Raw genomic sequence first — 57671 nt, forward strand, 5'->3', positions numbered from 1 at the left:
TCTGAATAATCCAACATTATTGTTAAACTCTGAGCAAAATAATAAATAAGCCATCTGCTCGAACGCCCATTGTTCCTTATTTTCATTTTTGATGGCAAATTTATTCCAGTTCATTGTAGTCCTTGTAGTTTTGCTCTTTGGATGAATTGTTTGTAACTTCAGTTTTTAAAATTAAATATTATTCACAGTCGACTTTCACACATTCAACGACTGTAGTCTTCCCATCGTTGTACATTCTAAGTTTAGGCTCCATCATCTCGGTTCCATAATCGTAGACTATAAATTCGGGCTGAAATCTATCTACAGCTTGACCAATATATACACACGCTGCATTTGAAGCACAAACCAATAGATGTACTTTTTTTATACCATGCATTTGGTTCAAGTTAGTAAAAATTTCCTTAAGCCTATTAGCTAGTTTTTCACCCTCAAGTGGATGCGCTATTGCGCCATTACCGTATCCATAACTCTGAGGAGGATATATATTTATTACTGGAAGCTTGTTTTGGACTTGTTGATTAAGATGGTCGATTGTTGAATCAATCATCGCAGCGGGAAAAGTTAATTTAATGCTAACAATAACTTCTGAGTGCTCTGAGTCAATCTCTGGCTCGTCAATAATAAATGCATCTTCTCTAGGCTGTACTCCAGGCCACATCCAACTACTAGCATCTCTATAACGCAGCATTGGCATTAATTTGGATTTATTACCGAATTTCGCACCAAAACCTATTAGGGCAAAAGTTGGACCTAAAACGAACACAGCTGCGCTACTACCTTTAGTCCATGCTTTTATTTGATTGACACAGTCTCCTATATGCTCATAACTTCTTCTATGAAACTCATAAGGGTTCCGCATTGAATCAGTTACACCATAATCTATAGGAGTTAAGTCATTTTTTGCCCTGCAATTAACTACGCTCAATGATTTCGAAATTGATATCGGATCTGGCATTTCTATACTTTGTCCATTTACGCTCCACGGAATAAAATATACTGGAACAGGTGTATAACTCAATGCATTGAGAAGATTGTTACATAGCTGAATATGTACGTTTCGCATATCTTGTAATTTAGATGCGGGATAATCTAAACTAGCTATTCGATCTATTAACCTATGATGAATATCACACAGTAATAGAACATTACTTGGTTCGTCAGCCAGATTTTTTGATAAGTACATTATTCCTCTAGGTCCACTCTCAGAAGCTGCAATGTTATGAGCCATATAACCGAAGTTGCCTCTATGTCCTGATAATGAATCAAAATCTAACCTTGAACCGCAGCCAGAAAACATACACCTACCATGACTCTCTTCCATAACAATGCGTTTAGTCAATTGACTGAACTTGTTTCCTCTTCCTGTAACCTTCTCTCGACCTAAACTCCACCGTTTGAATAGTTTAGTAGTTTCTTTAGCGTTGAGCTTATTAGAGCTAATTCTAATTTCATCCCATAGCTCCTTAAAATTTTCTAATGTCTGGAAATCTTCTAAACTAAACTCTTTCTTTTCGGAGACTCTTAACCTCGTGTCTATTACATAGCTATCACTTATGTATGAAACCAACTTTTCATTGTCGTCACGCTGAAGAGAAAATCTAAAAACATCAATTAACTCACCGTCATTGAACAGTAGTGTCATTAAGTTATGATAGCTTGCGTCTGAAAGGAAACCAACATGATCCCATTTCATTCCTGTACTTTTAAGATGGTCGAGATATTGTTTGGCCGATTCAAGATCGGTAAATATAGTCTTATTTAGGGCTTGATCATGCGAGGTCTGAGTTCCCGCAGATGAATTATTTGTAGTCATTTTTTAATTGTCCAATTCAGTAGAAAAAAGCAAGTAGCCTAAAAATATTTTAGAGTTTTGAGAGTAGGCAATCCAAAAGCCAATATGACTAGTACCAACGATGACATACAAAATACGTTCTGATAGGTATTTAGAGCTAGTAAATTGACTCGCTAGATCATTCAAGTCAGCATTAGATGGATTAGGCTTTGGCTCAGGGTGTGTATGCCATAACCCTAGAAGACCACCAAAACCTTTGGTGTCCTTCCAATATTTTTTGAGAGCTTTATCGTGAGCTTTGGAACGAAAGAAAGTGGTGCGAGTACGCTTGTCTCTGAACATGGGAGTCGTTAAGTCGTCTACCAGTATCGTATGACTATCTGCATAATATCTGCCTAATAATATACCGCCAGCTTCCTTTGATCTTACGTGCGATTGTCTAAAACCGAACCAAGCGGTTATAACAGACTCTGATATTGCACCATCGTATGCTTTATCATTTTCCTTCCATACGATGCGGTTGTTTAGGTACTGCAACATGAGCATCCTGCCACCTTGATAGAGCTTAATGACTGTGAATAATAACCACCATTTTGTAGAGCTGCCTCATGGTGCTTAGTAGCTTCTAAGCCATAGTCAATCGGTAATTTATTGGTAGCGCACCACGATTGTAATCCAGTTTTAAGTTCAATCACGAACTCAGCTATAATCACTGCTGTTTTCATAGCATGTACTGAACCATATGCCGTGAATGCTCCAGCGCATCCAGTGATATTTTTCGACAAAACTATACCTAAAGGATTACTAAACAAACTAGTCCTTATATAATTTGAAGAATTGCCATCGTCATCATAGTAAAGACACTTCAAGCAACCATCCTCATTACTTCTGAATCCTAGAACATGACCACCCAATCCGTAAGCCTCTAGCCAACCAGATACAACATGGACATTCGCCTCATAAGTATATAAGCGTCGGCACACCTCAAGCTCTGTTGGAGGATGACCAGTAGCTAATACTATGGAATGAATTTCAGATAGCTGTTCATTGTTTTGGCTATTGAGCCAGTTTAGGATATTAGCTTTATAGGCTACTATTTCTAACTCAGGTATATTTTGCTGCAGACGGCTTTTGAGCGCACTAACCTTAGACTGATTTACATCTTGTATTCCAAGGTGATGCCGCATAACGTTGTCAGTTTTCATATCATCATAATCAACTAGTATTAGCTTATCGATATCTGACTCAGCCAGTATCTCTGCGACTCTTGAACCAACTGAACCACAGCCAGCTATCACGACGGTCTTTTTACTTGAAAACTGAGAATCAATACCAGTACGATTTAGTAAGTACTCGCGCCAACCGCGCTGTAAGGTTTGAACCTTAAAATTACGATATTTATTCGAAGCCATATCCTGATAATAGGAGATGACCAAGTAAGTATGCATTTTAGGCGTGGGTATCTCTAAGAGAACGATTTTAAACTTACTTTTCTTATTTAAGCTGTCTAACTGTTGGGTACTGAAGTTTAAAGCTTGTTGTTGCCACCAGTGTTCATTAAAGGATGTAAAAAGATTAGGAATAATGAAGTCTTCGATATCGGCTAAAGATACCTTAATTACCTTTATAGCAGTATAAGGGCTAGAGCTAGGTGGATGTTGGCTATTGCCATCTACTAAATATTTAATGTGATGACACTGTGGTGTATTACGTTGTTTCGTAAAATTAATACACCATGCGTATAAACTTTCAGACTGATTCGGATTATGTGTCGCAATAATAATAGGGGCATCCGATACGACTGTTTGATTGTAACCATCGATCTCTTCATATAAGGCATCTCTGTTTCCAGCACTGTACGATTTAAGGGCTTTCGTCAGAATGCCTATAGCCGTATCTACAGCATATTTGAAGAGACCAAATAAGTCAGCGCTATCAAACATCTCACCTTGATGATCTGTGACACATATTAAGCCATTATTTCCTACATGATCTAGTGCTGGTAAATTGCACTTAGCAACCGATACTGTAGGCAGCAATAACCAACGCCTTCGATCAGCATATGTGACTGATAAAGGGATTGTTTGGCCATGAATCTCTAAATCAAAGCCAATAGCTATAAAACCATCTTTTTTATTCTTACTCTCAATGTTTTTGCCACCAAGAAATTGAATATGTTGTTCAAAGCTTTGCTGTACGCCATCGCTAATTGTCATTACATTGCCTATGCTGATGATCCAGTGCTCACATATGGTGCTTCGATACTCTTTTTAGCCTTGTCAACTTTAGCAGCTATTGGAAAATCATCACCGAAACTTTTTTTCAAGGTCTTACTGGCTTCATGCGCATCTGGGTCATCGACAGCTGACTGTAAATTATCTCCTAATATCTCAAAACGCTCCTTGATAGTAGCCATATCGTCATCGTTGACAGATTTTAGTAAATCACCACCAGGTGTTATAGGTAGATTAATACTGAGACGACCCGAGTAATCAAAATTACTCAGGATAGTTTTAACTAAATCAAGTAGAACCTCTCCATCATTTTGAGTATCTACATCCGGTTCTAACCAATGATATGCTGCTATAGTCAGTCCAATGCTATGGATACCCACATATTTATGATTGCGCCATCTTTTTAAGTAGCGTACACATCTACGAAACTGTTTACGTTGGTCAGAACCGTTATCTTCATAGATATCATTATCTTTATATAAATCATTTATTAGTGACGTCATACCCTCAGGATCAGACTCCTGCCAAAATCGCTTGTCTTCAGTTAGACCTTTTTTTCCTTTAGCTAAATAGTATGTATCATCATATTCATTGTTGGATTTAGCATATATTGGTAAATCAACATGATAATCTGGTTCGCCATCCTTCATATAGGTCACTGTCACACATGAGCGGCTCACATTCACATCACGATTAGTATATTGAATACATTCGGCGACCAACTCTTTTAGCTCAACAGGTTTATACTCCTCTTTATGGCAGTCAAGAAGTACGCCAACATCAATATCGTAGTCGCCAGTTCTGATAGGTTTTATTCCCGTATTTAAAGCGTAGCTTCCTTGGTTAAAGCTTTTGACAAATTGAGGATAGCCTTCCTCTTCTTTAGCTTTTAAACTTGCTTTAAGCTGATTAATTATCAAGTCACGTTTTTCACGTAATACATCATTCGCGTGTTTACCTTCATAAGTACCTAGTTTGATTTCAGTATGAAATTCTAAGAACTGTTTTTGTAAATCTACCATATATGTTACCTCTCAATAATTGTTAAGTTTTAATAGTTATAGAATATATCAAGTCTCTACCAACATTAATAGGTACAAACTATAAGAGGCGACAGTATGTGTCGCCTCCAGCCAAATCAAACCTGAAAAACACTTAGCAATAACTTAAACTAGCTCTGCCAAAGCAAAAGCCTAAGATGTCGTATAACAGGTCGATATCTGGTGAGAGCAAACGGGTTATATGATAAATTACCACTCAGAATATTAAGCACTAAACATGCCTTTCGTGGCTAAAAATAAAGAAGGAAGTGAGGCGATATGCCTATATTGAATTGGTTGAATAAAGAGCAAGCGCTGACTACAGCGCGTGACTGTCCGTATCGTTTGGTAGAGCTAGTGCCAGAATTATCTTATGGCGAGTCAGATACTGACAATATGCTCATTCAGGGCGATAACCTTGATGCATTGAAAGCACTCATTCCTACGCATTCAGGAAGGATAAAGTGCATCTTTATTGACCCACCTTATAACACCAAAAGCGCCTTTGAACACTATGACGATAATTTAGAGCACAGCAAATGGCTGTCGATGATCTATCCACGCTTAGAGCTATTGCATCAGCTACTATCTGAAGACGGTTCTATTTGGATTACACTCGACGATTCTGAATCACACTATTTAAAAGTGATGTGTGATGAAATTTTTGGAAGGAAAAACTTTGTCGCTAATAGTGTTTGGCAGAAAAAATATACAATCGCTAATGATGCCAAGTGGTTATCAGATAGTCATGATCATTTATTAATCTATGCCAAAAACAAAGAAGAATGGAGACCTTATCCCTTAGAAAGAACTGAGGCTATGAATAATAGATATAAAAATCCTGATAATCATCCTAAAGGCGTTTGGAAATCAACTCCTTTATATGCAAAAAGAAAAGGATCTGAAAAAGAAGCAGCGTTTTCATATACTTTTAAAAACGGATACATATGGACTCCACCAGCTGGGACATCACCGAGGTTTCCAGAATCGACTCTGAAAAAAATGGACGAAAACGATGAAATATGGTTTGGAGTAAAAGGTGATGCAGCTCCATCCAGAAAAACTTTCTTGAGCGAACTTAAAAGTTCAGGTACACCCTCATCTACCATTTGGTTACATAGCGATGCAGGTCATAATCATGAAGCGCGAGAAGAGGTGAAAGTGTTTGATAAGGAGGATGCTTTTACAACTCCAAAACCTGAAAGATTGATAAAAAGAGTTTTAGATCTCGCCACAAAGCCTAATGATCTTATTTTAGATTCATTCCTTGGATCTGGCACAACTGCCGCTGTTGCTATGAAAATGAACCGTAAGTTCATTGGTATTGAGCTTGGGGATCATGCAGTCACTCATTGCCAACCAAGGCTAAAAAAAGTAGTCGATGGTGAGCAAGGTGGTATTTCAGAAGACGTCAACTGGACAGGTGGTAGTGGCTTCAAATTCTACCGCTTAGGTGAAGTCATCTTTAATGAAAACGGCTCTTTAAGAGAAGGTATCAGCTTTGATGCGCTGGCTTCCCACATTTGGTATGGCGATACTAGGCAATCGCTACAGCAGTCAGCGAAGTCCCCGCTACTTGGTGTGCATAATGGTATTGCTTACTACCTACTTTATAACGGTATTTTAGGTGACAAACGTCCTGACGGTGGTAACGTACTTACATCAAAAGTGCTAGCCATACTGCCACCTCACCCTGAAGATCCAGAAAATGGTCAAAAAGTCATCTATGGTGAGAGGAGATGTATGGGAGACGCTCGATTGAAGAGTGAAAATATTATATTTAAGCAAATACCATACGATGTGAAAGGAAGATAAGCGATGTTTGAATTAAAAGAATACCAGCAAGAAGCGCTTAATACTCTTACCCGTTTTTTCAAGCGTTGTCGTATGGATGGTGACATTGACACAGCATTTCAGCAGACATTACAGGATAATAATTTTGTAGAAATTCCTTATCGTGCTTACTCTTTCGTTGATACGCCTTATGTATGTATTCGCATTCCGACAGGTGGCGGCAAGACTGTGCTGGGCGCTTATGCGGTCTCTACAGCGGCGACCCATTATCTATCGCAAGATTTCCCCATTGTATTATGGCTAGTACCGACTACTACCATTCAGCAGCAGACCGTTTCAGCGCTCAAGAGCAACCCAGACTATACTGATCATCTAAACCGCGCGTTTGCCAATCAAGTCAGTGTCTACGATATCGCTGATGTCAATCAAATCCGTGCACAGGATATTGGCAACAAAACAATCATAGTCGTCTCTACGATTGCCAATTTGCGAGTAGCTAAGACCTCTGATCGCAAGGTCTATCAGTATCATGAAGATTTTGAACCGCATTTTGCCAAACTGAGTCGTCAACATCCTTTTTATGACAAGCTTGAGACCGTCAGTGAAGATGATGTCTCTGAAAACGGTTTGACCGTCAATGATATTGGTAAGATAAAGTACTCTTTTGCCAACCTATTGGCGCTGTACAACCCTCTAGTCATCGTTGATGAAGCCCATAATGCTAGGACTTCATTAACCTTTGACACTCTGAAGCGTGTGCATCCTGCAGCTATTATCGAATTTACTGCTACTCCTAATACATCAACGACCAATGGTAGCAATATTTTATATCATGTCTCAGCGGCGCAGCTCAAAGCTGAAGAAATGATCAAGCTACCTATCATTTTAACCGAGCATATTAATGGTTGGGAAGAAGCGGTACGTGATGCAGTATTAACACGCGCTAGATTAGCGCTTAAAGCACAAAAAGATATCGACTATATACGTCCTATTGTCCTACTTCAGGCAGAGAATAAGAACGGCAAGGTAACGGTTGAGGTACTCAAAAAGTGTCTAATTGAAGATCATGGCATTACTGAGGATAAAATTGCGGTAGCCACAGGGACACAGCGAGAGCTAGATGGTATTGATCTTTTTGATCCTAACTGTCCTATCGAGTACATCATTACTATAGAAGCTTTAAAAGAAGGCTGGGATTGCTCATTTGCCTACGTATTCTGTTCAGTCAAACAGGTTTCTTCTAGTAAAGATGCTGAGCAGCTATTGGGGCGTGTATTGCGCATGCCTTATGCAAAACGCCGCGTGATAGAAGATCTAAATAGAGCTTATGCCCATTTGGCAACCACAAGTTTGGCACAGGCAGCAAAAGAGCTGACAGATAAACTCATTTCAATGGGTTTTGAAGAAATGGAGGTAGCCACGTTCCTTCGACAGCAAGATGCCAATCAAGGCGATTTATTTGGTCAGGTAGATAAGGATGACGCTGTAAACTCGAAACCTAAGTTTACGTCACCTTCTTTGATGGTGGAGGTGCAGGATACGATAGATACTACCGAGCTATCAGAAGAAGAACGCAGTAGCATTAAGATCTCTGAGGTAGATGGTCGCCAAGTGGTCACGGTTACGGGTAAAGTCTCAGAGCCTTTGAAAAAAGCCATTGCCAAAGTAGCAGTTGAAGATAAAAAAGAGATTGAGACTTCAGTTGATAGGCATAACCTCAGTGTACATGCAGCTTTGTCACCAGCAGAGAACGGAGTGAGGTTTGCCCCGCTACCAAGATTGTGTGTCATGGTTCAGGGTGAGCTTGAACTGGTTGAGAAAGAAGTATTCTTGGATGTATCAGGTTGGAATTTACTAGATTATCCAGCTAAGCTCGACTACCAGCCCACTGAAGAGACGACAAGCTTCCTAGTCGACGTAGAAGGCAAAAAAGTTAAATACAATCTTGCTAATGAATCACAAACTTTAAATCTAAACCTGACTCATACCGAAGTAACCCAAGATGAGCTTATAGGCTGGCTAGACCATGAATGCCGTCAAAGTGATGTCACTCAGCGTGAAATGACGAGTTTCTTAACTAAGGTAATCAACCAATTATTGCAAATACCGTCACTGACACTCACTACTCTCATACGTAATAAGTATCCACTTGCTCGTTCTATACAGGAGCTGGTATCTGTATATAGACAGCAAGCAATGACTAAAGGATATCAACAAACTTTATTCGCAAATGATGCTGACGTGCTTACGACTTACGATTTTAGTTACGAATTTAAAGCAGATAATTATCCAACACGGCCACCTTACTATTCAGGTAGTTATGCGTTTGACAAACATTATTATCCGCAAATCGAAGACATGAAATCTTCAGGTGAAGAGTTTGATTGTGCTCAGACTATTGATCTACTACCTCAAGTTAAGCATTGGGTAAGAAATCTAGTTAGACGTGGGGAAGCTTCGTTTAGCTTGCCACTGGCACATACCAACTTTTATCCTGATTTTATCGTTGAACTGCAGGATGGTCGTATCTTGGTGGTGGAGTATAAAGGCAAGCCTTACGAAACCAATGATGATTCAGCAGAGAAACGTATGGTAGGCGAACTTTGGGCAAGTCATAGCCAGGGTCAATGCTTATTCTTAATGGCGGTTAAAAAAGATGATAAAGGTCAAGACGTGCGGCAGCAGATACTTAACGTTATTGGATAAGGTAGCTAACCTATGTATAGTTTGCTAGCCCAGCCTCAATATTATCGCTACCTGATACTGAATATCTAGCTAGCGATAATATTGAGGCTGGGCTAGCAAGCTTTCGTGCCGTGTTGGATGAGCTTGAGTGTTGAGTAGATTAACCTTTATGACTCACGTAAATATAAAAAAGACGCCTATATACTCTATAGACGTCTTTTTTATTCGCTTGAATATATTTGACTTACATACAGAATTTTCGTGCGAGATTATTTACTACCTGTTGAGGTATTATGTAATCAGCTACTGCTTCGTCTAAACTTTTAGAGTCTTTGTCACCCTCTATTCTCGAATATCGAGGATTGTCACAATTCACGTTAATAATTCCTCTGAATTCGCTCATTTTACCATTAGCTGTCAATGCCACTAGCATAGTTGAGGGTATGTTTTGTTTCGCGCCAATATAACTCTCAACAGTCATGGGATAGGCTGTCCAAAGCGTTGAATACACGCCTTCATGTTGATCGTCGAGTATGGTAATACCTTTAGGAAAACTAGGCGCTGCTACAGCAACAGTAGAGATAAGAGATGAAAGTGTTAAAACAGCTATAGATAGTAAAAAAGGCGATTTCATAGTCGCTCCAATAGTAGGATTAATGTTACGCAATTATTGCTCAGTAAATATAGCATAACAATTGTGTTTTTTTATAATGAACTATAAATAAGCGACATTACATGTCGCGAACCAACTAGCTAACTATTGTAAAGATCTCCGAACATAGTAGATTAAGTGTATTGAAATTAATTTTGTTGAAAAGAAATAAGTACACTCAATGACTGCTAAATTGAGTGCATAAATTCCTGCCATACGGATGGAATATAATTAAATCAAATTGACGAGTAATAACATATCATTAGAGGATAAATCGTAGATGGGTTTTAGTAGAAAAATGTATTGGGAAGCATTGTTATGGCTTACAGGAGCATACTTTGTAATTGAAGTAGTTATCAACATTATTGTTTTCAAACAACTCTCAATCAAAAGTGATTTTATTACCATTGAGGGCATGGAGTTCTGGGGAAAAATCATCACAGGTGTTGGTGCTGCCCTCGCGTTCACGAAAATTTTTTATGCACTTAAGTCTCAGTTTGGTTTTGGTGATGACGAGTATTACTATGCTACTGAAAGTCTGAAAGTCATGTTTTTAGGTCTGTTAATCTGCATCCCCCTTAGTTTCTACTTGCAAAACAAGTTGATCGAAACGATGGTAGATAATTCTACGGCTGAGGAGAGGAATAGAGCGATACTTATCATTAATACCCAAGTGACCATGAAGCCTCATTACAATCCTTTAATTACTATCGATAAGAATCCAACAACAATGAATAAGTTGTTACTGCCAATTGGCGGAATGAAAGATAGCTTTATACATAACTACGAGCAAAAACAAAACGTATTGTTTTCAGCATCAAAAAAATGTATTGAAGGCAGCAGTGAAATGCTGGGCGTGATCTCTAATATTGATAAGGCTTTCTTTGCTTATAATGCGCTTAATTCACCTATGCAAGAGCATCTATACAAAAACACTATTACTTACTATAATTCATGTCTTTTGACTAATGCAACATACCTAAAGCTAGTAATTCCAACGCCAGAATTTGACGATACTAAGTTTCGTAAGTTTTACGAAAAATATCTAGATAAAACTAGGGTATATTACGAGGCAAATGCTAAGGCGGAAAAGTCTATATGGAGCTCAGTAGCAAAAGAGAAGGTTTACAAAGAATGGTTAAGAGGTGTCAGTAAGACGCTAGGATTCGAATCAACTTTAAGCCCTTACCTTAACTATGACCAGTTTGTTAGAGACCCTGATATTCAAAAATATTTTAGAAAAAAAGCAAAACCAGAGGAACTAAGTTTAATTCCTTATAGCAATGGATTTGAAGAATCCTTGCGACTAAAGATGGCTGAACCATTAAAGGAATTGTTGCCAAATACTGCTATACCTACTTATATCAATGAAGGGGATGATGAGCCATTAGGAAATCTTATTAAATACCCTAAAAAGTACCCAGGCGAAAAAATTGAGGTTACGCAAGAACAAGTAGAGCACAGTGGAAAACAAGCGTATAAAGGCATTGTTATGCCTATAGTTGCACTAGGTGCATCATTAACTTTCTTGTTGTTAAATATAGTCATTATTATATCTCAGTTAATTGTTGTGATCATCTTTGCTAAGTTCGGTCAAGAAAAGCTACCGTTCAGTTTTAAATTACTTATATCTTTAGTTTTAGTTGCAGTAATTATTGGAGTGCCGCTTAGCTCAAACAGTAACAATGGTGATGAGAATAGCGGTGTAAGCAAGATAAAAAAGGCAGTTGAAATTATCTACTACTATGAAAAAGGGCTAGTAAATATCATAGGCAGTAACGATAAGAGTATTACCAGTGAATCATTTAAGATCGGAGAAATAATCACAGATACTGAGACTGATGAAAACAATAATGCTGTAGCAAAAGCATCAGGATTTAACATTAGTGAACTGGAAAAACGGACAGAAAAATAAAGCCCTAGGTGATAGTGACGGTAATCTTCCGGTAATCCTTACTAAACAAATAGATTTGAAAATCGAGGTTAACTGTTAGAGTATCAGCAAGAGATTTTCATAGAAAAAACCAGATAGCATGTGCAATCTGGTTATTAAGTACGTTCTAAATTATCACCTACCTACTGTAAGCTGCCCGCCAGAAAAGCTAATACATGATTCGCAAAACCAAGATGATTGTTTTCTGATATAAGGTATATCCGCTGGTACATCAAGTTGATACGGCCGTCCACAGTACTCACAGTGCACATCATCTAAGTAAGCCTGGCACTCTGCTAATACGCCAAACAAAATATGATAATCGATATGGTATTGTCTGCAGAGTATTTCTATATGCTCTATATACCGCCCATCATGCCCGTATGCCCAATAGTCTTCACATAGTTGTATGTCGGACTGATCTGCATTAGCGCTGAAAATAAGTTTTAAGCTCATGGTTATCTCCAAACCAAGTAGTTGACGTTAATCACAACGAATAAGGAATCTCGTAATGATTCATAATGGCCAAAAACTTGGTCTCAAGATTCGTTAAGGTATAACGATTCAGCGCTAATCCTTCATTTAGCTCGCGTTGTACCCATATCCTGACTGCTTCATTATTATAAAATATCGGATTGACGCCTAGCATCTTTGCTAACTGTGAACCCTGTTGTATTTGCAGGTTTACCATAAGCTTGGTAGATAGCGATATCGCTTCGGCGCTTAGCCAAATTGAAGCATGCGGCGGTTTAATAAATGTGTTCATGTATAATCTCCTGTAGATTAATATTCGTTTCTGTTAGTCGTAATGACTTTCTACAGATTAAATTATACATACATTTTGAGCTATTACAACTTAAAATAACCTTCTATAGACCTTTTTGTTACTTAATAGAACCTTTGACTTATTTGAGAGCTATAGTTTGCTTCGTATTATTTGGCGTAATAACTGATAAGCGCAGTATTATCTTGTGTTCTAAAAGGAGGAATGTTTATTGTTCTTCCTTAACTATCTCATAAAGGTCGCCCACTTCAATATCCAAATATAAACATAGCTTCTCTACAACCTCTAGATCCACTCTTGTCGCTTCTTCGTTATACATACGTGTGATTGTGCCTCTATTTACATCCGTGTCTCTAGACACATCAGCAATCTTTAACCTTTTTTCACCCATAATTCTAGATAAATTACACTTCACCATAACCTCCTCCATAATAAAATAACCTACTGTAGATAAAAATGTCTTGCAAAAGATTATTTTTAGTGTAAATTATGTTCTATAGCAGGTCATAAAGCTATCAGATAATAACACTTTAATCTTTAGTAAGGATTTTACTATGAGTTATACCTATTTAACAACAGAAGAGCTGTCACAACGTATTAAATATGACAGCAAGACCATACGCAACCAGCTTAAAGATGCTGTGTTTATTGAGGGCGTTCATTACATCAAACCATTTGGAGGTAGAAAAATCCTTTTTATATGGCAAAAGATTGAAGAGCTGATGCTGACAGGCTACGACGATACCATTCCATTTGCAGCGGGAGCGTAATCATGGCGAGTATCAATAGCCGTAATGGCAACCTGTACGTAGATTTCCGATACATAGGTCAGCGCTGTAGAGAGCAAACCTTACTAACAGACACTAAGCCCAATCGAAAGCGCCTAGAAAACTTCGTTAGCAGAATGGAAGCTGACATTCAATTGGGGAGTTTTCGGTACGAAAACTATTTTCCACAAAGTAAAAAACTTGAAAAATTTAAAAGCTTAGAATTAGTTAAGTCGACAAACAGTCATAAAGATTCAAGCTCTAGTTTTAGTAACTTTAGTAAAATCTGGTTAGAAGAGAAAAAACCAGAATGGCGTGATTCACAGATAAGTAATGTCGATGATATTTTTAGAATCTATTTATATCCTCAGTTCGGCGACATATCCTTAAACACGATTACTAAAGCTAAAATTATGGCTTTTAGAGGCAAACTGGTTAAAGGGGGAAATAATGGGCGACCATTATCAGCTTCCCGTATCAACCACATAATGACTCCTTTACGTATGGTAATCACTGAAGCTACCGAGCGCTTTGACTTTGATAACCCTTGGAAAAATATTAAGCCACTCAGTGAACCTAAAAGTAGCGTTAATCCTTTTACCTTAAACGAGGTTATGTTAATCATTAATAACGTGCGTAGGGACTTCAAACCGTATTATATTGTGCGTTTCTTTACAGGTATGAGGACAGGCGAGATAGATGGTTTGCCCTGGAAAAATATAGATTTTGAACGCAGACAAATCATTGTTGATCAGGCGGTAGTAAACGGCATAGTTGGTCCAACTAAAACTAGTGGCTCCAATCGTGTGATTCAAATGAATGCCCTGGTCTACGATGCACTGCTTGAGCAAAAAAAAATAAACAGCCAGCAAAACAAATTTGTGTTTTGTACAAAAGCTGGCACAGCTTTGAATCATCGCAACGTGACGCGGCGAGTTTGGTATCCACTACTGAGGTATCTAGAGGTAGATATGCGTAATCCTTATCAATCTAGGCATACTGCTGCAACGCTTTGGCTAGCTGCTGGCGAGGCGCCTGAATGGATTGCCTCTCAGATGGGCCATAGCAATACTAAGATGCTATTTACCGTTTATTCTCGCTATGTACCGAACCTTACTCGTCAAGACGGAAGCGCGCTGGATAAGCTATTGAAAGACCGAGGTATACTACAAAACCTATGAAAAAGCCTATATATAATAAAAAGACATCTAAATAGGTGTCTTTTTTTTGTATTAAAGCTGGATGGTTTAAATGAACGGAGCTACAGTTATTTAAATGACTTATAACGGTTGCGTAGCAATGGATACAGACAACAAAGCAACTAAAAGAGCTTGCAAAATTGGTGAATGGTTACAAACAAATATTATTAAGTGGTCAAATATAGATGAAATTTCGTGCTTACTTGTTGAATTAAAATTTCTACAAGATACTTTGCCTGAGCAATTCAGATCAGCGCTAGAAAGTGAGTACCATGCTTTATCTGAATGGGTAAAAACAAAAGATACAGTTTCTACTTTAACTGAATTAGAGAAACTACAGATATACGAAAGCGGTATTGATCAGAAAAACTTCCTAAAAACCATAAAAACACGTCATAAGTATCTCAAAGATCTCTACCTCATTAATTTTTTAGCCAGTCGTTCAGACTCACCAAAAATAAATAGCATTCGTTCTTTTTACTTTTTTCTCTGCCTTAAAATGGTTGAGTTGACTGATTATGATAGTAGGATTGAAACCACACTTGATGAATGTCGGTTTTTAACGAGTAATATTCGTGAATTCCTAGTCCCATTTTTGCCAGACATAACAGAGTTTGAGAGTCTTAATGATCTCCAAAGCCACCTTATCGAGTCTCAAGACAATGATCATTACACCAGATGGTTAAATAGCACTCTTGATACCTTTGAGTCAGAAATAAAAAAATATGGTAACAAGTTACTAAGCAGGAGCACTTCATTCTCTTCTAGCAATGCTAAAAATGAGCTTAATGAGCGTATAGCTAAATATATTTATGAGTATATTCTGCCGATAGAAAACTATTTCAAAAACGACTCTGGTATTACTCGCGTAACTAGTACCACCTATCAGGTTGCTAATGGCTCATTACATTATGATGACACGACAGGTAATACAATCAGCGACTTAGTTAATCTTACTAAGGATGTAAATAGTACAGAAGCTTTTGAAGATGAAGAACGTCAAGATAACGAGAAAGAATTTTTTGAACAAATAACAGTCAATACTCCCAGTAACTATTATCTTGATTTGGTAAGGGCTGAAGGTCAATCAAACAGTCGTCGAAAAAGTGCTATGAATTTAGTTACTAGTGTCAATATAGCCCATGAAGATGATATATCTACATTGGTAAAGTACCTTGGTTGTAAGCTCAAGGAACTAGATTTAGGCGAGCTAGATAGAGGACGTTGTATAGATGAGAAGTTTAAGTTTGACCTAAGCCATCAATCTGCTCTCTATTTACTAATGATCTTATTAACCGGTAATGAGAATATATTTGAATCCGATAATTTAGAAGATGGGTTTAATGGCTATCGATATAAACTTCAATTCGCACCGAAACGTAGTTATACGGATGAAAGTTGGGATAAAAAATTATGTGCTAATAATGAAAGTATTCTTTTCCTCTACATGCCAATTGTTCTTATAGAGCTACACCGTGAGATGACTTACGTATTGGATGATGATTTAATGATTTCGATTCATGCTCAAGCTACCAATGACATCAAGGCGTTCAATAAAAAGTATAAAGTAAGATTAAGTTTTAATAAAATAAGAAACTACTTTACTAGCTACTTATCTCAGAACGGTGTTGATAAAGCCTTGATAGAAGTAATTACTGAGTCTCCTGTACATCATTTATCAGCGCTGCCTTATTACAATGTCTCTCAGTATGATCTATATCGATGCCAATTTAAATTTACTAATCACTTATTAGGTCTGATTGACGATAAAAATATCAAGGATAGCAAGGAAAGAATAGACGTTTTTTTCAAAATAACTAATGAAGATACTGTGCCACATTTGAATGATCAGAAAATGGGCTCTTTGCTAGCTATTCGAGAAAAATTATTAACTCCAATCATCGAAGAGTTAAAGAAAAATATTCTAGAAAAAATTGGAAAAACTAGTTTTTTGAAAGTAGGTGATTTTGTAGAGTTGCATAACTTTTTCACCGATTATCTATATATTTGGCTATCCATTGCTAGCGGTTACCGCCCAGTGAATGAGCCATTCGGCAGATTGTCAGATATAGATACCAGAACAGGTTTGTATTTTATAAGTGATAAAGAAGTTCAGCAAGATACTATAGGCAGATTTATATATCTACCAGCTATATTATGTCAACAAATTGACGAGTACATAAAATTTATCAAAGGCAACGCTAGTCTTTTTAATAAATTAGGGAACGACATTGGACTAATCTATACGAATATTCTAGACGGCAATATTGGACTGGTATGCTACTTGAAGCTGGATGAAGCAACTAGCACAGTTACTAGACTAAAACTGGATAATACTTTCCTTAAAAAACGTATATCAGCTTATATCTCTTTACCACTCAACTGGCCTCGTCACTATATACGCTCGCTACAAAACGAGCATATTGGAAAATATTCTTTTGACCCATCTCTGAACAAAGACAGTATCGGATATGATGTGGTCAGTGCTTGGATGGGACACTCTGATGAGCTTGGATATAGCTTTTACGATAGATTTAGTGGATTAAAACGAAGTGAACTTAGGGCTTTTGCCCAAACTATAAATGAACTGACTAAAGATATTGGTTTTAAACTAATTAAGTTGGAGCACTAGATATGAGTAATAATAAATCAGGTGCTGAAATACGTAAAGAAAATCGAGATCAACGAGAAGAAAAACGTTTTTTGTTAGCTCGTAAACTAATAGATAAATATATTGATTTTATTAAAATTTTAGAATCAAAAGACCACCAAAAATCTTTCAATTTAATGTGGGCTAAATTTGATAAAAATTTATCTACTAACAAGCATTTTCAAGATGTAAGAAAGTATTCTACTGCTTACAGTCATGCCGTAAAGTACTGTCAAGATCGTATGGAAGATAAAAACATTACTATAGGTTTTCCAAAACTCATTATTCAATCATCTCGTCCAGCCTCCTTTCGCACACAGGAATGGTTTTCTGATGGTAAGGACGTACTAGATTTCTATTTAGACTGGAGTAAACGATTAGAAGCTCAAACTAATATTGATCTAACTTTAAACGATGTATTTTTAAGTCTTATTTTTCATAGTGCAGTACTAAAAGTGTCTGTGCTACAAGCAATATTGAAGCAGCTATCTGATGACTGCTTAATGATTGAACAAGTCTATGGTCTACCAATCATTGCTGTGGTTGTTGACGATAGCTCCTATCATACAAACACTTATGTAGGGACAGAAGCTGTACACCAAACGCAAGTTTTTATATCTCCTCTATCAGCACATATTCTTCAGTCCTATATCAAAGAAAAAGCAGTACCAGTCGCAGATAAGCTAAAAAATATTAACATTCATAATTTATATCAAAGCATGCGACAGACACTGGAAAGTAGCGTTAATTTTGGCTTAAGACGATTCTTGATTGCAGCAGTGTACATTTTAGAAAACTACCTTTCACTTAATTTGCCCGAGTATATGTGGTATATCGTTACGGGCAAAGAAGATACATTTAGTTTACCAACTTCCAATTGGCAATCGCTCATATATGAGATTCGGCATGATACAACTAATCAAGAACAGCTGAGCAACCAAGTACCTAGTACTTCTAATAATATTTCTACAGTAACAAATTCTCAATTAGCAGTTGAGATAGCGAAGATTTTTAAAAGTGATAGTAATAATAAAATTTCTAAAAAACCATTTGTTAAAAAATTAAAAAAACTCGATAGCGAACTTAAAAATAGTTATGCGCCTTTAAACGAAAGGGCAATCGTTGGTTGGCTGCTATCAATGACAACCAGTCATATGGTCTCTAGCATTCAGACTTATAGCAATAGAATTACCAATCGATGGTTAGCCCTGACAGAAAATGCGAGTCTAAAGGACTATCAAGAAGATGATTTTGTAGCACTATATACTGAGATGATCGAACTTAGTAAAACTCCAAAGGCCGCGAACGCAGCTGCTGAATTAATTGATAAAATTCATCAGTATATGGTTGCGCATCATAATATCGAATCTATACCTCCTTTTGCTACGAGTGATAGACCTCATCATAGAGTCGGTTACATTTCAGAAAGTATGTTCCAAGCTATACTCAATAAAATTGATAGTCTCACTATGACTGTTGATGAAAAGCAGGCTATAAGCCTAACACTGATACTAGGTCAACGGTGTGGTCTGCGGATTGGTGAAATCGTTAAGATAAGAATAAGAGATATTGCAGAGACACAGAACTATCTAGAAGTTCGAAATAACAAATTTGGAAACAATAAAAGCCTCTCTGCACTGCGTCGTATATCACTTTCTCAATTATTGCTAGAGTCTGATATGCAACTCATAAGACGTGTATATATCAAACGTTCTAGGTACAAAAACCAGACGCTCATAGCAAATCAAGCTGGCATGCCATATAACTCTAATGCAATCTCAAAAATAATTAGTACCCTTATAAAAGAAGTTACTGGTCTTAAATACCTCACTACGCATCATTTAAGACACAGCTGCCTGACTAATTTTCAATTGATGTCCTTTTTATACGATAAAGATTATAAATTCAATAACCATTCAAGTGCAAAATTCTTAAAAAGCCTATTACCTTATGAAGATAAGCAGGCTGTCAATATTATCAATCATTTCGAGACGAGTCTCGCCTACAAAAAAGTATACGCCTTAGCAGGAGTAGCAGGTCACGCCCGTCCTAGTACAACGTTTGCATCCTATGTGCATCTTACTGATATTCAAATTGGACTACTGTTATATCATGTAGATTTTAAACTATCTGTTAAACATGCTCCGCTACTAAAAACTCCAAGAAGAAGAAAATATGAAATTGAAAACGTACCATTAAAAATTAATGAATATCTTATATACAAGATGAAACTACCAGAGTTACCACAGCCTAAGAGTAGTAAATCAGTTAGCGAGAATCTAACCAAACAAACTGATAAGACCAAAAGATATGCTTTCGATGAAGTGAATCAAATTTTGGAAGCTTACACCGAAAAAGGTGACTATGAATACCTCATGCATATCTACGATGTCAGTCAAGATACGTTTGAAAAATGGCTTTACAATGCGCAGCAACTAAGGAGGGCATCAGAGTTTCAAACTACAAAAGGTAATCCTAGACTATTTGATCCAAACAATAAGCACAGTCTACTACCTGTAAAGGATAGATACGGTGATGATAGAAAAAATATGATACGAATGACAGATAAATTTCGTGATATTTATAAAGGAAGTAATGATAAAAGTGCTATTAATAAGTTTGTTTTTCATACCCTTATTAACGCTCAACCCAGTAAGAACTTTATCATTTTTAAGCATCCTGCAGACATTTACAACTATCTTGAAATTGTCTGTCAGCTAGTATACAAAAAAGATATTAGCTTAAAGGTCTATAATTATGAGCAGGCCTCAGAGGCAGATCAAACCTCTTGGAATCTTGCATTAAAGACTATACCTCGATCACAAATGGAGTTTAATGAACTCGATTACGCAAAAGGTAGATCATATCAAAAAAAGATTCGAGCTGAGCTTTCACTAACGAGCCAAACTCAGCCTATAAGAATTGAGAATAGACTGGACTCTAATATTCCTATTAGCCAGTGGAGTGTTCGGACATTACAAATATTCTGTCATTATGTATACATCATGATAGGCGAAAAACTTAATTAGATAAAATCTAGAGGTTTAAATAAAATGAATTTATCCGCAAAAACCATCAGATTTAAGAATATTACTAAAATTGACTTACATCCATTGGCTAAAAAACTCTATGAGTTGATTATCGAAGCATATGTTGCAGGAGGGCAAGAAGAGTATCTTAGGCTGATAAGCGATAGATTTGATTGTTACCCTAGTCTACCTATCCATAATGTCTCACTGATAAGTAAAGGTGCTAATAAATATCTATTGATTGGAGGTTGTTTTTCACCTCTATTTAATCTTAGAGAACTTAATGAAAGTAATACGCTTTTTCTCAGTTATAAGACGTCTAAAGATAATACTAACACTGAACATAAAAAGCGTATTGAAAAGGATTTCAATCAAGATGTAGTTGATTTTATTTTTATGGACTTTATTAGATCTATGTCTTTAATCTCGCTCAAAAGGCCTGGCTCTATAGAATCAGCACTAAGAAAAATTACTCAAGATTATAATAGTAGTATTTGGAACGAGGTGTTTGATAATAGGAGGAACTACTTGCGCCAAGCTGATTACTCCGAACTGTTAGATATGGATCGCAACACAATTAAAAATCACAGTAATCCTCTATGAGAACCAATAGTTACGATATGAATAGTTATAAGATTGTTTTATCAAAGTTCTTTAAACTAGAAGTTAATAGACCTTGCAATTTTTTGGGCAGCTCTGAGGAGCAATATAACACTTTAACTGAAACCTTAGGTAGGGCATGTATCAACATCGGACCATAGTACTGACAGAGCCTAATTTTTAGGAATGAGGCGGCAAAAACTAGTCCTGAACTGAACTGAACTGTTTATAGTAAGAAGCTTACACTAAAATAATCGCTAGTTTACGACTGGATAAAAGGGCTTTCCCCAATCCATCTTGCTATGGTTTGCCATCATGATCTCTAACATTAACGGCAAGATAGCAGATAAGATAGCACCACTATCCTTGATTTGTGAACGATTGACTTGGCTGTTATGAGTGGCACCGCCATGCATTATTTGATTACGCAGGGTATATAACCTATCAAATACTACCGCCAATACTGTATCTGTATCTGTATTACTAAGTGCACGGTGAGCTTTATCTTTGGCACGTTTAAAATCTTCTTCCCATGCTTGCTGACTAATCAGACCATTTTGATAATCCCAAAATGGCTGAAATGTATATTGGTTATCCAATAATATACGAATGCTACCGGAATATTTCTCCCAGACTAGCTTATAGACTTGCTGGTCAATGTCTAAACGGCATATCAGCTGTATAAAGCGTCTAAACTCACTGCGTTCTGAACTAGTGGTAAACAAGGCTACTTCACGAGCATAAGCTGCATTGAACGCAATCCATAGAGTGATGAAACGTATGTCGTCATCATTGACGCTCGTTGCCTTAGACAGCCAACTTAATGAGCGATGCATACGCAAGCGAAATGGATCAGAAAATTTAGACTTCTGGGTTTGATAGTACTGTGTGAGGCTCTCTAATGTCTGGTGAGAGGTACTACTATCATTATGCATTAGCTATTACTCCGTAATCTCTCCATAGCATTCTCCAATGCATCGTCTCCCTCTGTATCACTTAACGTACTTGCGAGTAGTGTGGTATTTTGGCGCATTGAATGAACACTATTCAAGTTAAGCTTTACCTTTTGCAAAGCCTTCATAGTATCTTTATAGCCTGCTTGAATTAATCTATCAACTGTTTCAATTGAAAAGTCAAACATTGCCATCGTACCGCCTATTTCAATGCTAGGTCGGATCTCTATAATAGAGGTATCAGGAAAGTCATGGCGATGCCATAGTGATCCATCAGCTAAGTGCGTCACAATAATATGGCGACAGCCAGCTTCTATCAATGGAGTAATTGGTGTATTTCCCTGTGATTTAAGATAACCCCCTTGCCCACCATCTGTATAACGCTCATTTTGAGCACTATTGAATGCTTTAAAAAACAGAGGTACTGAAGCAGAGGCTAAAAGCACTTCTTTTTGCTCATCTAATGATAAAGATTGTATGTGTCTAAATTCTGAAGGAGCATTGTCTATTCCTGCGAGCTCCACTTTAACAACATCTTTAATAGCTAAAAATAAATCTTTAAATGCTTTGCCACTGTGCTGTTGTTTGAAAATTGAAACATATAAAGGTATAGAATGTTGTAGATGCTCTATATCTAAATATTCCTCTAACATCATTCTCAAAGTATCATCTTTAAGGACATTTTCTATATCTGAAGTTTTTAGACCCATGAATAAAAAGCTTAACCACCCAATAGGGCTACTAAGCCTTAATCCAGTTGATAATAGTAGAGTGAAATAAATGAGGTAATTGACTTTACTGTTTGAGATAGATTTAATTTTGAATCTAGACGTCAGAGCGTTGCTATCAAATTGAATAGGCTTAAGATGGGGTAATTTATCCCAAAGATTTTCTATACGTTTAACGCCTTCGGTAAAATTAGGTGCTGAAGCAAGTACAGCACCATTTAGTGCACCAATACTGGCACCCGATATCATATCGATACCTATATTCATTTCATTAATTGCTCTAACAACGCCGACATGGTAAGCGCCTTTTGCACCGCCACCTGATAGTACTAAACCAACCTTATTATTAAATTCAGTATTTAACAGTTCGTTATTCATAACCCAATCCCTGTTAGTCTAGAACTCTCTATACGATTATTCATCTCACCAATCATACGTTTAGAGACTCTATTGATATCTATCATATTCAGACTTAAATTTTTATACTCGGGTTTTTTATCCTCTGGTAAATCATGATACTGGGTAGCCATGAATACGATAGGATACTCATTAGGTGCCTGTTCGCTCCAATCACCTTGATACGATAAGGCATGCTGTAAAGCATGAGTCTCCTGATGCTCATTAGGTAACGATAACCACTCACTTTGATGTAAATCTTCTTTAGCGCCAATCTGAAGGTTCTGTTTAAAGGTAGCTATAAGCTCATTCTCTAAAGTTTCTAGCAGCTCATCTTTCTTCTTATCATCATTATAAGTGCGAAGGTATAAACCAAAGTCACCCCAATATAAGGTATCTAAAGTTGTATAACATTGTCCTAAAAGAGATAGTTTAGAAAACTTCTCAGCTTTTAATTTAGCAATTACGTGACCCATTTGAGTATAAGCATAGCCATAGCTTTCGAGCCTATCCAATCGGTTACTAACTTGGCATACTCGCTGTTCAATCTGTTGCTGAAAATCTAAGACATAACCAGTCAGCTCAGACACTCCCAATTGAGTATTCTTGAGCTTTTGATGAATATCAAGAATGGCATGAGTATGACTGTCTTGTGATTGCATGACTTCATGAAAATAATGCTGGCAAGCTTCCAAACCAACGATAAGGTGATCATTGATATTTGCTTGCGCCTGCTGAGTCTTACCAGACACTAAAGATAAGTTTCGAGAGAAAAAACTACTCGGCTGCATGGTTTTGCTGTTTAGTTCTGACGCAGCATCTAAGCCATTAACAAAATCAATGACCATTTTATCCGTTAGGTAAGGCATGTTTTCTTTTATAGACTGCTGATACGTTGATAAGTTCACAATAAACACTTCCTTTTAATGCTCTAAGTCATAAATAATAATTTTCGTATAATTGCAGAGGTAAACTAAGCAGCGATATCGCCCTTAAGTTGAGTGTATACTTTCTCAACCGTAAACTTATCAGACAGATTTTCCCAGTTCTCTTCAGTCTGCCGACTAGATTTTTGAAGTTTTACAATTTTTTCCTTGTATTGCTTTTTCTCTTCTAAATCAGGCATTTTTTCTTGGATAATAGCATTGTTCATTTCTTCCACTACATCCTTTATAGTCTCATTAAACTTATCAATAGAAGTAATGTTTTTATCCAAAAGCTCTGATAATGTGCTTTCAATCTCTTTGCCTAATGGAGCAATAATTTTTTCTTTTATAGTAACTTTTATTTTATTGTTCATATCTCTTTTATTGATAGTGTAAGTTTCTATATCAACTTCATAAGTCCCCCAAGTCTTCCCAAACCAACCTCCAAGCTTTCTTCTAATGCCCGATGTTATTCCGTTTTCATTTCTAATTTCGCTAATTTTTTTGTATGAAACATTTAGGTTTAAGTTTTTTAATACACCGTTTTGATTCTGTTTTATACTCGAATCTATACTTTCTATTTTTAGCTCTTTTAGACCTTCTCTATTAAATTCATCTTGCAAGTTATTTAATAAGTTATTACATTTTCCATATAGATTTGTGGTTATTTTTTGGGTATCTTCTATGCTTTCATCTAGTATAGAGCTGTATTCGTTAATGACTTCTTGAATTAAATCAGATGTCATTGATTCTACGCTTACTTGAAAAGTATCAAGGTCAGATTTTGTGGAAAAAACTAGTGCATGTTTACTGGATTTTGCAAGTTCTTTAGCTTTATCAAGTGCTTCTAACTTTATCTTTCGATCTTTTGATGACTCTAATTTACTAATCCATTGTAGAGGTGTCTTATTTATAGTTTTATCTATATCATTAGCTTCTTTTTGGTTTTTATCCGCTTCCATATCAAACATGTCAATCAGCTCTTTATCTATGATTGACATAATATTTCTAGTTTCTTCTTTTTTTTTCATTTCTTCCTTTGCTTTTTGTTTTATGTCTGAAAAGGTTTTTTTTATATCTTCAGACAGTACTTCTGATTCATTAATTTGCTTTTCTAATTTTTTTATGGTGTTCTCTAATTCAGCTATCTCCTCATCAGTCATCTTCTCTTTTTCAGCAAAATGTCCACGAATGTTGAAAAAATTATGTAGTTTTTCGAACACATCGCTTGCTCCTGCTAGAGCAGACTGAATGGCGATATAAGGGGCGTTTCTTTGCATATTTAGGATAACATCTGTTAAGGGCTCTGACATGTGACTATCGTCTATCAATGCTCCTAGCTCTTCAGAAATGTCTTCTACGTCCATTTTCTCATATTTTTGTTCTGCTCTCTTACCCAATACTTGCTTAGCAAAGTCCTCTATCCAAGTCCCTTCTTTATAGTCAGGTTTATTCTGATTCTCTAATAGATAACTTTCCATCCGATTGGCTAAATAAGCATCTCTTGCTGATATAGGATAGATATGCTCCAGATGAATTTTGTCTTTGAGTAGGTTGTTGAAAATATGTTTTTTAGTAGTTTCAGCGTCATCCGCATTGGCTGACTCTTGATCAAACTTATTGACCAAAGCAAACAGTCTTGATTTTTGGATAGTAGGAATGGCTTCTATCTCATTTTTTATACTTTCTTCAGCTTCAGAATTGAGCTGCGTATAATCTAAAACTAGCATAACCGCTGAGCTACGCTTTAGCTGCTCTCTTAGAAGGCCTAAAAGCTCACTATGACCTGATTCATTTGGCCCAGCTGTATCTAACAGCATAAAGCGCCCATTCGTCTCAAAATCATCTTGTAGCTTAAATGCCACATCAATCATTGGTAAGGCATCTATGTTTTGATAGCTATCATAGGGAAATTTTAATACTTCATCATCCGCTATACTGTTTATCGTTGCAGCGAGACGGACTAAATCATTTAGACGTTGCAAAAAATCAAAGATATCTGTCTCGCCGTTATACGTATCATTGAATGAGCTATTTTTATTTTGTTGAATGAACTGTATTAGCTCAACGATTTCTGGACTTGGGTTTTCAATGCTATAAACATCTAATGCACTATTTACGTCAACTAAGAAGTCGTTAATCGGCTTGCTAATAAAAGTTAATTTGGGTATTTTTTGTTCTTTATTGTGGCATATCAAAGTAGGAAGAGATGTCATCGGACGATTGCGGTTAGGTAGTATTTCACGGCCCACAATAGCGTTAATAGTAGTGGATTTACCAGCTTTCATTGTGCCCACAACAGCTAAGACAACATCAAAATTTTGTAGCTTATGAACCTCACCTTTCAGAACTTGCTTGAACTCTTTACAGGTCTCTTGGGTTAAAATACCTTCACTTTTAGAATCATCGTTTTTTGACTGCTCTTCTTTACTTAATATGTCAGACTCGATATCTGAAAGCATGCTTATCTGGGTTTGCAATATTTTAATAGCATCATCTTTATAACCATTAAGCGCCAATTTTGTCATTCCATTATTCACAATACTCATCATTTCGCCTTAAAGTTTTTCAATAATTAATGTTTGGGTTTTTAGAGCTTTTCTAAATAACTTTCGAGCAGGTCTTGCATTTGTGTTTGAACACTACTAGGGGTAATCACACGAATATGTGGTATCCAATATTGAACGATTGGGACAACTTCTCTTGGGTGTACATCTTTGCATATCAGAAGTAAGTCTCCATTATCAAGTTTTCGTAGCAACTCTTGATTGGGTAGTAGATCACGACGCTCAAAATATCCAGCAACTTTCGCATCGATTTGTAAGACTATTTCGCTGATTTGATTACCAAAAAACAAGCTGTCCGTACCAAGAATTTTCTCTTTGATATCTTCAGAGTATGCAAAGGTCTTATTATTGACTTGCAGGTTAGCTATTTGGGTAAAGCAAAATGTCCGCGTTTGTCCATGGCGACAACCAACTACATACCAAATACCATTTTTATTGAGTAGGTGATAAGGCTCTAAATGATGGTGTTTGCTGCTACTGTCACTAGCACTTCCGCTGATTTTACAGTAATCGAATTCAATATATTGGCAGTCGGTAATGGCTTGATTGATGGCTTTAAATTCATTAGTACGCGCGCTAATGTCTTCATAAGCAAAACCTTTAACGAGTATGCTTTGATTGAGTTGTTCTTGAAAGAACTGGCGGTCAATTTTTGGTAGGAGATCTTGGACGCTGGCAAAGTTAGCGAAGCGTTTGATATCAGCAATATCTAAATATCCAATTTTTTTGGCATTGAGACAGTAAAACTGTGGACCTGCTTCACTAAAATCTAAGACAGTTAAACGATCTTGAAAGTCTCTTTTTAGGGTGCGAATAGATACTTTATACATATTCGCTAGCTCAAAAATATCTAAACGTTCACCGTTGTTGAGTCTAACGATAATATCAGATAAGCGGTATGCAAGACGTTCATGCTTTTTTAATTCCATTACTTTTACTCGGTTCAAACTATATAAAAAATTATAATAATATTACATGAACCATACAGAAATGTAATTATGCACTTTTATCTAGATTTCTCAACCAATATTTAATGCTCTTATGTCAATATTTATCTAAGTTGTTGATGTTTATGTTTATGTTATTTACATAGCAAAGCTAATTCAAAGAAGTAACACAATATTAAAGTTGCCAATTATGATAATCCCTTTCATAAAAAACAATAGGAGCATGAATACGCGGTACCAGTACAAACCTAGAACTCACATTAATTTGTTTAGCAATAGTACGTTGTCCACAATGTCGCAAAAACTGGTATAAACCTGTTGTGTCCTCAATAATTATATTGCTATTCAGATTAATACGTTGACCGGAATTAAATTCAAACCAAATAGGAATGTTTTGAGGCAGTTGCCGTGTTATAGAGAGATCGCTTAATAGTCTCTTACCTCTACACTTTTTCCCTAAGAACTTTTCTAGGTAGATCATTGCTAACACTCATAAATACAGGTTAAGCATTAGTGTAGCGTAGAGGTATGACAGGTTGTGTCAAGAATACGAAATTGGAAAGTAATTTTGGAGGGTGTTTGGGAGTATCGTTTCATAAAGGAATGAATGAATAAAAATGCAGCTATATCCAGTCTAATGGATTATGCTGCGGCTTCTTAGATTATAGTAACAACATAGATATGAGTGGAGGCGAATAGACAAAACGACCAGTGTAATTAGAATAACTAAGCCCATTTATTGGGCATTTATATATTATGAATGCCCAATAAATACACTATGGTAGTGACCAAAATATATATTTTATCCTTATTGAGATATGTTAAAGTACGCTAAACGTCCTACTAAAAAATCATCTATAGCTCTTTTGGTATAAAGCTTTGTAGGTTAATGTTACTTAATACCATTTAATGAAAAATGGTGGGTCTAGCCTGTCACGCCGGGGGTCGCGGGTTCGAGTCCCGTCCGCTGCGCCATATTTAGTAAAAAGCTAAAACGAATTTAAACTGTAAAGTTTAAGCAAGTTTCGCCTCAAGTATTAGTTTACTTGAGGTTTTTTTGTGTCTATTAATTCTGCCATACCTTTATTCACTTGCCTCTCATATCATTTGTCCTCAACCACCAACCACCCTACCAGCTCTTTTCACTATTCTGAATCGTAATAATTATTGCTAGTGGTTTAGCCTACTATCTACTTCGACCCATCTCCTTGTTTACAAAAATAATAAAGCTGACCATTTAGTCAGTTAATTTAATAAAATCATAAACTTAGGTAATATCAAATACTTAGAAGGCTTGATAGACCATTATTTTGAGCCAGCTTATAGTTGTCACTCATTATAAAACATGCTTAACTGTTTCAAAGTGTTAAGAATTATTGCGGATAATATAGCCAACGGAGCATTTTTTATACTTTTGACAATACTTATATTGATAGCATTTATCTTAATTGTTTTAGATTGCTATCAAAAATTGACCGCGCTTTATCCTTAGCAGCGTTGACCCGTTTTGACAGGAAGTTAAAACGCGCTTCTGTCATATACCCAGCCTGCTAGGATGACCCACTCTATATAAAGGAATATTACTGTGCGTTATCACTTATTTGCAAACCTGCCACTGGCTAGCCAATTATGTAGAACCAATATTAAGAAAAAATTATTTTTCAGTAGCTCATTAACCACGGCTTTAGTCGCGCTCGTTGCCTTGGGTACGATGAGCAGCAGCCATGCAAAGGTGCTTTTCACCGATACCAGTCTTTCTGTACTGTATGGTAATGACTATGAGCTGGTAGAAGACGGAGAATTGACGACCATCACTCTGGAGCACGCATCTACCCACAGTTGGGGCGGCGTATTTTTCTTCGTCGATCGCCATCAAGGCGCAAATGATATTGAAAACAATAGATTTAAAGAAACGTATGGTGAGTTTGCGCCCAAGCTTAAGCTCACAACTTTCGATGATAGCTTTATCAAACAGCTCAATCTAGCGGGGCAATATGAGTTTGGCTCGAACAGCAAAGGCTTTAGCCAAGACAACTATATGATAGGACTAGGGGCAGATTTGAATGTGCCTATTTCAGGTATGAAGTACGCCTCTGCTTCCCTATATCATGTCTTCAATGATAATACTGATGATGACCAGCAAATCACCTTAACTTACGGTTGGGAGAAAAACAATTTTGTGGTCGATGGTTATGTAGACTACTCTTTTAACAATGATGACTTAAAAAATCAACTACATATCAATCCGCAAATAAAGTATAACTTACAACCACTATTAGGCATTGATAATCGCTTAGAGGTCGGTATGGAATATAGCTATTGGAAAAATAAGTATGGCAGTGATACAACTCAAAATGTGCCTAGCGCTCTAGTGAAGTTTCATTTTTAACCGTCTAATTGGTTTGACGAATAGTTCTAAAACAGCTCTCAACTCTTTCTCACTAAAATAAATAGTTTGTTAATAAAACAAATAGTCCTCATGCAAAATTGACAGCTTGCATGAGGATTTTCATTTTATATTTGGTAGATTAACCCTTAGGATTCCACTGATTCTCAAGCTGGATACGCATTCATACGTTTTATAAGGCTGTTACGACGTATAATTATTGGCTATTTATATCCGCTAAATAATCATTTTTAACTGACTTTATCAATGGCTATGTTTCAAAATTATTCAGCATTTTTTTATTATAAAAGGGACAAAATATGGAATATAACCACATACCCAGACAATCATTGGGCTTCTTCCCCACTCCCTTGATAGCGCTCAGCAGATTGAGTAAAGCGCTTGATGGCCCTACTATTTTTATGAAACGAGATGACAACACGGGACTGGCATTGGGTGGCAATAAAACCCGTAAGCTTGAATTTATCATGGGTGATGCCCTTGCTCAAGGTGCTGATTGCGTGATTACGGCAGGTGCAGCACAATCAAACCATTGTCGCCAAACTGCTGCCGCGGCGGCAAGCTTAGGACTTGACTGCCATTTAGTATTGGGTGGAGAAGAACCCGAACAAATAAGTGGCAATCTTTTATTAGACAAAATTTTTGGATCGCATATTCACTGGGCAGGCGCCAATCGCAAAGGAGAAGACATTCCTAAAATCGTTGAGCAGTTAACAAAACAAGGCAAAAAACCATATGTCATACCCTATGGCGGCTCCAATGAGCTGGGTGCTTTAGCGTTTGTAGAAGCTTTTAAAGAGTTAGAATCGCAACGCGAAAGCATGAACCTATCATTTACTCATATCGTTTTTGCTTCTAGCTCTGGGGCAACACAAGCCGGTTTGATGCTTGGAAAAAAAATACTTAACTCGCCCGCCCAAATCGTAGGTATCAATATCGATAAAGGCGAAACAGACAAAGTGCCTTTTGATCAGTATACCGTCGCGCTTGCCAATAGCACGGCCTCCCTTATCGGTGCCGATCATCAGTTTACAGAAAGCGATTTAACACTCAACTCTGATTATGTGGGCGAAGGTTATGGCGTGGTTGGTACATTAGAAAATGAAGCCATTGCTATGACGGCCCAAACAGAAGGCATACTTTTAGATCCTGTCTATACGGGTCGTGCGATGGGCGGACTCATAGATATGATTCGGTCTGGCAAAATCAAGAAAACCGATCGTGTCTTATTTTGGCATACGGGCGGTGCACCAGCTTTATTTGCCTACTCAAGTGACTTAGATATGATGAAAAAAAATGGATAAATAAATTTTAACGCATTAACTCAAGCTATAGGTATTAACTGCAATCTTATGAGCGTTGATTCAGCCGGCTTACACTAGCAATCAGCGCCACCATAACCACTCCCATAATGATGAGAATCCCAGACATCATGTGCGCTGCCTCGTAATTTAGTGCCTCTACTTGCTCGTATATCGCAATCGAGACCACTTTAGTCTCATCGGATATACTACCCCCTATCATCAAAACCACGCCAAACTCACCAATAGTATGGGCAAAACTTATTAAGCTGCCGAGTACAATACCGACACGCGCTTGTGGCAGAGCGACTCTGAGAAACCGTTTGAAACGGCTTGGCTCCAATAAATGTGCCACTTCCATCACGCTTTGTGGAATACGTAAAAATTGGGCGTAGACAGGCTGAATATAAAAAGGCAAAGAGTAAATAATCGAACCAATGACAAGACCTTCAAAGGTAAATATCAAGGGGCTGATATTATGTTCGCTAAGCCATTTACCAATACCGACACTAGGGCTTAACAGTAATAAAAGATAAAAGCCAATGACGGTAGGCGGCAAAACCAATGGCATGGCAATGATGCCCATAAGCAAGACTTTAAGACGTGCCACAACTTGCCTACGACTGGGCTTAGCGAGCCAATAAGCCACAGGCGTTGCGAACAGTAATAAACAAATGGTAGTGACACCAGCAAGCTTAATACTTACCCAAAACGGACTAAGCATATCGGACATAAGAGACTGGTCTATCATAATGTCACTGCTCGTTGCCCTTCGTTATGAGGATAAAGGATCTATTGTATCTAATATTAAAATATTGAACAGACAAATATAATGCCAGCTCTTATAAATAGCGCGTTGATAAGTAAAGCACATTGATAAACAAACAGTGTAGCGTTTATCAGTCACAGTATCAGTCTGCTTGTGTCCATATTATTTATTAAAATCTGACAAGATTATGGTCTGTTGCAAAATAATCATAGCGTAAAATAAAAAAGCACCTTAATAAGGTGCTTTTTTATTTTATTCACTAAGCTCATCGTATTTGATATTACCATCAAAAATGATGGTTAAAAAATTTCTTTTAACACGCTAATATTAGGGCGTGTCTTCAATTCACTCGATAGTCCTCTAAATGGGCTAAAAATGGCTAAATCTTGCCAAACATCGTCAAATAGCTGGTTAATATCCCGATATTATCTGCGCTATTTTCCTTGTTTGACGGCAATTTATCTCATTTTTATCACCATTTTTGAAATGAAGACACGCCCTAGAATCAATACGAGTCAAAATCAGCGCAATCAACCTGCTTCACCACGAAGCTAACGATGACGCACTACGCTGAGTAATAAAGCCGTCTGGAGTCTGACCATTGTCAGCTTGCCAGCGCTGAAACGCCAACCGAGTATTGGTACCCACGATACCGTCAGCGCCTTTAGTGTCATAGCCTGAGTTGGTCAAACGCTGCTGTAAATTTCGTACTTGAGCTGTGGATAATGGACGCTCATAACGCGGCCATGATTTCTGTAATCCGCCTTGTCCAGCAAGCGCTTTACCCAATAAGCTGACACCTAGCGCATAGCTCGATGAGTTATTATAAACCTTGATCACATCAAAGTTTGGACTGAGTAGCAGTACAGGACCATCCTTGCCAGCTGGTAGCCACAGCTCCATTTCAGTATTGGCATCCAAATAAACATCAGCTATCGTATCAACGCCCATCGCCGCCCATCTCGCGGCAGGCTGCTTACTACCAACCATGGAGTAATCGAATGAGGCAGGAATAGTTGCTTCGTAAAATGGCGCTAGACCTCGAATCCAACCTGAGTTGCTCAAATAATTAGCGGTGGACGCCAGTGCATCGCCCGTTGCCCACGGGTTACGGTGACCATTACCATCGCCATCCACTCCGTGCTTCAGCCAAGTATCAGGGATAAACTGCGTCTGTCCCATGCCGCCTGCCCAAGAACCATCGAGCTGCGACCAAGACACATCACCGCGCTGCAATAGCGTCGCTAATGACAACAACTGAGTTTCGGCAAACTCTTGGCGACGACCATCATAAGCCAGACTCGCAAGTGAGCTTGGTATGCTGCTATTACCCGTCACCACGCCGTATGACGACTCCATGCCCCAAATGGCAGCGATTATTTCTGCATTGACACCGTACTGCGATTCTAATTGCGACAAAAATGCCCGTTGCTCGGCGAACTTACGCTTACCAGTACTCACACGCCCATCAGATACGGCAGAATCGACATATTCCCATGGCATCTTAGAAAACTCTGGCTGTCCTGAGTCGAGCGAGATGACTTGCTGATTTAAATAAGCGGTATCAAGTAAACGGCGCACCGTCGCTGCATCATGGCCTGATGAAATCGCCCGCATAGAAAAATCCGACTTCCAATCAGAAAAGCTGTTATAGCTTGGCTTTGCCACTGGCTGCGGCTTGATGACAGGCTTCGGTGCTGGCTTCACTTGAATGGTTTGAGTTTGGGTAATCTGAACGTTGCCTTGACGCACGGGTTTGCTAGGTTTTTGCATCGCCTGTTGGCTGGTACACCCAACCATCACTAACGCAGGAAACAGAGCAAGATATTGTTTTTTTAACATCATAAAATTCTCAAGTATGAATAAGTAAAGCGACTCAAATAAACCGATTTAGTTAAGGTGGTTTCATTCAAGCGCTCTAAAATTCAAGCGCTCTGAATAAAGCCACTAAACTTGCCAAATCAGTCACAATTTGGCATCACGTTTAACGCCCTAGTACCGCACGTGGATCAATAGGATTGCCATTTAAGCGCACTTGGAACTCTAAGCCGACCTGATTGGTCTGGCCACTGTTACCCATGTTTGCAATGCGCTGACCGCGCTGTACAGCATCGCCTTCTTTGACCAGTAGCTGACTATTATGCGCATAAGCGGTGATGTAATTATCACTATGACGAATCATAATAAGATTGCCATACTCTGGCAGACCATCGCCCGAATACAGTACCGTGCCAGATTGGCTAGCAAGTACGGGATCACCGATATTACCAGCAAACCACATACCCATCGTACCCGCTGCCGCATCAAAGTTACGAGTCACTTGATTGCGACTTGGATATTCATAGCCTGACGTTGCGTTAGCCGTCACTTCGTATACAGGGCTTTGTGAGCTATTATTAGGCATGCTCGTTACAGGTGGTCTGTACGGTGGCTGTGTCGTTGTAGGCGCGTTATAACGATTGTTATCGGCTGGCGTACCTTGCCACAGCTTGAGCCATTGACCACTATAAATCGTATATTTGCTGTCCAAACCATTGAGCGAACCGATTTGACGGTAACTGAGACGATAGCGCTCAGCAATTTGGCTGACCGTATCGCCACGCTGTACGCGATGGTAGTTAGGAACGCCTTGTGCATTGGTAATAATCTTCGGTCCCGCTTGGTTGGCTGATTGGTAAGTAGGCTTGGTTGCACAGCCCACCATCGTTAACGTTGCTGCTGTTAAAGTACCTATCAATGCCACTGTTGCAAAGCGCGATCCAGCAATAAGCTTCTTCATACAAGATTTCCTATTCTTTATGTTACTCACAAACTCCTTGTGTTACTCACAAGCATTTTGCTAACTTTTATACCGTTTAGTATTTGGCAAATACCCTTATCAATCACTCGATAGTAAACCATTTTCTAAGGCGTGTCCTCATTTTGAAAATGGTGATAAAAATGAGATAAATGGCAGCCAAATAAGAAAAATAGTGCAGATAATATCAGGATATTGACCAGCTGTTTGACGCATTTTGGCAGCGTAAATTTATAGCATTAACGCCGACAGCGTTTTAAGCGTGTCTGCTGGCGTATGATGCAGGCGCACTGGCGATAGACTAATATAACCCGCCGCTACCGCTTGATCATCCGTCATATCTGTGGAGGACTGCAAATCTTCAGTTTCTAATGGCAACTCATGTGGGCGTTTACGTAGCGACAACCAATAAGCATCACGCCCACGTGGATCGACCACATGATGTACAGGACGCGCAATCTGACGGTGCCCTAACGCCGTTATTTTCCGACCTTTGATCTCATCAGCACTATCCACATCAGGAATATTAACGTTTAATACATGATAGGGCAAATTTTTGCAAGCATCTAATATCGGTGTTTCTATGAATAATTTAACAATTTCAGCTGCCGCCATTTGATAATGACTGGTCTGCTCTTGCCCTTCTCCTTTGACGCCGCCGCCCACTAGGGAGGTCGCAATGGCAGGTATTCCAAAGAGCTGTGCGGTTAATGCAGCACCAAAGGTACCCGAAAATAAAACATCTTGACCAAGATTGGCGCCAGAATTGATACCAGTAATCACACAATCAAAACGCGTATCAGGATACAACTCATGCAATGCCAAATGTACACAGTCCGCGGGCGAACCATTTACCGCTATAAAACCAGAATCCAATTGATGAGTATATAATGGCATCGAGAGGCTCAAAGCACTCGCGCAGCCACTTTGCTCACTATTTGGCGCAACCACTACCACCTCTGCAATAGCAGACAGGGCTTGATATAATGCCAATAACCCTGGTGCATAAATCCCATCATCATTACTAATTAAAAATTTCATTTTCACTCAATATACTCATTAATGACCGCCTGTCCACTTATGAACTTTAGCCGCATAAAATTGCTATAATCAGACCCGAAAATGGTGGTTAGATTGTGTGATAATACTGTTGACGCTGACATCCACATTGGCTTTTTCTACATAAATAGTATTTATACACAGCATTTGGCAAGCGCCAAATAATAGCTGAATTTACTATAAAAGTTAAAAAAGCCATACCGCTATCAAAGTAAAATGACACTGTGTCTATATCACAGCATGGATATGAAAAAATTGATAGAGCAAAACGCGGATGCCACCATAATTTTGGGCGATTATACCCTAATAATACGCTGACACGAACCCTGTCTTTGCGCAGAATCTATCCAATTTATAATTTTATCACGATGATATCTGCATCAATAACAGCAAAAAAACTTGGCGTGACGTTACAATAGGCAACACCTTACAACAATACAAACTTATATTTTTATGCTGACGTAACTTATGAGTCTATGCTGCTGATATGTTGCTCAAAAAGAGCTTTGGCTCACAAGATATCTACACATAAATCAATATTTTATGTGACTTTTGTTTTTTTACCCATTAACATATCACCATTAATTAAAGATAAGCGAGTGTAATACTGCATGAAAAATCAATCGATATTATCTATAGCTTCTGTGATAGCGAAGACGGCGTCCAAAATTAGTGTTGCAGGACTGGTAACCTCTGTTGCCATGCTGTCTCAAGCATCCTTTGCGGCGAATAATTCTGCTACAACCATACCTCTAGATATGTCTGGCATCAATGTTACTAAGCATGAAATTGCGGTCATGCAAGTGCTATCAGAGATATGTCCACCGATGCTCAATGGCAAACAAAAACAGCGCTTTTATAAATCTTATAATGTGCAGCTTCACGAGTTGATGCCGTCTTTAGAAGATCCAAAAGCAGCGATTCAATATCTATCCACTCAGCAAGATTATCGCCAGATATTACAAGGCATTCGTAGCTGGACAATGGGCTTCTCTAAACAAGACAACAAAGCTCTATGCGAAGATTTGGCGAATGCTGAATACCAGTAGTGGATCATAACTAAGCTCAACAATTACAACATTATAATTGGCTTACTTATCAGACATCCTATCGTCTCCCCTACAATAGCTATGCCCCAGCATTGATTCTAAATTGATAAAGTCAGCTATAATTAATGACAATAAATCATGGCATTATCTGTCTTGGAACGCTGATTATGGGCTATTTAGCGACACCTTATAAGCTTGTTCATCAGGCTTATAAGTAACAAAAAAGCTTACGGTCATCCTGTTTATACCAACAGGATGACCGTAAGCTTTTTTATGACAGTCGAATTATTTCTATTCGAGACATTGTAGCAGTCCTAGTCTGAGCAAACGTTTACTTCTTACCACTCTTTCTTTTTAATCGGGTCTTTTTTTGCATTTATCGATTCCCCATCGGTTGGCATTTTGCTAAGATAAGGCGTTAATTTTATGTCTGTCGCTCAGCCATCACCACTCTTATTAATACATTGTTTTTAAACAGAATGTTTAAGACAGGCTACTTAAAATGATGCATAAGATTTAGTGCAAGGTACAAGCGGTAGATACATTTGGTTTCATGATGCGGTGTAACGATATATGACAGTAAAGCGTGTAAAAAATCAGCTGGTGCAGCTGGTAGTCGGTGTGAGTATCTCTATGAGTGCAGTGATGGCAAACGCAGCCATCCAGCCGCCTGAGATGGATAATACCGCCTATGTATTGATGGATTATAATACTGGTGAGATTTTGGCACAAAAGAACGCCAATGAGTCGCTACCGCCAGCGTCTTTGACAAAAATGATGACCAGTTACATCATTGAGCAGCGCTTAGCATCAGGCGACCTTAAAGAAGATGACCAAGTCATAATGAGTCCAAATGCTTGGTGTCGTGGTAGTAGCAGCCAGTCTTGCATGTATGTGCCGGTAAATAAATCTGCGAGTGTTATCGACATGCTACGCGGTATTATTATTCAATCAGGTAACGATGCCTCAAAAGCTATGGCTGAGCATATCGCTGGTAGCGAAGCCTCATTTGCTATCTTGATGAATGAGCAAGCAGAAAAGCTTGGTATGAAAAATACCCATTTCGTCAACTCTACTGGTATGCCTGACGAAGGGCATGAGGCATCAGCACTAGATTTGGCCAAATTGTCACGCGCTATTATCAAGAATAGCGGCGACTATTATGGTATTTATGCAGAAAAAGAGTTCACCTATAACGGTATTACTCAAGGTAACCGTAATGCTCTACTTGCAACCGACCCAACCGTTGATGGTCTAAAAACTGGCCACACTGATGCCGCAGGCTATTGCTTAGCGGCTTCAAGCAATCGTGATGGCATGCGCTTGATTTCTGTGATTATGGGAACAGAGAGCCAGCAAGCACGTGCCGATCAATCACGTGAGCTGCTCAACTGGGGCTTTGGCCACTTCACTACTGTCACCAAAGCACCTGCCGGACAATTCGTCAGCAAAGTTCCGGTCTGGTTCGGTGAAGCTGATGAAGTCGAGCTAGTTACTGCGGATAATTTGCAAATTCTAACCAGCAAAACGCAAAAAAATAAAATCACGACTGTGGTAGATATTCCTGAGAGCCTAGAAGCACCCATCAAAAAAGGTCAAGAAATTGGCAAAATGATGGCCGTTATTGATGGTAAAGCGGTGGCTTCAGTGCCTATTATAGCGACCAGTGATATCGAGCAATCAGGCTTTATGAGCCGCACTTGGCAGCGTGTCGTACGTTGGGCACAAAATCTGTTTTAGAGAATATTAGTAGAAGCTATTTCTCAAGAACATTACTGACAAAAAAGACGCCTCAAAACTGGGCGTCTTTTTTATGTCCTCATTCACCGCACAGATTTTATTATTGCTATTAAGTAGTGTCATCATCAAACTGTGATAAACACTGATTTACTAGACTCAGTAAGCTTGCCCTCGTTCATCATACTTTTCAGATTAAAAGCAAGCACCTTTGTCGAAAATACGATGTTCGAAACTATTTACAGTAAATGAGAGGCAACGGATTACATTAAACGAGGTTAGTACAGTAAGCGTGACAAATACTTTGACCTATTACGTCCATACCAACCAGCGCTTAAGCAAGTCGCTTAATGCTTTATCTTTATAAGTGGCGCTATAACAGTAATCGACACCAGCTGCTTTCAAACCATGCTCAAAGCTATCTAACTGCTTCGCTCGATGTGGTGGATACCAATATACCAATAAAGCCCGATGTTCACTTTCAAATTGACGAATACGCTTGGCTAGCGACTCAGCTTTACTTGGAAAAATATCTTCCGCAAACATCACCATATTCACCTGTTTTATACTCATCTCCTCTATAACCAGTGCTTCATGCTGACGATAAATGACCGTCGCGCCTAAACGCTCTAGCTCTTTCGCTAAAAACCCAACTTCATGATAATAATAGTAAATAATAGTCAATCCAGCCAATAAATGCTGCTGCCGAGACTGCTGTTTATTGGTCATCGATATGGTCAGCATGAATTGGGTGCCTGACCCTAACGTACTATCGACTTCTATAGTAGCGCCCATCAGCTGAGCCATTTGCTTGACGACTGGCAAACCAACACCTGAGCCTTCATATTGACGAGTTTGTGATGAATCCACTTGGAAAAACGGATTAAAAATATCATCGATATGAGTGCTATCGATACCAATACCTGTGTCTTTCACACTGATTTGCCAGCGATTGCTTTTATCAAAATGAGTCAATTGCGACGTAATAGTCACCTGCCCCGCTGGAGTAAACTTAATCGCATTGCTCAATAATATCGATAATATTTGTTTTATTTTTTCCGCATCCCCTTCCAGACCATAGTCTATATGATGAATACGGCTAATCAACTCTAGCCTTTTTTGCCGAGCAATAGGCTCATATTCTGCCAACAGATCGGCGATTAACTGCAGTGGATTGAACGCAATACAATTAATACTCATCTGACCTTTTTGTATTTGATTCAATTGAATAATATGATCAAGCGACGACACCAATTTATCACTACCGTCACTGATAATTTCAACCGCATCTTTTTGTTCTCTATTGAGGGTATCGTAATCTAACAGCTGTAAACCGCCTACGATAGCATTTAGCGAAGTTTTCAACTCATGGGTGATCATGCTTTGAAAGTTATGCAGCTGCACATCGAGGGATACGTCTTTGTTGTGTAATTGCTGCTCAAAAATAGCAAGCGCCTCATAATCTTGTTGGACTTTCTGTAAACGATCAAACAATACAGCCAAAGTTTGCTTGATTTGTACCAGTTCCTGAAATTCAAAAAGCTGTGGAATCACTGGTAACTGCTCAAGCTCTGGGTTTTTTACAACGATGTGACAGACTTCTTTCAAAGCTTCAATATCTCTGATTGGCCATTTGAGTTTGCGCAGAATGTACAATACCCAAAGTACCGTCAATATCGTGGTGATAAGCCATAGCAATATATTGCTTCGAAACCAATGTGAACGCAGGGTGTTCACATCTAAAGTGAGATTAATATATCCAACTAACGCGCTATTTTTATTGGCCTCACTAGACGCTGACGATTCTTGCTCACCATTTGATAAAGTCGTGGACGATTGCTGACTGCTGTTTAACGTATCTAGCGCGCTATCATCACCGATATCGTCACTGGTAACGGGATAATTGAAGCTGACAGTATCTGCAAATAAAGCATTCTTCCAATCATCTCTGGATTGATTAACTTCATCAATAGGTTTGGGTGTTGAATAAAATAAAATACTTCTAATGCTGGGTTCACTTTCTAACAAGAATCTCACTTGCTCAGCCACGATATCAGCACCATCGGCTGTCGATGCGCTGGTGGTCAACATGGTAGCCAATTGCTGGATATGCTGACGCTTCTCTTTATAGTGGTATAACAAACCATAAACGATAGACATCAAGAAACCTGCCAACACAGCCAAAATAATGGCTTGTACGACAGAACGCCAAATAAGCGTAGAGATGGTTTGAGAGGGACGGTTGTTCATATTACTTAACTGAGTTAAGAAAACTTTTGATTATAGTACAGGTATTTTGTAGGAGTAGTGAGGGAAATATCACATGTTAATAAAACTTAACAACGTATTAATATATCATGATGACCGATATAATCATCATGATATGGCACATTACAGAGAAGTATGAACAATAGAATAAAACAGTCTTTATTTACTACAACAATATAAAGACCGTCATCATTTTGCTAAATTAACGCTTTTTATCTTTATTGGTGAATTTCTGCTTATCTTTGGTAGTAAATTTTTGTGCCCGATTACGCTCGCGTTGGCGCAACTGTTGCGTCTTCGCTTTGGTTGGCGTATCGCTCTTGTTGGCATATGGGTTGTCATTTTGTTTAAGGACAACATTGAGCGGCGTGCCTTCGAGCTTAAATACTTGACGGAATTGGTTTTCAAGATAACGCTGATAGCTCTTAGGTAATGCACTGGTTTGGTTACCATGAATGACAATCACGGGCGGATTGTGACCACCGATGTGAGCGAAGCGCAGTTTAATACGGCGACCAGCAACCGTTGGTGGTGGATTGGCTGTCACCGCATCTTGCAGAATCTGAGTCAAACGATTGGTTGATACTTCAAACATCGAAGATTTATAAGCACGCAAGATAGACGGGTATAGATTACCCACACCAGTGCCATGTAAGGCTGAGATTAGATGCACTTTTACATAAGGGATAAAGTTAAAGCGGCGATCCATCTCAATCTTGATATAATTTTTCTGATCAGCTGTCAGACCATCCCACTTATTAATCGCAACAACTAAAGCACGACCCGCATCAAGCGCATAGCCAATCATATGCAAATCTTGATCAACGATACCTTCATGCGCATCAATAACAATAACGGTGACGTTAGAGTCTTCGATTGCTTGTAGGGTTTTAATGACCGAGAATTTTTCTACTTTTTCATCAATTCTACCGCGGCGGCGCACACCAGCAGTATCGATTAAGACGTAGTCTTTACCTTCGCGTGTATAAGGAATATAAATACTGTCACGCGTGGTACCGGGCATATCAAAAACCACTACTCGGTCTTCACCCAATAGACGATTGACTAGCGTCGATTTACCAACGTTTGGACGACCTATGATCGCTAACTTCAAACCTTTTGGCTCTACGACATTCTCTTGCTCAGGCATATCAGCCGTCAATATTTCAAGCAAATTACCGACACCGCGACCATGACTTGCCGCCATCGGATATGGCTCACCCAATCCTAATGCATAAAACTCGGCAGGGGCAGCGTCGTGAGCACCATCGACTTTATTGGCAACCACATAGACTGGTTTGCCAAGTGTGTGCAAAAACTTACCAATCTCCGCATCTGCGCCGATCATACCAGCACGAGCATCTACCACAAATACGATGATGTCCGCTTCATGAATCGCTGTATGCGATTGCTCAGACATATAGTCATCAATGTTGCCGCTACCGTCATCCGCCTCACCAATACCACCAGTGTCTACAACGATAAAAGATTTGTCTTCATAGGTAGCATCACCGTACTGACGGTCACGAGTCAGTCCTGACAAATCAGCAACCAATGCCTGCCGACTTTTTGTGAACTGATTAAATAAGGTAGATTTACCGACGTTTGGACGACCAATTAAGGCGACCACAGGCTTGATACTCATGGGTTACTCTCAGTGAAAGGCACAATGGCGGGCAGTACAGTTATTCTTATAACCAGTGATATAACAGTAGTCGTGAATAAGCTGCTCTTGACCGCAAATTAAAATGAATGATAGAACAATAGCAAAAATAATAGTCAGCTATTTTACAATTAGCAAGTGGTACATAGGATGACTAAATGATAAATAAATAATATATATGGATAACACCTACGGCGCATCGGTCGCATAGAGTACGCGAAAGCCTGTATTTAAACAAGCAATTTACACAAGGCACTAAACGCTGACGAAGCAGCGTTTGTGTTCTCTAAAATTGCAATCAACCAGTTGGCTTAACGATAATATCAAACATACTATCTAAGTAAGCATTAACCGATAAAAAGCTTAGCGGGCTAATTGCCAAATAGCAACCTGTCCTGATGTGCTCTGTGTCATCAAGCGGCTGCCTTGTACTTGCAAGCTACTCAAAGCACCCTTGGTTTGTACACGGCTAACGATTTTACCGCTAGCTGGATCGAATAAGTGTACCATGCCGTCAAAATCACCCACGGCAATATAATTGCCAATCATTACAGGATTGGTTAAATGACGATAAGCCAGCTCTTCACTTTCCCAAAGAACCTCACCATTACTGCGATTATAGGCAACCACTTTGCCCTCTAAGCTGGTACCAATCACCTGCTGGTTATTTACAGCAAGTGACTTTAAGCTGGCAAGCTCTTTGACAAACATAACTTGACGCGAAGCCAAATCAATACCTAATAACTGACCACTATAACTGATAGCAAATAGCTGGTTTTTATCGACGATCGGCGTACCATCGACATCACTCATGCGCTCAACTTCACTACTACCAGTGCCAACGCCAACACGTCTTGACCACTGCGGTAAACCACTATCAGTCGTCACCGCATGTAAACGACCATCAGCAGTCGCCAATAATGCCGTTTTGCTATCTAATAACGTTGGCGCCGCACTACCGCGTACACTAATGGCTGGAACTTGTGTGGCAAACTGCCAGACTGACTGACCTGTCTGTAGTGACAAGCCATGTAAAAAGCCATCGTTCGCTGATAGAATGACACGGTTATTGGTAATTAAAGCGGGTGTCAATACTGATCCTGATAGCTGCTTTTGCCAGCGTTTTGCGCCAGTCACACTATCAAATGCCATCACTTGACCACCGCGTGTGCTAATAATCGCTGTTTGGCTCAAAGCATCTAAAGCAACGCCGCCCGTGATTTGATCGCCAACGTTGATCGACCATAAACGTTCACCTGCACTGTTAAAACCGGTCAAATCCCCACCGCGCGATGCAGTGACGATTTGTCCATTGACATAACCTACTTGCAAGTCTAATGGATCTTTCTTACTGGCTTTTTTATTGCCAATATCTGTGCTAAAAACCGGTTGCAACACACTGATAGGCTCAGCAATCTGTACCAGCTTGACTGGATCATTGACGACGGGTTTAATACCGCGATTACACCCAATCACCGCAGTGCTCATCACTGCCAATACTGCCACATGCATCACCGTCGATTTGATGGTTTTAGCTTTTGATATCTTGCTAGAGCGAATAGATTGAGTCATTATGAGTTCTCACTACAAATAAATTATTATTAATTAGTAAATTGGTTATCAGTAAGTATAAGATCGGCGATTAGTACTCACCAAGCACATTCAATGAGTGCTGGTGGTTCATGCGACGCGATTGTTTTACTGTACCACTTAGCTTGTAGAACGGTTATAGATACGCGCTATTGACTAGCAATTATCAGGCATTAGGTAGAACGCAAACGCTATTATTGGTTAACAGCGCTTGTCACTGTACAATTATTGCGCAACCTCGGCAGCAGCATTTTCTTCCACCAAGGGCTGTGCAGGATTACTTGACTCTTGAATCAGACTGACTGGTTCGTCGATAGGCTCAGGTACGATGCCCAGACTCTCCATCTTTAATGCCAATACTGCACGCGTCTCTTGACGGTTGCGTAACAACTCCCAAGCATTATTATAAGACTTGATCGCTGAGTCTTTATTATCTTGTGCCAAATAAATATCCCCTAACAACTCTTGTTGGCTGGCTTCAAATGAGCTTGGCATATCATTGTTGGCTTCTGCTAATGCAGCATCCGTATCGCCCGCCGCCAGTAACGTTGTCGCATAGCGCAAACGAGTAATTGCCTGTAAACCTGCATCACCTAAGTCAATAGCCAATGCTTTTTTGAAGGTTTCACTTGCCTCGGTAAATTCATTATTATCTACTTGCTGACGCGCTTTAATCATCAGTGCCTGCCAAGCGTAAACCGACTCACCATGCTTACTGACTAGCGCATCAATATCTTTGTTTAGCTGGGTGCGACTTTGGGCAAGTGCTGCCTGTGCTTCTGCTTCCAAATCAGGGTTTTGTGAGGCCAAACTGACTTCTTCATTCAACCGCTGAATGTCTGCATAATGATCTGCTGCAACGGTGTCTACGCGCGCATGGTTGTCCTGCCAATATGTCCAACCAAAATAAGCGGCCAGTGCCAACAAAATCGCAGTGACAATATAGCTGCCATACTGCTTTAACGCTTGCATTGAATTGTCTGCATTCGGCGAATTGGGTGTCAGAGCCATATGTGTTTACCTGATAAAAGTGTTATGAAATTGCTAATGCTAAAACCGCAATCGATTACTGACGGATAAAATTTTCTTTGTTCGACAGCCAATCTGTCGCAACCGTCTGTTGTTCGCCCGTCTGCATGTCTTTAACGCTGAGGGTATTATCATCCAGCTCTTGCTGCGCAATAATAACGGTCAATGCAGCACCTGACTTATCGGCTTTCTTCATTTGCGCTTTTAGGCTCGTCGCACTCGCCATTTTCACCCGAATGTCTGGGCGACTATAGCGTAGGCGCTGGGCATAGCCAATACCAGCACTATAAACCTCTGGATGCGCAACCACGAAAACATCGCAAGCGGGAACATCAGCAATCGGCGCAACCGCTTCCATTAACAGTAATAAACGCTCAAGCCCCATGGCAAATCCAACAGCAGGCTCAGATTTTACTGGCTTATTGCCATCAGTACCGATGGATTTTAGTTGCCCGATCAAACCATCATAACGGCCGCCTGCACAAACAGTCGCTTGGCTACCAAGCTTGTCGGTCACCCACTCAAAAACCGTTTTGTTATAATAATCAAGACCGCGTACTAAGTGTGGATTGATCTCAAAATTAATACCCAGCTCTGTTAAATAGGCTTGTACTTGCTCAAAATGCGCCACGCTTTCTTCACCTAAAAAGTCAGCAAGCTTAGGCGCGTCTACCAATAGAGCTTGGGTGCTTGCTTCTTTGCTATCTAAAATACGTAGCGGATTGGTGGTCAAGCGGCGCTTGCTGTCTTCATCCAGCTGATCTTTTTTATCGGTTAAATAAGCAACCAATGCTTCGCGATAAGCATAACGCTCATCAATTTCGCCCAGACTGTTCAGCTCTAAACGCATCTCATCTTTTAGACCCAGCTCTTGCCACATTAGATGAGTCATGGCGATCAGCTCAGCGTCAGCGTCTGGTAAGGCACTACCAAAGCTTTCAACACCTATTTGATGAAATTGACGATAACGACCTTTTTGTGGACGCTCATAGCGAAACATTGGACCGATATACCATAATTTAGGCGTATCACCGCGCAGCAAGTTATGCTCAATCACAGCACGTACTGCACCTGCCGTACCTTCAGGGCGTAGAGCCAACGGCGTTGGTGGCTCAGATTTATCGGTAAAGCTATACATCTCTTTTTCGACAATATCAGTCGCGCCGCCAATGGCACGCGCAAACAAATCGGTTTGCTCAACGATTGGCAAGCGAATATGCTCAAAGCCGTATCTGCCCAGTACTTCAGCCAATATCGCTTCTAAATGCAGCCATTTTGCGGACTGATCAGGCAAAATATCATTGAACCCTTTGATAGCTTTAATCATGGTACGGTCGTATCCTTAAAAATTTTAACAAGTGTCTCTTTTATTTTTTGCTCATAATAGTGTTTTATTTTACGCGGATAATCTCATTCTCGCGTTTTTTAGCCAAATCTTCGGCATGTGCGCGTACCATGCCTTCTATTTCATCGACCAAATTGTCGGTATCGATAAGATGGCTTTTTTCACCCATACGATATACCAAGGATCTTGGTGCGGCACCAACAATGCCAATATCGGCCTCTTTCGCTTCACCAGGACCATTTACTTTACAGCCGATCACAGACAGATTCATCGGTTCACGAATGTCTTCTAAACGCGACTCTAGAGCCGTCATGACTCTAATCACATCAAACTCTTGGCGAGAGCAGCTTGGGCACGCAATAAAGTTGACACCATTAGAACGTATATTGAGCGATTTTAAAATATCAAAGCCGATTTTAATTTCTTCTTCAGGCTCTGCCGCCAGTGAGATACGAATGGTATCACCGATGCCATCTAATAATAAACCGCCAAGTGCAATCGCGGATTTGACCGCGCCCGTACGATAAACGCCCGCCTCGGTGACGCCTAAATGCAGCGGGTTATCAATTTGGGCAGAAATCAGGCGATACGCATCCAAGGTCAAAAACACATTACTGGCTTTAACCGATACTTTATATTGATCAAAATTTAGACGCTCTAATATATCGATATGGCGCATGGCTGATTCAAGCATCGCCTCGCCAGTTGGCTCGGTATATTTGCGCTGAATGTCTTTTTCGAGCGAGCCTGCATTGACACCGATACGAATAGGGATGTTGTAATATTTGGCACAAGCAACCACTTCGCGTACTTTAGCATCGCTACCGATGTTACCTGGATTAATACGCAGACAGTCAGCCCCTGCTTCGGCAACTGCTAACGCAATCTTGTGGTCGAAATGCACATCTGCAATCAAAGGCACACTGACCAGCTTACGAATTTCGCCAAAAGCTTTGACCGTATCCATCGTTGGCGTCGACACCCGCATCAAATCCGCACCAGCTTCAACGCAGCGTTCGATTTGAGCGACAGTTGCTGCCACATCGCAAGTATCTGTATTGGTCATACTCTGCACACTAATCGGCGCATCACCACCAATCGCGACATCACCGACATATATTTTTTTGGTAAGGCGACGGTTAATAGGCGCTGACGTTGACATAGACAAACCCTTCAGTTAAAGCGAAAAAACGCAGAAAAAATACACTTATAATAGCTTGCAGATAGCAACTTTTAAAAATAAATCTTGTACAGCAGTCGATAAGACTAGCATTCAAAATTAGCCGCTTAAAAAGTTAAGGCGCTAACTCAAAATTGGCTTGCTTATCCGTTGCATAAGTATTTAGCGCAACCGCTTCTTGGTTAAGCATTATGCTGACATTATCAACATTATCAATTTGTACATTAAACGGCGGCGTACCTGACAGTTTATAATCCCCAGATGTCTGCGAGCCACTCATTAAACTACTACCAGAGGCATCAGTAATACTCACGACGGCGGTATCCGTCAGTTTGACATCTAAAGACGCTGGACTTGCATCGCCGCCCAAGTTTAGAGCAGAGCCAGAGGCACCAACGCCCATCTCATCAGTATTGATTGCCGCCCCTTGCGCTTGCTCTATCGCTGAGACGTCTTCGACCGTCGATACTGGCTGCTCGGCATTCTCTTTACTGGCATTACTCACCATGCGAAATAAGAAAATCGCTAAAATAATGACACCAATAACGGCGATGATCAGTAGTGGGTTAAAACGAATTCGATTGTGCGTATCACGTTGCAACGTGCCCATTGGACGCAGTGGCGTATCCGTGTTATTCACTGACTTGGCTTTCAGCTCCGTAGGATAAGCGGCATCAAAGCTGGTCGCTATTTTTACAGGATCTAAACCCAAAAACTTAGCATAATTGATGGCAAACCCACGGGCAAAAGCAGCTTGCGGCATCTCCGAAAAATTTTCATTTTCAAGCGCTTGCAAATGACGCTTTAAAATAAATAACTCGGCAGCTACCTCGTCTAAGCTGATTTGCTTATTTTTACGGGCTTGCTGCAACACGGCACCAAATGATCCCTGAGCGTTAGATTGAGTGTTTAATGATGGGGTGGTCATTTCCATGGTGCCTCTGGATTGTTAAGCCAAGTCTTAAGTTGTTTTGCTTCATCACTTAAAGGATAAGCGGATAAAAGCTGCTGTGCCAATTGCTGGCGCGTCGTTATGTTATTTTGTGCAGCGGCCAATTTGATACCTTGTAATAGCAAGCGCGGGCTAATGCCCTGCCCTTGCACCAGTATCAACGTTTCATCATAAAGCCTTTGAGCCTGTGGAACACGTTGCTGCTCAAGCAATAAATCGACCAACTCGATATGGGCAATAATACTATTGCGATTGCCATCAAGTGCCCGTAAAAATGCTTTAGCAGCCGCACTGCGATCACCTAGCTGTAAGTAAGTGCGTCCTAGATTCTCTAGCGCACCAATACGACCTTCGTAACCTAATGCTGAACCCGCAATCTCAAACTGCTCTGCCGCCTCACGATAGCGCTTCATTTGTGACAAATAAACGCCATAGTTATTGTGGGCTTGCTCAAAATCTTTATCAAGCGCGATCGCTTTTTTAAAATATTGATCGGCTTTTTCGAGATTGAGTCGACTGCCCTCTTGCTGCAGCAAAACGCCCATCATATCATAGGCTGGCGCGTAACGGCTATCGGCAGCAAAGGCTTTTTCGAGTTGGCGCTGAGCGGTATCAAGCTCATTTTTGCGGATATATTGCGCGGCCAGTGAAGTGCGCACGCGAGCAATTTCTTGTTGATCTAAGTTACGATTGTCATTGGGTCGCGTAGACGTTTGATAAGCCGCAATGTTTGTCAAATCATTGGTCGGCGTGCTTTGACAACCAGTGAGCAGCAGCCCTACCAATGCCGTCACTAACACTGTACGCTTCGACATCGCTATTGGGTCAATAGCCATTTGTCCATTTGCTGTACTCAATCGCTTATAAGTCTGAGAAAATATTTTTTGATAATTGAACTGACAAGAATTTCTAGAAGTCATCATAGCCGCCATCATAAAACTGTGATTCAATGCGTTCGATCCTCGAGGCATCAGTTTAATAGATTTAGCCCGCATAAGTACAATTTAGTTGTCATTAATTACTGTGCACATCCAAACTAATCGTTATTGCTACATTTTTATTACCATTGCGACAGATAAAAGACAAATACGATGCTACATCGAAAATGTCTATTCACCATTTATATAACCATCATCCTAAATACTTTCACGATCCTTGATGCTTTGCTGCCATGCGGCTGAACGACGCGTTCTATCAGCAACTTGCCCAACCAATTGACCACATGCCGCATCAATATCATCACCACGAGTTTGACGTATGGTACAAACAAAACCTGCTTCACTTAATATATTACTAAAGGCATGAATTCGATTATTACTCGACTTATCATAATTCGCATGAGGGAACGGGTTAAACGGTATCAGGTTAATCTTACTTGGTAAATCGCCCAATAATGCGACCAATTGCTCAGCATGCTCATTACTATCATTGACACCATCTAGCATCACATATTCAATAGTCACGTGTTTTTTGTGGCGCGGATTTACTTCAAAAACGTAATTTCTCGCTGCCGCCATGAGCTGCTCTAATGGATATTTTTTATTAATTGGGACTAGCTCATTACGCAGCTCGTCATTTGGTGCGTGCAATGAAATCGCTAAAGCCACGTCAAGCTCCTGTGCCAACTCGTACATTTTTGGCACCACACCTGAAGTCGACAAAGTAACGCGGCGTTTTGATAAACCATAAGCATGGTCACTGAGCATCAATTCCATCGAGCTGACAACGGGGCGATAGTTTAATAACGGCTCGCCCATACCCATCATGACCACATTGGTGACGTTGTTTTCCCATAAACTATGGTCAACATTTTCTAAACTATCATTTTCATCGGTCATATAAGAGGCATTTGCCACCCATAATTGTCCAAGAATCTCAGCCGCTGTCAAATCGCGCTCAAAGCCCTGCTTACCCGTACTACAAAAGCTACAGTCGAGCGCACAGCCCACTTGCGAAGAAATACACAAGGTTTTACGACCGTTTAATTTGCTGTCATCTGCGGGAATTAGTACGGTCTCGACCAACGAGCCACCCGTGACTTCAAAGACCCATTTACGCGTGCCGTCATCGCTGTATTGACGATGAATCACTTTTGGCGGAATGACGCAGGCATTGGCTGATAATTTATCACGCAAAGATTTACTCAGATTGGTCATTTGCTCAAAATCAGTGACACCCTGCTGATATATCCACTTAATGACTTGCGTCGAGCGAAACGGCTTTTCGCCAATACTCTTAAAGTATTCCGCCAGCTGCGCTTGTGTCATACCTAGTAGATTGGTTTTCGCCTGAGCCTCGTCTACTAATTTTATACTCTTAGTAGTCTTAGCAGGGACGTGTTGGACGTCAGTTTGAATAGGAGTTTGAGCAGTTGACATAATAAATAACCTTTTTGCATCTACTGGTATAAGCGATGCAATTGTTGAGATGGGTGTTGCTAGACGTACTCAATATATGAGTGCATGAGCAATCCGTTATGAGCGCATTTTTTACCAAAAGCTAAAAGTAATATGCTGATAAAGGATTGATAACGCTATATAAAACCAATAATGAGGGAGAAAAGTTAAAATTTCAATGCATAGTCAGACTATTATAATAGCTAAAACGGCTTATACCAAAAGATATAAGCCGTCTTGCCACACTAATAATTTATAGTCAATTTTATAAGCTATTAGTGCATAGTGAATCAAATATAGAGCTGTTACAAGGAAGACAAGCGCCAATTGTACATTGAGTACATTAAGCGAGTCTGACACCGTAACAGACTATATTTGGTTTACTATACTAACGCGTACGTGCACACACTTCTTCTTCATTGAAGAAGTAGCTGATTTCACGTGCTGCTGATTCAGCTGAATCTGAACCATGAACCGCGTTTTCATCGATGCTGCTAGCGAAGTCAGCACGAATAGTGCCTTCAGCGGCGTCTTTCGGGTTAGTAGCGCCCATGATATCACGATGCTTAGCGATCGCATTTTCGCCTTCTAATACAGATACCAATACTGGACCTGAAGTCATAAATGACACTAGATCGTTGTAGAATGGACGCTCAGCGTGCTCAGCGTAAAAACCGCCCGCTTTTTTATCATCAAGTTGCATCATTTTAGCGGCAACAATTTTTAGACCTGATTTTTCAAAACGATCGTAGATAGCGCCGATGTTGTTGCCAGCTACTGCGTCAGGTTTGATGATAGATAAAGTACGTTCGTTAGCCATGAAAAGCTCCTAATAAATAATGAATTCGATAAAAATGAGATGGTAAATACTTTGTTTTATCTTTGGCCGCAATGTTGACTTAGGCAGATTTAAATAACTCATGGTCTATCAATGCGATAATATGAGCGCCAACACAGGATTGCTGCCTATTATAATGATTAGCGCTATAAATGATAGGGTTAATTTATGACCGCACCTTGCATAAAAGTAAATTTATGACCGCAGCTTATCTTAAGACAAAGTGAGCATTCATCAATAGCAGATTCTTACCCTACGTATCTCATCACTAACTATCTTTGTCATTAATGAGCATAAAACCAACTTGGCGAAAACTCTATGTAAGTGTTACCAAAAAAATCCCTCAGCATATAATGCTAAGGGATTTTGTTAATACGCAGCTATGAAGGTCACTGCTTTCAAGCAATACTAAAAAACAACTACTCGCCTAAGCGGCTGTCGCGGCAACTGCCAGCGCTACATTCACGCACACGATCATTTAAGAAGTTCACTCGCTCAGTTGTCACCCGAGTCGCACAGCCCATATTGACAAAAAATCCTTCATCATTATTATAACTACATTGGTCATTACGCTCGCGTATCCACGCCAATTGTCCGCGCTTTAATTTGGATTTTTGCTGGCTATTTAACTGCTTAGCCAATTTTGCATAAGAATTATTCAGCTCTTTATCCGCTTCTAAATATACTTTCGTTAAGCAATATAAATCATCAAAATCATTGTTGGGTTTATCACAGTTTTGCGCGCCCCATGACAGCATAGGAAACATAAAAGCCGCAGACGTTAGCAGCGCTAGAGCTGTTTTGCCTATAGAGTGCTTGATAATAGTCGCTTTCATCACGTTTTCCTTTTTATATATTGATAAAATTACATTCATTTATGACATAATATACCAATTAAACCAGAATAATGTTAGCAATTCTCTCTTTTATACTATTTTTTCTTATCTCAATTTATTCAATTGCCAGATATCTTGATTTTTTATCGTTAGAGATTAATAGTGATTAACACTTTTTATCACTTGGCATTAATAATAGTTCACATAATAGAAAATGATAAGACATTACTCACAAGATAATACTCATAAAAAAATCCCAATGCTCAGCACTGGGATTTTTTATGAACGCTTAAACTAATTAAGTTTTATGATAAGAAACTAAGCATCATACGGGTCGCGCAATACAATCGTCTCTTCGCGGTCTGGACCGGTTGAGATAATATCAACTGGGCAACCAATCAACGCTTCGATACGTTTGATATATTTTTTCGCATTTTCTGGAAGTTCATCATAGTTAGTGATACCAACGGTTGACTCACTCCACCCTTGCATCGTCTCATATTTAGGCGTGACTGACTCATAGAATTCAGCATCATGTGCACCTGCACACTCAGTCTCAGGCAGGTTATAACCCACACCAATTAGTAGCTCTTCAAGACCATCTAATACGTCAAGCTTAGTTAAGCAGATACCTGACATAGAGTTCAGTACCACTGCACGGCGTAACGCTTCAGCATCGAACCAACCACAGCGACGCGCACGACCAGTAGTCGCACCAAATTCATGACCGACTTTAGCCAAATGCGCACCAACATCATCAAATAGCTCAGTTGGGAATGGACCACTACCGACACGGGTAGTATAAGCTTTAGTGATACCAAGTACGTAATCTAAGTACAATGGACCGATACCTGTACCAGTCGATACGCCACCAGCGGTCACGCTTGAGCTAGTAACAAACGGATAAGTACCATGGTCGATATCAAGCAATGTACCTTGCGCACCTTCAAACATCAGATTCTTGCCAGCCAGACGCAATTGATTAAGGTCTTCGGTCACATCAGTAACCATGCCTTTAATCTCTTCTTTCCACTCTTGGCAAAGCTTAAGTGTCTCATCAAAATCAATCGCTTCAACTTTATAATACTGAGTCAGTTGGAAGTTATGATATTCAATTAAGTTGCGTAGTTTTTCTTCTAAATCATCACGGAACAAGTCAGCAAGCTTGATGGCACGGCGGGCTACTTTATCTTCATAAGCAGGTCCAATACCGCGACCCGTCGTACCGATTTTGCCAGTACCGCGTTTTGCTTCGCGTGCTTGGTCAAGTGCCACATGATACGGCATGATAAGTGGGCAGTTCGGTGATATGCGCAGACGCTCACGTACCGGCACGTTGTTGTCTTCTAGCTCTTTCATCTCTTTTAATAATGCGTCAGGTGCTAACACCACGCCGTTACCGATGAAGCAGGTAACGCCTTCACGTAAAATACCTGATGGGATTAAATGTAGGATGGTGGTTTTACCATCGACAACTAACGTGTGACCAGCGTTATGTCCGCCTTGAAAACGTGCAACTGCTGAAGCTTTTTCGGTTAGTAAATCGACGATTTTACCTTTACCTTCATCGCCCCATTGGCTACCCAAAACTACGACATTCTTACCCATGATCAATCCTTACCTTTATGTATTGAGGTGTGTGCAATAACGGTTTAAAACCTGTGATAACTTTCGTTATCTTGATTTTAAAGACGTTAAAAAATGGTAATACTATTTAAATTAATGCTTAAATACTCTGTAACTGCCAATGATTATCTATAAAGCTCAAAAGATGCGTCATATCAGAGGGACAATCTTCTGCGTTCAATGGCATGGTGACGCGATAGCCTTGCTCACGTAAACTCTCAACCTGCTGTAGCAGTATCTGTCTCTGTTCTTGGTTCGCACTGCTCAATGCTTCATAGTCGACCAATACGATGATTGGTGCCTCAAGCTGCGTGTGTGCAAGCAAACGACTGACATCCATACTAAAACCAGTGGCTTCACGTGGCTGATTGATTGCTAACTGATTGCCGCTTTGCATACCATCGAAACGACCGCCACGTACCAGAGGTTGCGTCTCACTATTGATATAGCCGTTGAACACAATACCCGTGTGGTAATGATAGCCTGATAATTCCGTCACATCGATACTCACAGGGCATTGCCACTGGTCTTGTAGATGTGTTTTTAGGCGTTGTAATTCATTGATAGCAGTCGCGATTTGCGTGTCCTGCTGTGCAGTCTCTGACAATCTCGCCAATAGATTGGTAATATCATGACCAAAACGTGCCAAAGCATAAAAATCATCACCCATTGGCAATAACTGGCAGATACGCTTTAGCTCTGGTAGATTCTTATTGGCATATAAATGCATGAGTTGCTCAGTGTCATTATCAGACAACGCTGCCAACTCAGCCAAGCGTTTGAATATCGCCACATGACCCAAGTCTATATGCAGCGTCGCACTCATATTTAGCTTATTTATCATACCAAACAACACATCTATCAGCTCAATATCTGCGGCAAGTGAAGCACAGCCAAATATTTCAGCGCCGAGCTGCAAAGGCGTACGTGAGCCAAACAGCCCTGATGGCAAGGTATGAATTACATCACCTGCATAGCAATAACGCGCAATACCTGTGCCGCCCCAATGCGCATCAATACGCAAAATCTGCGGGGTAATATCCGCACGCAGACCCATCAAGCGACCCGTTAGCTGATCGATAATCTTGAAAGTTTGACGCTTTAAATCTTCTGAGGCGCCACTCAACAATGACTCAGTAAATTCAATCATTGGTGGATTAACCAACTGATAACCATGACCAATAAGCTGCTGAGTCAGCTGATACCTAAGCACTTCTTGCTTACGCGCATCTTCGAACAGCACATCCACCACCCCATCAGGCAACAACCAGCTATTGGCAACGTCGCTGGCAAAGTTGTTCAAATATGGCATGCTAGTAGAGGTAGCAGTGTTTTCAGCAGGCTGAGCCGCCGCTTCATTAGTCGTATTTAACTGGGCAAGTTTTGCAGAATCAGAACTGACAGACACAATAAATCCTTGTTTGGCGTATCGCTTACCAAAAACGCGGTACTGATGCGGTACTTAAAGGTTATATTTACAATTGCATTGACGCCATGCATTTTTATTTTTAACGCGCAACATCATTGACCCAATTATTTATAAACAAACTAGGTAGCCGCAAAAGGGTGAGTAATAAGTATAATTTAGAATGATAAGACGAGTATCTTTATGCGCTAATAAACGGCGTTAAATAATCAAGGCACTTTATGCTTTAGTTTAGCATAGCAGCCAAGGTTCGCCTAGTGACAATTAGCCACAATTACTATCTAATTACGTCTTATCAGCACTTAATCTATGAAGGTTATCTATAGACTATATAAGTAATCGTTGACTCAAAAATGGTTACCATCATTTTATATGATAAAGAAAATAATGAGCAAAGTGAGAACAACGCCTTCGATACCGACTCATGGTACACTAAGCCATATTTTTATCTCGGAAGCCTTATGTCATCTGATTACCACCCAAACCCTGCCAACAATCAAGCCAACGTTTTAGGTACGGCACTTGCCAGCTGCTGCTTTGACCCTATTACCGGTTATTACCGCAATGGCTTTTGCCATACTGGCAACCATGACGTCGGTCAGCACACCGTATGCGCCAAGATGACCAGCGAGTTTTTGAACTTTTCTGCCAGTCGCGGCAATGATTTGATTACGCCGCTACCTGAGTATGGATTTTCTGGTCTCAAGCCTGGTGATTATTGGTGCATTTGCGCGTTACGCTGGGTTGAAGCTTTGGACTTTGATATTGCCCCGCAAATCAAACTAGAAGCTTGCCACGAAAGCTTATTGAGCTTGGTCGATATTGATACTTTGAAAAGTTACGCCCTTTAATAACGATCATTATTAACAACAATCATTATAAGTTCTGATTGTGACACGTTTTTTACTTTATAAAGGGAGGGTGTATGGAAAACAATAACGACCAGTTGATCAAAAAAACCGCGCGTATTGCACCTAACTCTAATATCAATCGTATTTACGCCGATATGAATGAGGAACATCTCTATCTAGACAATGACGACAGCTATATCTATGGCGATGCTGATACCACCACTGAGGACACCATCGAGACCATGACGGTCTACGATCCTGACTCTGAACGCTATGAGGATATTGACTCTTCCAGTGCCGATGAAGTCGTCAATTGCTATGCTTATTCACGTAAGACCGGTGAAAATCTCGATAAATTAGCGCTAAACGATGTTAGTCGTGCCTTAAATAATAATGGTCAGTTTATTTGGCTTGGTCTCTATGATCCAAGCCTAGAAACCATGGTCAAAGTCAAAGAAGCCTTTGGACTACATGAACTGGCAATCGAAGATGCATTTGCCGATCACCAGCGTGCCAAAGTCGAGAACTATGACAATGACATGGTGTTTGTGGTATTGCGTACCGCTAAGCTTGAGGACAATGTCATTCGCTATGGCACCACCGCGATATTTATGGGCAAAAACTACCTGATTACCATCCGTAATGGTCCATCAAACTCCTACGCACCTGTCCGTGAGCATTGTCATCGTCGCCCTGAAAAGCTGCGTATGGGGCCTATATTTGTACTGCATGCTATTCTCGATTTTATCGTGGATAATTATATGCCGATTACCGATCGTTTAGGTCGCTATTTGCGTGAGCAAGAACGTTACGTGTTTACCTATGAGTTTGATAAAGGTACATTAAAAAACCTTTATGAGCTCAAATCGCAACTCG

General features: G+C 39.6%; 43 protein-coding genes (1 of these 43 running past the window's edge). 14 read left to right on the forward strand and 29 right to left on the reverse strand.

Translation table 11 applies throughout. From position 1 onward, the window contains the following. Positions 1–178 precede the first annotated feature (178 nt). Genes ACT3S4_RS09505 through ACT3S4_RS09520 form a run of 4 tightly spaced genes read right to left on the reverse strand, consistent with a single transcriptional unit; the run spans position 179 to position 5048 of the window. On the reverse strand, positions 179–1813 hold the full coding sequence (locus tag ACT3S4_RS09505) for an SAVED domain-containing protein (RefSeq protein WP_444760943.1): 1635 nt from the start codon (positions 1811–1813) through the stop codon (positions 179–181). Positions 1814–1816: 3 nt separating this feature from the next. Next, entirely contained in the window at positions 1817–2338 is a 522-nt protein-coding gene (locus ACT3S4_RS09510; RefSeq protein WP_444760944.1) for a Mov34/MPN/PAD-1 family protein, read from the reverse strand. Beyond that, on the reverse strand, positions 2317–4008 hold the full coding sequence (locus tag ACT3S4_RS09515) for a ThiF family adenylyltransferase (RefSeq protein ID WP_444760945.1): 1692 nt from the start codon (positions 4006–4008) through the stop codon (positions 2317–2319). Before ACT3S4_RS09515 ends, ACT3S4_RS09510 begins: the two co-directional genes overlap by 22 nt. 8 nt (positions 4009–4016) lie before the next feature. Beyond that, positions 4017–5048 (reverse strand): cyclic GMP-AMP synthase DncV-like nucleotidyltransferase, encoded by a 1032-nt coding sequence (locus ACT3S4_RS09520; RefSeq protein ID WP_444760946.1) that lies wholly within the window; start codon positions 5046–5048, stop codon positions 4017–4019. A gap of 297 nt (positions 5049–5345) precedes the next feature. Between ACT3S4_RS09520 and ACT3S4_RS09525 the strand changes: the two genes are divergently transcribed. Together ACT3S4_RS09525 and ACT3S4_RS09530 are read left to right on the forward strand one after the other, a co-directional pair. After that, complete coding sequence (locus ACT3S4_RS09525) at positions 5346–6881, forward strand: site-specific DNA-methyltransferase (protein WP_444760947.1); 1536 nt, start codon at positions 5346–5348, stop codon at positions 6879–6881. Between the two features lie 3 nt (positions 6882–6884). Then, positions 6885–9566 carry a DEAD/DEAH box helicase gene (locus tag ACT3S4_RS09530; protein ID WP_444760948.1) on the forward strand — a complete coding sequence of 894 codons (2682 nt, stop codon included), beginning with the start codon at positions 6885–6887 and terminating at the stop codon, positions 9564–9566. Between the two features lie 223 nt (positions 9567–9789). Here ACT3S4_RS09530 and ACT3S4_RS09535 read toward each other — a convergent pair whose 3' ends face one another. After that, positions 9790–10179 carry a hypothetical protein gene (locus ACT3S4_RS09535; protein ID WP_444760949.1) on the reverse strand — a complete coding sequence of 130 codons (390 nt, stop codon included), beginning with the start codon at positions 10177–10179 and terminating at the stop codon, positions 9790–9792. A 298-nt stretch (positions 10180–10477) separates the two neighbouring features. Between ACT3S4_RS09535 and ACT3S4_RS09540 the strand changes: the two genes are divergently transcribed. Next, positions 10478–12112, forward strand: coding sequence for a hypothetical protein (locus ACT3S4_RS09540; RefSeq protein WP_444760950.1), 1635 nt, complete (start codon positions 10478–10480; stop codon positions 12110–12112). Between the two features lie 505 nt (positions 12113–12617). Here ACT3S4_RS09540 and ACT3S4_RS09545 read toward each other — a convergent pair. Together ACT3S4_RS09545 and ACT3S4_RS09550 are read right to left on the reverse strand one after the other, a co-directional pair. Then, positions 12618–12896, reverse strand: coding sequence for a hypothetical protein (locus tag ACT3S4_RS09545; protein WP_201579751.1), 279 nt, complete (start codon positions 12894–12896; stop codon positions 12618–12620). 226 nt (positions 12897–13122) lie between these two features. Beyond that, positions 13123–13344 carry a helix-turn-helix domain-containing protein gene (locus ACT3S4_RS09550; protein ID WP_320158378.1) on the reverse strand — a complete coding sequence of 74 codons (222 nt, stop codon included), beginning with the start codon at positions 13342–13344 and terminating at the stop codon, positions 13123–13125. Positions 13345–13468: 124 nt separating this feature from the next. Between ACT3S4_RS09550 and ACT3S4_RS09555 the strand changes: the two genes are divergently transcribed. The 5 genes from ACT3S4_RS09555 (at position 13469) to ACT3S4_RS09575 (ending at position 21162) form a co-directional block, all read left to right on the forward strand. Beyond that, complete coding sequence (locus tag ACT3S4_RS09555; protein WP_020442991.1) at positions 13469–13684, forward strand: hypothetical protein; 216 nt, start codon at positions 13469–13471, stop codon at positions 13682–13684. 2 nt (positions 13685–13686) lie between these two features. Beyond that, complete coding sequence (locus tag ACT3S4_RS09560; protein WP_109591612.1) at positions 13687–14862, forward strand: Arm DNA-binding domain-containing protein; 1176 nt, start codon at positions 13687–13689, stop codon at positions 14860–14862. A 118-nt stretch (positions 14863–14980) separates the two neighbouring features. Next, on the forward strand, positions 14981–17512 hold the full coding sequence (locus tag ACT3S4_RS09565) for a hypothetical protein (RefSeq protein WP_444760951.1): 2532 nt from the start codon (positions 14981–14983) through the stop codon (positions 17510–17512). Between the two features lie 2 nt (positions 17513–17514). Further along, a complete protein-coding gene (locus ACT3S4_RS09570; RefSeq protein ID WP_444760952.1) occupies positions 17515–20559 on the forward strand; it encodes a tyrosine-type recombinase/integrase in 3045 nt (1014 codons plus the stop codon). A 24-nt stretch (positions 20560–20583) separates the two neighbouring features. Next, positions 20584–21162: a hypothetical protein gene (locus ACT3S4_RS09575; protein WP_444760953.1), complete on the forward strand. Its 579-nt coding sequence runs from the start codon at positions 20584–20586 to the stop codon at positions 21160–21162. 254 nt (positions 21163–21416) lie between these two features. Here the strand turns inward: ACT3S4_RS09575 and ACT3S4_RS09580 are convergent, their stop codons facing one another. The 5 genes from ACT3S4_RS09580 to ACT3S4_RS09600 form a co-directional block, all read right to left on the reverse strand. Further along, positions 21417–22094, reverse strand: a complete 678-nt coding sequence (locus ACT3S4_RS09580) for a hypothetical protein (protein ID WP_444760954.1) — start codon at positions 22092–22094, stop codon at positions 21417–21419. Next, the gene (locus ACT3S4_RS09585; RefSeq protein WP_444760955.1) at positions 22094–23218 is read right to left on the reverse strand and encodes a patatin-like phospholipase family protein; all 1125 of its coding nucleotides are present in this window, start codon (positions 23216–23218) and stop codon (positions 22094–22096) included. The genes ACT3S4_RS09580 and ACT3S4_RS09585 overlap by 1 nt, the downstream gene beginning before the upstream one ends. Continuing rightward, positions 23215–24144, reverse strand: coding sequence for a diguanylate cyclase regulator RdcB family protein (locus tag ACT3S4_RS09590; protein ID WP_444760956.1), 930 nt, complete (start codon positions 24142–24144; stop codon positions 23215–23217). The genes ACT3S4_RS09585 and ACT3S4_RS09590 overlap by 4 nt, the downstream gene beginning before the upstream one ends. Before the next feature lie 65 nt (positions 24145–24209). After that, complete coding sequence (locus ACT3S4_RS09595; RefSeq protein ID WP_444760957.1) at positions 24210–26711, reverse strand: dynamin family protein; 2502 nt, start codon at positions 26709–26711, stop codon at positions 24210–24212. A gap of 41 nt (positions 26712–26752) precedes the next feature. Further along, a complete protein-coding gene (locus ACT3S4_RS09600; RefSeq protein ID WP_444760958.1) occupies positions 26753–27658 on the reverse strand; it encodes a helix-turn-helix transcriptional regulator in 906 nt (301 codons plus the stop codon). A gap of 1603 nt (positions 27659–29261) precedes the next feature. Between ACT3S4_RS09600 and ACT3S4_RS09605 the strand changes: the two genes are divergently transcribed. Together ACT3S4_RS09605 and ACT3S4_RS09610 are read left to right on the forward strand one after the other, a co-directional pair. Next, positions 29262–30065: a DUF5020 family protein gene (locus ACT3S4_RS09605; protein WP_444760959.1), complete on the forward strand. Its 804-nt coding sequence runs from the start codon at positions 29262–29264 to the stop codon at positions 30063–30065. Positions 30066–30382: 317 nt separating this feature from the next. Beyond that, positions 30383–31387 carry a D-cysteine desulfhydrase family protein gene (locus tag ACT3S4_RS09610; RefSeq protein ID WP_444760960.1) on the forward strand — a complete coding sequence of 335 codons (1005 nt, stop codon included), beginning with the start codon at positions 30383–30385 and terminating at the stop codon, positions 31385–31387. 46 nt (positions 31388–31433) lie between these two features. Here ACT3S4_RS09610 and modB read toward each other — a convergent pair whose 3' ends face one another. The 4 genes from modB to surE form a co-directional block, all read right to left on the reverse strand. Then, on the reverse strand, positions 31434–32135 hold the full coding sequence (gene modB, locus ACT3S4_RS09615; RefSeq protein WP_250163882.1) for a molybdate ABC transporter permease subunit: 702 nt from the start codon (positions 32133–32135) through the stop codon (positions 31434–31436). 558 nt (positions 32136–32693) lie between these two features. Further along, entirely contained in the window at positions 32694–33998 is a 1305-nt protein-coding gene (locus ACT3S4_RS09620) for a lytic murein transglycosylase (protein WP_250163881.1), read from the reverse strand. Positions 33999–34137: 139 nt separating this feature from the next. Beyond that, entirely contained in the window at positions 34138–34932 is a 795-nt protein-coding gene (locus tag ACT3S4_RS09625) for a peptidoglycan DD-metalloendopeptidase family protein (RefSeq protein WP_250163880.1), read from the reverse strand. A gap of 249 nt (positions 34933–35181) precedes the next feature. Next, the gene (gene surE, locus ACT3S4_RS09630) at positions 35182–35991 is read right to left on the reverse strand and encodes a 5'/3'-nucleotidase SurE (protein WP_444760961.1); all 810 of its coding nucleotides are present in this window, start codon (positions 35989–35991) and stop codon (positions 35182–35184) included. Between the two features lie 629 nt (positions 35992–36620). Here surE and ACT3S4_RS09635 point away from each other — a divergent pair. Continuing rightward, positions 36621–37058 carry an MCR_0457 family protein gene (locus tag ACT3S4_RS09635; protein WP_201559921.1) on the forward strand — a complete coding sequence of 146 codons (438 nt, stop codon included), beginning with the start codon at positions 36621–36623 and terminating at the stop codon, positions 37056–37058. 573 nt (positions 37059–37631) lie between these two features. Further along, a complete protein-coding gene (locus ACT3S4_RS09640) occupies positions 37632–38798 on the forward strand; it encodes a D-alanyl-D-alanine carboxypeptidase family protein (protein ID WP_045444873.1) in 1167 nt (388 codons plus the stop codon). Positions 38799–39107: 309 nt separating this feature from the next. On the opposite strand, the gene ACT3S4_RS09645 is transcribed toward ACT3S4_RS09640, so the two are convergent. The 13 genes from ACT3S4_RS09645 to ACT3S4_RS09705 all read right to left on the reverse strand — a co-directional run bounded on the left by ACT3S4_RS09645 (position 39108) and on the right by ACT3S4_RS09705 (position 55926). After that, entirely contained in the window at positions 39108–41045 is a 1938-nt protein-coding gene (locus ACT3S4_RS09645) for a sensor histidine kinase (protein WP_444760962.1), read from the reverse strand. A gap of 220 nt (positions 41046–41265) precedes the next feature. Beyond that, on the reverse strand, positions 41266–42708 hold the full coding sequence (gene der, locus ACT3S4_RS09650; RefSeq protein ID WP_055124475.1) for a ribosome biogenesis GTPase Der: 1443 nt from the start codon (positions 42706–42708) through the stop codon (positions 41266–41268). 381 nt (positions 42709–43089) lie between these two features. Next, a complete protein-coding gene (bamB, locus tag ACT3S4_RS09655; protein WP_444760963.1) occupies positions 43090–44298 on the reverse strand; it encodes an outer membrane protein assembly factor BamB in 1209 nt (402 codons plus the stop codon). A 243-nt stretch (positions 44299–44541) separates the two neighbouring features. Next, entirely contained in the window at positions 44542–45327 is a 786-nt protein-coding gene (locus tag ACT3S4_RS09660; RefSeq protein ID WP_201559924.1) for a YfgM family protein, read from the reverse strand. Between the two features lie 55 nt (positions 45328–45382). Next, a complete protein-coding gene (gene hisS / locus ACT3S4_RS09665) occupies positions 45383–46672 on the reverse strand; it encodes a histidine--tRNA ligase (protein ID WP_201559925.1) in 1290 nt (429 codons plus the stop codon). A 64-nt stretch (positions 46673–46736) separates the two neighbouring features. After that, positions 46737–47852, reverse strand: coding sequence for a flavodoxin-dependent (E)-4-hydroxy-3-methylbut-2-enyl-diphosphate synthase (ispG, locus tag ACT3S4_RS09670; protein WP_055124478.1), 1116 nt, complete (start codon positions 47850–47852; stop codon positions 46737–46739). 133 nt (positions 47853–47985) lie between these two features. After that, on the reverse strand, positions 47986–48798 hold the full coding sequence (locus ACT3S4_RS09675; RefSeq protein ID WP_045451748.1) for a helix-turn-helix domain-containing protein: 813 nt from the start codon (positions 48796–48798) through the stop codon (positions 47986–47988). Beyond that, complete coding sequence (gene pilW / locus ACT3S4_RS09680; RefSeq protein ID WP_296274647.1) at positions 48795–49745, reverse strand: type IV pilus biogenesis/stability protein PilW; 951 nt, start codon at positions 49743–49745, stop codon at positions 48795–48797. The genes ACT3S4_RS09675 and pilW overlap by 4 nt, the downstream gene beginning before the upstream one ends. Before the next feature lie 213 nt (positions 49746–49958). Next, the gene (rlmN, locus tag ACT3S4_RS09685; protein WP_296239741.1) at positions 49959–51200 is read right to left on the reverse strand and encodes a 23S rRNA (adenine(2503)-C(2))-methyltransferase RlmN; all 1242 of its coding nucleotides are present in this window, start codon (positions 51198–51200) and stop codon (positions 49959–49961) included. Between the two features lie 406 nt (positions 51201–51606). Further along, a complete protein-coding gene (ndk, locus tag ACT3S4_RS09690) occupies positions 51607–52038 on the reverse strand; it encodes a nucleoside-diphosphate kinase (RefSeq protein ID WP_055124481.1) in 432 nt (143 codons plus the stop codon). Positions 52039–52475: 437 nt separating this feature from the next. After that, the gene (locus ACT3S4_RS09695; RefSeq protein ID WP_060490620.1) at positions 52476–52892 is read right to left on the reverse strand and encodes a lysozyme inhibitor LprI family protein; all 417 of its coding nucleotides are present in this window, start codon (positions 52890–52892) and stop codon (positions 52476–52478) included. 318 nt (positions 52893–53210) lie between these two features. After that, the gene (locus ACT3S4_RS09700; RefSeq protein WP_045444847.1) at positions 53211–54500 is read right to left on the reverse strand and encodes an adenylosuccinate synthase; all 1290 of its coding nucleotides are present in this window, start codon (positions 54498–54500) and stop codon (positions 53211–53213) included. Between the two features lie 118 nt (positions 54501–54618). After that, positions 54619–55926 (reverse strand): ATP phosphoribosyltransferase regulatory subunit, encoded by a 1308-nt coding sequence (locus tag ACT3S4_RS09705; RefSeq protein WP_250163872.1) that lies wholly within the window; start codon positions 55924–55926, stop codon positions 54619–54621. Positions 55927–56405: 479 nt separating this feature from the next. Between ACT3S4_RS09705 and ACT3S4_RS09710 the strand changes: the two genes are divergently transcribed. Together ACT3S4_RS09710 and corA are read left to right on the forward strand one after the other, a co-directional pair. Then, on the forward strand, positions 56406–56795 hold the full coding sequence (locus tag ACT3S4_RS09710) for a DUF2237 family protein (protein WP_045451983.1): 390 nt from the start codon (positions 56406–56408) through the stop codon (positions 56793–56795). A 74-nt stretch (positions 56796–56869) separates the two neighbouring features. Beyond that, positions 56870–57671 carry the 5' portion of a magnesium/cobalt transporter CorA gene (corA, locus tag ACT3S4_RS09715; protein WP_193007512.1) on the forward strand. It continues 413 nt past the right edge of the window, so 802 of the gene's 1215 nt are visible here — the first part of the coding sequence; it begins with the start codon at positions 56870–56872; its stop codon lies off the right edge, out of view.

It is taken from the genome of Psychrobacter sp. AOP30-A2-5 (assembly GCF_052378115.1).
Classification (GTDB): domain Bacteria; phylum Pseudomonadota; class Gammaproteobacteria; order Pseudomonadales; family Moraxellaceae; genus Psychrobacter.

Bases quoted from the DNA above. Each gene is read 5' to 3' on its own strand.
- ACT3S4_RS09645 (WP_444760962.1), bottom strand. From the start codon at position 41,045: ATGAACAACCGTCCCTCTCAAACCATCTCTACGCTTATTTGGCGTTCT.
- ACT3S4_RS09675 (WP_045451748.1), bottom strand. From the start codon at position 48,798: ATGACCACCCCATCATTAAACACTCAATCTAACGCTCAGGGATCATTT.
- ACT3S4_RS09585 (WP_444760955.1), bottom strand. From the start codon at position 23,218: ATGAATAACGAACTGTTAAATACTGAATTTAATAATAAGGTTGGTTTA.
- ACT3S4_RS09560 (WP_109591612.1), top strand. From the start codon at position 13,687: ATGGCGAGTATCAATAGCCGTAATGGCAACCTGTACGTAGATTTCCGA.
- ACT3S4_RS09710 (WP_045451983.1), top strand. From the start codon at position 56,406: ATGTCATCTGATTACCACCCAAACCCTGCCAACAATCAAGCCAACGTT.
- ACT3S4_RS09530 (WP_444760948.1), top strand. From the start codon at position 6,885: ATGTTTGAATTAAAAGAATACCAGCAAGAAGCGCTTAATACTCTTACC.
- ACT3S4_RS09635 (WP_201559921.1), top strand. From the start codon at position 36,621: ATGAAAAATCAATCGATATTATCTATAGCTTCTGTGATAGCGAAGACG.
- bamB (WP_444760963.1), bottom strand. From the start codon at position 44,298: ATGACTCAATCTATTCGCTCTAGCAAGATATCAAAAGCTAAAACCATC.
- ACT3S4_RS09570 (WP_444760952.1), top strand. From the start codon at position 17,515: ATGAGTAATAATAAATCAGGTGCTGAAATACGTAAAGAAAATCGAGAT.
- der (WP_055124475.1), bottom strand. From the start codon at position 42,708: ATGAGTATCAAGCCTGTGGTCGCCTTAATTGGTCGTCCAAACGTCGGT.
- ACT3S4_RS09610 (WP_444760960.1), top strand. From the start codon at position 30,383: ATGGAATATAACCACATACCCAGACAATCATTGGGCTTCTTCCCCACT.
- ACT3S4_RS09575 (WP_444760953.1), top strand. From the start codon at position 20,584: ATGAATTTATCCGCAAAAACCATCAGATTTAAGAATATTACTAAAATT.
- ACT3S4_RS09540 (WP_444760950.1), top strand. From the start codon at position 10,478: ATGGGTTTTAGTAGAAAAATGTATTGGGAAGCATTGTTATGGCTTACA.
- rlmN (WP_296239741.1), bottom strand. From the start codon at position 51,200: ATGTCAACTGCTCAAACTCCTATTCAAACTGACGTCCAACACGTCCCT.
- modB (WP_250163882.1), bottom strand. From the start codon at position 32,135: ATGATAGACCAGTCTCTTATGTCCGATATGCTTAGTCCGTTTTGGGTA.
- ACT3S4_RS09545 (WP_201579751.1), bottom strand. From the start codon at position 12,896: ATGAACACATTTATTAAACCGCCGCATGCTTCAATTTGGCTAAGCGCC.
- ACT3S4_RS09695 (WP_060490620.1), bottom strand. From the start codon at position 52,892: ATGAAAGCGACTATTATCAAGCACTCTATAGGCAAAACAGCTCTAGCG.
- ACT3S4_RS09600 (WP_444760958.1), bottom strand. From the start codon at position 27,658: ATGGAATTAAAAAAGCATGAACGTCTTGCATACCGCTTATCTGATATT.
- ACT3S4_RS09510 (WP_444760944.1), bottom strand. From the start codon at position 2,338: ATGCTCATGTTGCAGTACCTAAACAACCGCATCGTATGGAAGGAAAAT.
- ACT3S4_RS09595 (WP_444760957.1), bottom strand. From the start codon at position 26,711: ATGAGTATTGTGAATAATGGAATGACAAAATTGGCGCTTAATGGTTAT.
- ACT3S4_RS09625 (WP_250163880.1), bottom strand. From the start codon at position 34,932: ATGAAGAAGCTTATTGCTGGATCGCGCTTTGCAACAGTGGCATTGATA.
- ACT3S4_RS09555 (WP_020442991.1), top strand. From the start codon at position 13,469: ATGAGTTATACCTATTTAACAACAGAAGAGCTGTCACAACGTATTAAA.
- ACT3S4_RS09580 (WP_444760954.1), bottom strand. From the start codon at position 22,094: ATGCATAATGATAGTAGTACCTCTCACCAGACATTAGAGAGCCTCACA.
- ispG (WP_055124478.1), bottom strand. From the start codon at position 47,852: ATGTCAACGTCAGCGCCTATTAACCGTCGCCTTACCAAAAAAATATAT.
- pilW (WP_296274647.1), bottom strand. From the start codon at position 49,745: ATGATGACTTCTAGAAATTCTTGTCAGTTCAATTATCAAAAAATATTT.
- ACT3S4_RS09565 (WP_444760951.1), top strand. From the start codon at position 14,981: ATGGATACAGACAACAAAGCAACTAAAAGAGCTTGCAAAATTGGTGAA.
- hisS (WP_201559925.1), bottom strand. From the start codon at position 46,672: ATGATTAAAGCTATCAAAGGGTTCAATGATATTTTGCCTGATCAGTCC.
- ndk (WP_055124481.1), bottom strand. From the start codon at position 52,038: ATGGCTAACGAACGTACTTTATCTATCATCAAACCTGACGCAGTAGCT.
- ACT3S4_RS09515 (WP_444760945.1), bottom strand. From the start codon at position 4,008: ATGACAATTAGCGATGGCGTACAGCAAAGCTTTGAACAACATATTCAA.
- ACT3S4_RS09535 (WP_444760949.1), bottom strand. From the start codon at position 10,179: ATGAAATCGCCTTTTTTACTATCTATAGCTGTTTTAACACTTTCATCT.
- ACT3S4_RS09525 (WP_444760947.1), top strand. From the start codon at position 5,346: ATGCCTATATTGAATTGGTTGAATAAAGAGCAAGCGCTGACTACAGCG.
- ACT3S4_RS09660 (WP_201559924.1), bottom strand. From the start codon at position 45,327: ATGGCTCTGACACCCAATTCGCCGAATGCAGACAATTCAATGCAAGCG.
- surE (WP_444760961.1), bottom strand. From the start codon at position 35,991: ATGAAATTTTTAATTAGTAATGATGATGGGATTTATGCACCAGGGTTA.
- ACT3S4_RS09550 (WP_320158378.1), bottom strand. From the start codon at position 13,344: ATGGAGGAGGTTATGGTGAAGTGTAATTTATCTAGAATTATGGGTGAA.
- ACT3S4_RS09640 (WP_045444873.1), top strand. From the start codon at position 37,632: ATGACAGTAAAGCGTGTAAAAAATCAGCTGGTGCAGCTGGTAGTCGGT.
- ACT3S4_RS09700 (WP_045444847.1), bottom strand. From the start codon at position 54,500: ATGGGTAAGAATGTCGTAGTTTTGGGTAGCCAATGGGGCGATGAAGGT.
- ACT3S4_RS09620 (WP_250163881.1), bottom strand. From the start codon at position 33,998: ATGATGTTAAAAAAACAATATCTTGCTCTGTTTCCTGCGTTAGTGATG.
- ACT3S4_RS09520 (WP_444760946.1), bottom strand. From the start codon at position 5,048: ATGGTAGATTTACAAAAACAGTTCTTAGAATTTCATACTGAAATCAAA.
- ACT3S4_RS09505 (WP_444760943.1), bottom strand. From the start codon at position 1,813: ATGACTACAAATAATTCATCTGCGGGAACTCAGACCTCGCATGATCAA.